Origin of the sequence: Flavobacterium sp. (assembly GCF_043780635.1) — a bacterium.
Taxonomy (GTDB): Bacteria; Bacteroidota; Bacteroidia; order Flavobacteriales; family Flavobacteriaceae; genus Flavobacterium.
On sequence record NZ_JAYWCK010000161.1, the window covers coordinates 1 to 41,400 of the forward strand.

At 32.0% G+C, this 41,400-nt stretch carries 41 protein-coding genes and 1 pseudogene; 9 read left to right on the forward strand and 33 right to left on the reverse strand.

The genetic code is table 11. The features are described from left to right. From ACH2BV_RS14450 to ACH2BV_RS14465, 4 genes are all read left to right on the forward strand, one after another. Positions 1–598 (forward strand): hypothetical protein (locus ACH2BV_RS14450; RefSeq protein ID WP_395051478.1); only part of this gene is annotated, 598 nt, incomplete at its 5' end. Between the two features lies 1 nt (position 599). Next, complete coding sequence (locus tag ACH2BV_RS14455) at positions 600–1,010, forward strand: DUF5675 family protein (protein WP_395051479.1); 411 nt, start codon at positions 600–602, stop codon at positions 1,008–1,010. After that, positions 1,007–1,240 (forward strand): hypothetical protein, encoded by a 234-nt coding sequence (locus ACH2BV_RS14460; RefSeq protein ID WP_395051480.1) that lies wholly within the window; start codon positions 1,007–1,009, stop codon positions 1,238–1,240. Before ACH2BV_RS14455 ends, ACH2BV_RS14460 begins: the two co-directional genes overlap by 4 nt. After that, positions 1,230–1,406, forward strand: coding sequence for a hypothetical protein (locus ACH2BV_RS14465; RefSeq protein WP_395051481.1), 177 nt, complete (start codon positions 1,230–1,232; stop codon positions 1,404–1,406). Before ACH2BV_RS14460 ends, ACH2BV_RS14465 begins: the two co-directional genes overlap by 11 nt. Before the next feature lie 125 nt (positions 1,407–1,531). Here ACH2BV_RS14465 and ACH2BV_RS14470 read toward each other — a convergent pair whose 3' ends face one another. The 20 genes from ACH2BV_RS14470 to ACH2BV_RS14565 form a co-directional block, all read right to left on the reverse strand. Next, the gene (locus tag ACH2BV_RS14470) at positions 1,532–2,557 is read right to left on the reverse strand and encodes a hypothetical protein (RefSeq protein WP_395051482.1); all 1,026 of its coding nucleotides are present in this window, start codon (positions 2,555–2,557) and stop codon (positions 1,532–1,534) included. 285 nt (positions 2,558–2,842) lie between these two features. Continuing rightward, positions 2,843–3,571: a reverse transcriptase family protein gene (locus ACH2BV_RS14475; RefSeq protein ID WP_395051483.1), complete on the reverse strand. Its 729-nt coding sequence runs from the start codon at positions 3,569–3,571 to the stop codon at positions 2,843–2,845. Between the two features lie 736 nt (positions 3,572–4,307). Then, positions 4,308–4,730, reverse strand: coding sequence for a DUF6943 family protein (locus ACH2BV_RS14480; protein WP_395051485.1), 423 nt, complete (start codon positions 4,728–4,730; stop codon positions 4,308–4,310). A 902-nt stretch (positions 4,731–5,632) separates the two neighbouring features. Next, positions 5,633–6,196, reverse strand: coding sequence for a hypothetical protein (locus ACH2BV_RS14485; RefSeq protein ID WP_395051486.1), 564 nt, complete (start codon positions 6,194–6,196; stop codon positions 5,633–5,635). A gap of 27 nt (positions 6,197–6,223) precedes the next feature. Continuing rightward, complete coding sequence (locus tag ACH2BV_RS14490; RefSeq protein WP_395051488.1) at positions 6,224–6,703, reverse strand: hypothetical protein; 480 nt, start codon at positions 6,701–6,703, stop codon at positions 6,224–6,226. A 21-nt stretch (positions 6,704–6,724) separates the two neighbouring features. Further along, positions 6,725–6,877 carry a hypothetical protein gene (locus ACH2BV_RS14495; protein ID WP_395051489.1) on the reverse strand — a complete coding sequence of 51 codons (153 nt, stop codon included), beginning with the start codon at positions 6,875–6,877 and terminating at the stop codon, positions 6,725–6,727. A 72-nt stretch (positions 6,878–6,949) separates the two neighbouring features. Continuing rightward, entirely contained in the window at positions 6,950–7,855 is a 906-nt protein-coding gene (locus ACH2BV_RS14500) for a helix-turn-helix transcriptional regulator (RefSeq protein WP_395051490.1), read from the reverse strand. Then, the gene (locus tag ACH2BV_RS14505; protein WP_395051491.1) at positions 7,856–8,569 is read right to left on the reverse strand and encodes a hypothetical protein; all 714 of its coding nucleotides are present in this window, start codon (positions 8,567–8,569) and stop codon (positions 7,856–7,858) included. A 2-nt stretch (positions 8,570–8,571) separates the two neighbouring features. After that, the gene (locus ACH2BV_RS14510; protein ID WP_395051492.1) at positions 8,572–8,832 is read right to left on the reverse strand and encodes a hypothetical protein; all 261 of its coding nucleotides are present in this window, start codon (positions 8,830–8,832) and stop codon (positions 8,572–8,574) included. A 69-nt stretch (positions 8,833–8,901) separates the two neighbouring features. Next, on the reverse strand, positions 8,902–9,333 hold the full coding sequence (locus ACH2BV_RS14515) for a hypothetical protein (RefSeq protein ID WP_395051493.1): 432 nt from the start codon (positions 9,331–9,333) through the stop codon (positions 8,902–8,904). Positions 9,334–9,419: 86 nt separating this feature from the next. Beyond that, the gene (locus ACH2BV_RS14520; protein WP_395051494.1) at positions 9,420–9,920 is read right to left on the reverse strand and encodes a YqiA/YcfP family alpha/beta fold hydrolase; all 501 of its coding nucleotides are present in this window, start codon (positions 9,918–9,920) and stop codon (positions 9,420–9,422) included. A gap of 225 nt (positions 9,921–10,145) precedes the next feature. Next, positions 10,146–10,337, reverse strand: a complete 192-nt coding sequence (locus ACH2BV_RS14525; protein ID WP_395051495.1) for a hypothetical protein — start codon at positions 10,335–10,337, stop codon at positions 10,146–10,148. A 65-nt stretch (positions 10,338–10,402) separates the two neighbouring features. After that, entirely contained in the window at positions 10,403–11,341 is a 939-nt protein-coding gene (locus ACH2BV_RS14530; protein WP_395051496.1) for a hypothetical protein, read from the reverse strand. A 29-nt stretch (positions 11,342–11,370) separates the two neighbouring features. Beyond that, entirely contained in the window at positions 11,371–11,769 is a 399-nt protein-coding gene (locus tag ACH2BV_RS14535; RefSeq protein WP_395051497.1) for a hypothetical protein, read from the reverse strand. A 9-nt stretch (positions 11,770–11,778) separates the two neighbouring features. Next, positions 11,779–11,988, reverse strand: a complete 210-nt coding sequence (locus ACH2BV_RS14540) for a hypothetical protein (RefSeq protein WP_395051498.1) — start codon at positions 11,986–11,988, stop codon at positions 11,779–11,781. A gap of 16 nt (positions 11,989–12,004) precedes the next feature. Continuing rightward, the gene (locus ACH2BV_RS14545) at positions 12,005–12,460 is read right to left on the reverse strand and encodes a cyclic-phosphate processing receiver domain-containing protein (RefSeq protein WP_395051499.1); all 456 of its coding nucleotides are present in this window, start codon (positions 12,458–12,460) and stop codon (positions 12,005–12,007) included. 10 nt (positions 12,461–12,470) lie between these two features. Beyond that, positions 12,471–12,992: a hypothetical protein gene (locus ACH2BV_RS14550; protein WP_395051500.1), complete on the reverse strand. Its 522-nt coding sequence runs from the start codon at positions 12,990–12,992 to the stop codon at positions 12,471–12,473. A gap of 37 nt (positions 12,993–13,029) precedes the next feature. Beyond that, positions 13,030–13,620: a hypothetical protein gene (locus ACH2BV_RS14555; RefSeq protein WP_395051501.1), complete on the reverse strand. Its 591-nt coding sequence runs from the start codon at positions 13,618–13,620 to the stop codon at positions 13,030–13,032. Positions 13,621–13,685: 65 nt separating this feature from the next. After that, positions 13,686–14,774: an AAA family ATPase gene (locus ACH2BV_RS14560; RefSeq protein ID WP_395051502.1), complete on the reverse strand. Its 1,089-nt coding sequence runs from the start codon at positions 14,772–14,774 to the stop codon at positions 13,686–13,688. A 145-nt stretch (positions 14,775–14,919) separates the two neighbouring features. Continuing rightward, a complete protein-coding gene (locus tag ACH2BV_RS14565) occupies positions 14,920–15,288 on the reverse strand; it encodes a PH domain-containing protein (protein ID WP_395051503.1) in 369 nt (122 codons plus the stop codon). Between the two features lie 196 nt (positions 15,289–15,484). Here ACH2BV_RS14565 and ACH2BV_RS14570 point away from each other — a divergent pair, with 196 nt between their 5' ends. From ACH2BV_RS14570 to ACH2BV_RS14590, 5 genes are all read left to right on the forward strand, one after another. Then, positions 15,485–16,423: a DnaB-like helicase C-terminal domain-containing protein gene (locus tag ACH2BV_RS14570; RefSeq protein WP_395051504.1), complete on the forward strand. Its 939-nt coding sequence runs from the start codon at positions 15,485–15,487 to the stop codon at positions 16,421–16,423. Between the two features lie 71 nt (positions 16,424–16,494). Next, complete coding sequence (locus tag ACH2BV_RS14575) at positions 16,495–17,394, forward strand: helix-turn-helix transcriptional regulator (protein ID WP_395051505.1); 900 nt, start codon at positions 16,495–16,497, stop codon at positions 17,392–17,394. Positions 17,395–17,560: 166 nt separating this feature from the next. Further along, entirely contained in the window at positions 17,561–18,637 is a 1,077-nt protein-coding gene (locus ACH2BV_RS14580) for a hypothetical protein (RefSeq protein ID WP_395051506.1), read from the forward strand. Positions 18,638–18,866: 229 nt separating this feature from the next. Next, a complete protein-coding gene (locus ACH2BV_RS14585) occupies positions 18,867–19,439 on the forward strand; it encodes a DnaA ATPase domain-containing protein (RefSeq protein WP_395051507.1) in 573 nt (190 codons plus the stop codon). Between the two features lie 133 nt (positions 19,440–19,572). Further along, the gene (locus ACH2BV_RS14590) at positions 19,573–19,803 is read left to right on the forward strand and encodes a hypothetical protein (protein WP_395051508.1); all 231 of its coding nucleotides are present in this window, start codon (positions 19,573–19,575) and stop codon (positions 19,801–19,803) included. 102 nt (positions 19,804–19,905) lie between these two features. On the opposite strand, the gene ACH2BV_RS14595 is transcribed toward ACH2BV_RS14590, so the two are convergent. The 13 genes and pseudogenes from ACH2BV_RS14595 to ACH2BV_RS14655 all read right to left on the reverse strand — a co-directional run. After that, positions 19,906–20,463 (reverse strand): hypothetical protein, encoded by a 558-nt coding sequence (locus ACH2BV_RS14595; RefSeq protein WP_395051509.1) that lies wholly within the window; start codon positions 20,461–20,463, stop codon positions 19,906–19,908. A 212-nt stretch (positions 20,464–20,675) separates the two neighbouring features. Next, the gene (locus ACH2BV_RS14600; RefSeq protein WP_395051510.1) at positions 20,676–20,813 is read right to left on the reverse strand and encodes a hypothetical protein; all 138 of its coding nucleotides are present in this window, start codon (positions 20,811–20,813) and stop codon (positions 20,676–20,678) included. A gap of 197 nt (positions 20,814–21,010) precedes the next feature. After that, the gene (locus tag ACH2BV_RS14605) at positions 21,011–22,831 is read right to left on the reverse strand and encodes an ATP-binding protein (protein WP_395051511.1); all 1,821 of its coding nucleotides are present in this window, start codon (positions 22,829–22,831) and stop codon (positions 21,011–21,013) included. A 399-nt stretch (positions 22,832–23,230) separates the two neighbouring features. After that, positions 23,231–25,696: a DUF262 domain-containing protein gene (locus ACH2BV_RS14610; protein ID WP_395051512.1), complete on the reverse strand. Its 2,466-nt coding sequence runs from the start codon at positions 25,694–25,696 to the stop codon at positions 23,231–23,233. 11 nt (positions 25,697–25,707) lie between these two features. Next, positions 25,708–27,627, reverse strand: coding sequence for a DUF262 domain-containing protein (locus tag ACH2BV_RS14615; protein WP_395051513.1), 1,920 nt, complete (start codon positions 27,625–27,627; stop codon positions 25,708–25,710). A 10-nt stretch (positions 27,628–27,637) separates the two neighbouring features. Then, the gene (locus ACH2BV_RS14620; protein WP_395051514.1) at positions 27,638–28,000 is read right to left on the reverse strand and encodes a hypothetical protein; all 363 of its coding nucleotides are present in this window, start codon (positions 27,998–28,000) and stop codon (positions 27,638–27,640) included. Between the two features lie 17 nt (positions 28,001–28,017). After that, positions 28,018–28,530, reverse strand: a complete 513-nt coding sequence (locus ACH2BV_RS14625) for a hypothetical protein (protein ID WP_395051515.1) — start codon at positions 28,528–28,530, stop codon at positions 28,018–28,020. Positions 28,531–28,686: 156 nt separating this feature from the next. Further along, complete coding sequence (locus tag ACH2BV_RS14630) at positions 28,687–29,049, reverse strand: hypothetical protein (RefSeq protein WP_395051516.1); 363 nt, start codon at positions 29,047–29,049, stop codon at positions 28,687–28,689. Positions 29,050–29,186: 137 nt separating this feature from the next. Further along, positions 29,187–33,890 carry a DUF4011 domain-containing protein gene (locus ACH2BV_RS14635; protein ID WP_395051517.1) on the reverse strand — a complete coding sequence of 1,568 codons (4,704 nt, stop codon included), beginning with the start codon at positions 33,888–33,890 and terminating at the stop codon, positions 29,187–29,189. Between the two features lie 119 nt (positions 33,891–34,009). Next, positions 34,010–35,371 carry a hypothetical protein gene (locus tag ACH2BV_RS14640; protein WP_395051518.1) on the reverse strand — a complete coding sequence of 454 codons (1,362 nt, stop codon included), beginning with the start codon at positions 35,369–35,371 and terminating at the stop codon, positions 34,010–34,012. A gap of 41 nt (positions 35,372–35,412) precedes the next feature. After that, positions 35,413–38,589, reverse strand: a complete 3,177-nt coding sequence (locus ACH2BV_RS14645) for an Eco57I restriction-modification methylase domain-containing protein (protein ID WP_395051519.1) — start codon at positions 38,587–38,589, stop codon at positions 35,413–35,415. A 735-nt stretch (positions 38,590–39,324) separates the two neighbouring features. Beyond that, entirely contained in the window at positions 39,325–40,647 is a 1,323-nt protein-coding gene (locus tag ACH2BV_RS14650) for an ATP-binding protein (protein WP_395051520.1), read from the reverse strand. Positions 40,648–41,174: 527 nt separating this feature from the next. Next, positions 41,175–41,400: pseudogene (locus ACH2BV_RS14655) on the reverse strand (ATPase); the annotation flags it as partial.

The window sequence follows — 41,400 nt, forward strand, 5'->3', positions numbered from 1 at the left end:
CGAGTTTGGTAGAGCAGGTAAGGCCGGGAAGATTTTGAGAACTTCCTTGAGAGCTTTGCTCATCAATACTGCCGATGGCAGAATGGTGAGTAGATTGACTCAAAAAATGGTTGAAGTTATCCAAGCGGATATGACCAGTTTGAGAGGATTACGAAACGTGATTGACGGCGAGGCAGAATTGCTTTCCGGCTTTGAATTCAACATCAGAGGAAAACTAGGCACTAGTTTATTTGCCCCATTTGTGGGAGCAATTGACCGTGTGACCGGAGAAATCACTGTTGATTTGGCGGAATTTATTCCTGCCAATATGATTGCAGCTCCATCAGGAACCACTCATTACAAAATCATTTCAGCTGGAGCCGAGATTGATTTTGAAGCAGAAACTTTCGTTGAAGCGCATTCTGAAACTGCAATCCTTCCTTGGGATGGTGTGGCTACGGTTGCCATCAGCCACGTGAATGCAGTAACTCCAAACAGTACAAAACCATTGTTTTTGGCTTTGGGAGTGGAATTCTACCAAGAAGTAAATGGACAAATGTATGCCTTGAAAAATGGGTCTTACAATCCATTGGCATTGGTTCAGGTGAGCGGATTGTAGGATGGTCCTGGTGTTGAAACGGACTTATTTTCCCGAGGGAACGCAAGGGGTTTTAGAATGGAACGGCACAATAGTTTGTTATACCATCGAATTGCCCTGGTTGGGAAACCAAATGCGTATTTCTTGTATTCCCGAGGGAGAATATATCCTACAGAAGCGGTTTAGCCCCAAATTCAAATGGCACTTGCATTTGATGAATGTTCCGGGACGAGATTTGATCTTAATCCATCCTGCCAATGACGCCAAGAAAGAGTTGTTGGGCTGCATTGCTCCTGTAACCAAACACACTGGAATTGGAAAGGGAAGTAATTCCCGAAAAGCGTTGGAAAAACTGAAAACGTTAGTTTTTACCGTTTTTGATCAAAATGAAGAAGTTAAAATAAATATTCAGTCTAAAAGTGAGAAATTATGAAAATAGTAGAGAGAATAAAAGCACCAACACCAAAGTTTTTCAAGATTTTGAGAAGTATTGGTTTGGCTATGTTGGCCATCAGTGGAACAATTGTAGCAGCACCCATTGTTTTGCCCGTAACGGTGGTAACTGTTGCCGGTTATATGGCGGTGGCAGGTGGGGTTATTTCGGCGGTGAGTCAAATGACTGTTGTTGAGGAGAACCCAAATAAACCGAGAGATGGAGACTAATATTTCCCTCCGAGCTGGAACCGTATCCGGAACATTTTTGAGCATTTTGCCCAATATTCTTTCGGAAGATATTGCAAAAACAATTATCTTAGCGGTCGTGGGAGCCACAGCCAGTTTTATGGTTTCGCTCCTTTTAAAATGGTTGACAAAGACCAAAAATAAATAGTCCGGTTATGATTGGTAACCTTTTCCAGACTAACTAAGAAAGCCAAGTCGTAAGACCTGGCTTTTTTGTTTTAGATTTTCCTCACTATTGCAAAGTGTGTATTATCACTTTTTTTGATTTTTAGCTTATTCTCTCATTTCAGCTTCTAATAATGGTTTATGCCATTCCCATAAATCTTCGAGAGTTTTAAAATCTTGTGGTATTGGGTTAGAGGATCTGAGTGCTTCACTTGGACTTAGAGGTTGGTAATGACTAAAATAACTTTCACTTGTTCGTCTTGGATTATATGCTAAAGATGAACCAAAGTAATTGTTTGTAATGTCATAATGATGAGAATGTATGAAACCATCCCATCGCTGTCTAAGTTCATTTTCGGGAGAAATGTCAATTATTTCAAACTGTTCCATTTCTCTTTCATCTGGAGTTCCCCAAGCAGTATTTAGTAACGATACTGCTTCAACGTCAGAAACCGGTGCTCCATAACCGAAAATTGTTGCTCTTACAGTTCCGCTTTCTTTATTTAAGCGTGTTTTTAAAACATCCCATCCACTACTTATATATTCATCGTTAGTGTAATTTTTCTGTTCAACTGGATATAAAAGTTTTGTAGGCTCAAAATATCCTCCATCTTTTCTCATATACATTCCAGCAGGACCACTTCTCTGGTCTTCTTTGCTATAACCAATAGCAACATTTCCGTGTAGAAAAATTATTAAAGGTAAATCTTTTGTGAATTTTGAATTTCTACTCCAAGCTTCATATAGAAATGGATCCCAATTAAAAGTTGCTATTAAATCTTTACTGCGTAGAGATAAAACTAAATAATCATATATAGTTGGTTCATCAGGTAATTTCATATCGGAAAAATATTGAGATATTCGATTCTCAATTTCCTTAATCAATTCAGAATTAGGATTGTCTTTATGAAGATTTCCATAAAGTTTTTCAAAATTTTTTGCTCGCAAATGCTGAGGAATTTTTTCTAAAATGTCTTCCAATCCTAAAACTTCTGAAAAATTATCCATCGATGGTAATATTTTACCATTAGCTTCTTCATTTCTTCGAGTTGAAGCAATACTGGCACCTGCACCTAAGATGACAACGTGTCCACCGCCACCAAAAACTTGATTTATTCCTTCTTCTACTGTCATACCAGCCATATTTTCGAGATGTTGGTTAAAATGAGTGATAACTTTTCGCGGCCAGACGTAGTCGCGGCTCAGCGACCGAGTTTTCTCCATTAGGAGAAAACGAAAATAGGAAAAAAAGCTGACAATAAACCGAATACCAGCGATTGCGTTTGACAGCTATTGTCAGCTGGCTTTCTTAATTTTTAATATTTGCCTTTTTAATTTTCAAGGCATAATTTTTTAGTCCTGCTATTTGCTCAGGAGTTTTGTTTTCCAAATCAGAAAGTTTCTTTTTAAATTTTTCTGTTAGGAATAAATAGTTATTGGTACAATAACTCCAGTGATTGTTGGACGATAAGTCTTATAAAATGTTTTTTGATGACTTATTATAAAATCATCATCAAGAATGGTTTGCATTATTTGTGGAATAATTTCTTTAAAGTCTTTTTTTGAGGAAAAAGTTAAATCATCTATAAACGAAGTGAAAGTTAAATTGTGTTCAACAGCGATTGCTTGTAGTTTTAATCCAGTTTTAACAAATACTAGATTTGAAATTGTCGGCGAACTTGGTGCACCTTGAGGTAATTTACCACTATAAGTTGTAAGTTGGGTTAGAATTCTTGCTACAGTTGGTGAGAAATCATTTAGAACGAACATATTATATACTTGACTATTTGTAATAGATGGAAAATAATTTGATAAGTCAGTAGTGAAATTATATTTTTTTCCTCTATGTTTCAAAGCGTTCTTTACATTATCTTTTCCTTTGATTGCTCCATAAGCATAATTAGGGATTTCAATCTTCGATATTATATTTTTTTGAATTCTTGATTGAATAATTTTTAGGTTTTTAGTACTTGGATTTAATGTTCTAAAAAGTTGTTTCCCGTTTTTGAATTTAGGATTATTATCCTTGTCTAACTTTGGTTCATTTACGGTATAGTAAAAATTGTCAACAGTATTAGCCAGTTGCAATAATTCTTCAGCTGATAGCTTAAGAATGTATGCAAGATGTTTTACTGTTTTAATACTCATAGATAAAGAGAAAATAATTTAGGATGTCGGTTAAAATAAATTTAAAGAGATAATAAGCTCAATGATTTTATGAATTAAATTATAAAACCTATAAAAAAATATTACTACTTCCAAAGGTTTCGACTTCAATCTTTCAACCAACTTAGCAAATAAACCGCTTAGGTTAAATCTTTCCGAGAACGAACTACGGTTCTCATTTTGAATTTGATGTTTCACTTTACGCAAAACACTGCTTTTCTTGTTTTTTTTCATTTCAATGTAATTTTAATAAAGGCACTATTGCCTGTTACATTTCAATGTACCCGTAATTAAAATTCTAGTCGTAGTTCGTTTTCATCCCAAATAAATTCCTGTTACATTAAAAAATATAACTGAATGCTACGTTACTATTACAATTACAACACATTTGATGTGGGTAGCTGAATAATCTCGGAACAGAACCTAGAAGGTTGTGTAACTTAATACACTTTAAAAAACAATTCTAACACGTTGGTCAAAAAAGCATATCTCAAAGAACATAATATGAAGCAAATGTATTATAAAAAGCTTTACAATTTTTAAGAGAATAGTAAAATTATAAACAAGTTTTTCTACTCACGCGAGCTAAGTATGCTGCCAACTTGTATATTGACCTGACAAAATTAGACCAATATACCTTTATTTGTGTTGCTTTGTCTGACATACGTCAGACTGTATTTCATTCAAGTATACATAATCATAGTACAATTTTTGCTTTTTATTTCCTGCAATATTGGTTTAAAATTACTTTTCGAATTTCATTAATTAAGTTGATGTTTTTATGCAATTGATCCTCTTTTTGTTCCAGTAACCTCAACGCCTGAACTTGTCTTTGATGCAGCTCGTGTTCCTGCATCATTTTATTCACTTTACAATCAAAAATTTTCTTGAAATCATTGATTCGCAAAAACGGAATTACGGATCCGATTAAAAATTGGTGCCAGAAGTTGGATTTCCAAAGGCTGTAAGCAAGCCAGTAGATAGTTTCGGAATCCTTTTCGTCTGGGCAATTAATCACAAAGCTGTTCGTGAAAGGTTCTTTTTGAGGTTTACCGGAGTTCATTCCTTTGTTGAGGATAAAGATTTGGTTTCCCTTGTAGGTAGTGTCTTTTTGGTGGGTCTTGATGATGAAATTCGGCATAGTGTTGTTGGTTTAAAAAATTCAACTTTATTTTTTTGAAAAGAAAAAAGAGAAAAAAAGAAAGCCACTATAAAAGCAGAAATGACGAACGGGAACGGAGGAAGGAACGACCGACTGAAAGTGAGGAATGGATGCTAAATTTGCTGGATTTTTTTCTCTTTCTTTTCGAAAAAATGCACAATAGTTGTCGTAGAAGATTTTTAAACACCCCCAAGCACCGCAGAAAAAAATGATTGTAGCGCTAGCGGAAATCATTATTTTTCGAGGAGCGAAGTCGGCGGTGTTGCGGCAATCGAACAGCCACGGCAGGACGGGAACGGAACGTAGTCCCGCCTTTTGCGGGACGAAGTGGAGAGAAGTACTGCGAGCGTGAAACGGCGGGGAAAAAATATAAGTCAGCCTTTGGCGTACCTTGATTTAGGGCAAAGTGACCGAATCAAAAGTGAAGAGAGAGCAGTTATGTATTATATTACTACAAGTGTTTAAAAAAAAATACTAATGAGGTAAGCGGAGCCAACCCCGATGGCTGTGCGAAAGAGCAACCGCTGAAAACACTGAGGGCGGCAGACAGAATACGGCTGGAATGCAGTGAAATGAATGAGAGAGCTTTTAGCGTAATGAAATGGAGCGTTAAGCGAACGAATGACTGTAACGAAATGAAGCGGTATTGTGGATGCATAAGCCCGACCGAACGCAGGAAGAGAACGTGTGAAGATGAGGAACGAACAGCGGAAAAAATAAGGTTGCCTATTTTTTGGCTGCCTTATTTTTTTGTGCTGTGAAGTGTCTGTGGAACGGAGGAAGGCACGACCGACTGGAACAGCCGAACGGAACAAAGGGAACGACCGTAGTGAGACCGCTTGTTTGCCCGTGATGTTAATAATTGAATGTTATATTGTTGTTTATAGTATTTCAAAACTATTTTGGTAAATCAGTAGTGTTTCTTTCCTTCTGAAAAGCAATTTTTTATTTTGATAAGTAGGTTGTTGCAATAATTGTTTGTCGTTGAATTGCACAAAATGGAATTTTAAATCATCAATAGTAAAGTGGTTCAGTTTTATTTCATAGCTGGCAATAAATCCAATCGCTTTTTGTTCAACATATATTCCGGAACTGTTGTCATCATTAATTTCAGTTTTGTGAACAGTGTATAAAGGGAAAAGCAATTGTTCCTGATTGAAATCTTTGATATGAAGTTTGATGATTTTCTTTCCATCCAATAAAATTTCAATTTGGTTTTTTGGAGTGTTTAATAAACCACTAATTTTTATTCCTGGTAAATGTTCAACCGATGGAATAGAAGGTCTTTTAAGATTATAATAGAAAAAAGGATCTAATAGGGCTTTTACCAACGGGAGTTTCATTTTGATTGCCACTTTCAAGCATTCTTTTAAATCATTATCACAACACTCGAACTTCTTTAGTGTCCAGCTTTCACCGTGAAGATTGATTTTGAGTGTTTGCATTGAAATTATGGGGTGAAATAAAGTTGTTTATAAAACCAAATACAAAAGGGATGCAATTTTAGTAATTGACAAACCACCATCAATTGTATAAAGCACTTTATTGGAGGAATAGGTTCCATCGCCTAGCCTTATTTTGCTGCCATCAATGTTATATAATATTTTGTTGGAGTAGTAGGTTCCGTTGCCTTGTCTTATTTTATTACCATCAATAGTATAAAGCACTTTGTTGGAGAAATAGGTGCCATCACCTTGTCTTATTTTGTTGCCATCAATAGTTAACAGTACCTTATTGGAATAATAGGTTCCGTCGCCCAATCTTACTTTATTTGCATCGAAGGTATAAAGTACTTTGTTGGAGGAATAAATCCCATCTCCCAATCTTACTTTATTACCGTCAATTGTATAAAGCACTTTATTTGAAGAATAAGTTCCATCGCCCAAACGAATTTTTGTTTGGGACTGAATTGCCATTAAGGGCAACAGAAACAATAAGAATAAGTGTTTCATACGTTTGATTTCTATTTTATTCTACTTTAGAAACATTTTTAAAATACTGGCTCCTATTTTTCTCTGCAACCCATTTTTAGTTGTTGGTATTCCTGTGGTTCTGGCAAACCTTTGTTTTGCCTGCGCTATTCCCAACAATCTACTTAACGAAAATGAAAATCCAAACTTGCTCATATTATTGTTTTTATTTGATTATATTTTCCACTTGATTTTAATCTATTATAATGAAGTTTAAAACGAATGTCATCACTTATATCGATTTAATGTTGCTTCCAGTTTTTTAATCATTTCGTTTTTCAGGCTTTCTGGTTCCAATACCTTCACTTCAGCTCCAATAGATAATAATTCCATCACAAAATCATAAGTTGGATGTAGCAATAATTCGATTCGATATTCCTTTTCATCGTTTGTTAATTCCTTTTGGGAATGGTGCAATGGTAATGATTTTATATACTTTCCTTGCTCAAAAGAAAAAGACAAAACTATTTTTTGAGGTTCTTTATTGTCTTCATTTATGATACCAAAACTATGACGAAAAGCTTCTTCTGGATTGTAGTTTTCAGGAAAAATGAACTTCAAATTTGTAATTTCCAAGTTGGTTATTCTGTCTAACCCATAGGTTTTTATTCGATTGTCTTTCAAATCTTTTGCCACTAAATACCAACGATACCTTGCTTCTTTCAATGCCAGAGGTTGCACTTTTCTTTGTGTATCAACTAATTCTTCTGTCCAATATTTTGAATAAAAAAAACGAATTTCCTTCCTATTTTTTATGGCGTGAATCAAATAGTTCATATTATTTGTTCCCAACGGTTTCCGTTTTTCCAGAATAAGATGATTCGACAAATTGCTTGAGATTTTGAGAGCATCAATAATTTCGAAACTTTCCATCAAACGCTCGTTTCTTTCCTCGTTTCCATCATTAATAATTTTATATACATTTTCTGAACGAAAATATTTTATTTCGATGTTATGAGTAGAAGCAATCTCTTTAATTTCTCGTTGAAACGTGCGAATAGAAATCTCGTAATTTTCCTCATCATTGATGGATTGTTCTACTAAATACTTTTGAATTTCTTCAAAAGAACTGGCATTTTTTCGCAGCTTGTTGATGATGAGGGAATAGCGTTTAAGAAATTGTTTTTTGGACATTTATTGGAGTTTTTCTAGGATTTTGGGAAAAGCTATTGGAAGATTTTTTTCTGAAATAATGGTGTTCAGATAGCTATTTGTTGAATATGAATTTTCGTAATTTGCTAATTCTGGAATTGCTTTTAGCCACATTTTTTTGCTTCTTGTAATAATAATAATTGCATTTCTAGCCATCGCATTTTTCACTAATTGGAAATTATATTTTTGGGATGGTAAATAATTATCAAAACCTTCTTCCATAAATAGATTTTTGTGAATGTTTCTATATTTTTCTGTGTGATATGGAAAAAATTGAATATTACATATGTTTTTTGCCACTTTCTCATTAGTAGAAATTAATGTAAGAGGTTTTAATTTAGTTACCCAATAAGGTGACGATTTACTGTATTCCTCCTCTAAAGCAAAAAAAGGAAAATTATATTTTGTTTGTATGTGTTGAACTTCGTTTTTCCACCAATCTTTATATTTGCTATAATAGCCAACTTTATCTTCTTCTTTTGTGTAACCAGGATTTAACATCAAAATTACAATTGGAGCCTTAATCACATCACCCATAAAGGGAGCCGGCATAATTTGAGTATGAATTTTGTATAAATCGTTATTTATTTTTTTATTAAATCTTTCAATAATAGCTTGTTCTTCTTTTAACACATAGTTTCCATTAAAACCTTCTTCATTGATTTCGTCAATTAATATTTTCCACGGATTTTTCATATTTATTTCATTTCGGTTTTAATTTCCAATAATTCTATAGTGTCATAACTTAAAAGAGGCATTTCGTCAAAATATATTATTCTAATTAAATCTTCAGCTAATTCTTTTAAACCTTGCTTGATGAAAAGGGGGTTTGAGTTTATTAAGTCTCTTTCGAGTCTTGGAAAGTGTTTTAAACATAAATAATGTTCCATTTTACTCATTCCCATTTCGGGTAACCAACTGTTGTCTATTTTATAATACTTTTCAAAAATGTCTTTCAAAAAACGGTGCAATCGTGAATGGGCATACAATGGGTTTTGATTTCTCTTTCTATCTCTTTCAATTAGTTTTTATTGAATGGAATTGTCCTCAAAATCAATTTTAAAGTGTTCAGATTGTTTTATATAATTATCTTCAGGTTGATTATCAAATTTAAAGTTAACATAACTGTTAATCAATTTTGTACAAGTAAACTCTTCAGATTGTTGCACTTTGTTTTTTAAATACTTTTCTAGATGAACTGTATCTATAATCTCTTTTCCGTTTGGATAAGAGTGGGAATCTGTTTCCACTAAAACACATTCTCTGTTAAATTTTATAAGATTATATATAAATTCACCTTTGCCACGATTACGTAAAATAAGTGCTTTTTCGTCTTCAACAAGAATTTGCAATTCACATTTTGGACATTCCCAAAACGGATAATTATTCTGTCTCATATCAACATCGTCGTTTAATAATTGGCATTGTGGACATTTTCCTGAAAATATGGTATTTGTCATAATTGGTTGGTTTTATTTTTGACAAAATTAAATGTCAATAACGCCAAAGAATGTCGTTTTAAAAAGAGATTTTAATATTTATTCTATCAATAACAAAGTCTTTCAAAAAAGGCTACTGTTTGCTCTTCGAATACCTCAACTGGAATTTGATGCGCCAAATCGTTTTTTATTACAATCGTATAATCTGTTTTAGGGTTGCAATTTTGTGCTAAAAAAGCCAAGTTATCGTTTGCCTTAATAATTTCGTCCTGACCTCCCAAGATGATTCGCATTAATGGAGATTCCTTTAACTGTAAATTGGTTGGAATTATTTGTTCAACAGAATTCCTATATGGCAGTGCTGGATTGTATAGCAAGGCGCAAACCCCCAAACTGTTAGCCAAATGAAAACCAACAAAACCACCCATACTGCTCCCGATGATAGCGTTTATATTTTGATTTTTAAATTCCTCGTACAGATTTTGAATCACATTTGGATTTGATTTATAATCTAGATCAGGAGCGATTAACTTACCGTAAGTTTCAAGAATTGCTCGTTTTGGGTCACTTAATTTGCTTTCGAGACCGTGGAGGAAAAGGATATTCATTGTTTTAATTTTTTATAATAAGAGTAAGTTCCGAAAATTTGTCTTTTGTAAATTGACAATCATTAATCAGATTGACGATGAATTGAAAAAATTTGGTTTAAGACAAAAATTAAAAGCACAAATGACTCTTAAATTTTTTCTTAAAACTTGATTTTATTACAAACTGCAGATTTTTTGAGTTTTGTATTCCTCAAAATTTTAAATAAACTTTAAGGACAATTTATCTTAAACTTTTTTAACCTCAAAGTTTCCAGGGCTTTTATAGCTTATAGCTTGAGAATTAAACCCTAATCTTTCAATTACTTTTTCAACTTCTTTAAAATTTGGTTCTGGAGTGCAACTTGAAGGCACTTGAAATTCATAACCTTTTGGCATATTACCATAATTCCCTTTAGCTTTTAGTTTATAAACTGGCATAATATAAAAATATTAATTTTTGCCTACTCTAAATACAGTTTTCAGCTTTCCTGTTTTATTCAAATTTAATAGTTTTGGTTCCCAAATTTTTTTAATTTTTCTCTAATTTCATCCATTTTAGGTCTCCTTTCCATCAAATTATTCGGTAACCAAAAACCATTGGTCAAACCGCTTGCTAGATGTGGAAGTCGAATATGAATAATTTTGTTTGAATTTAATTCATAACTCTTAAAATGAGGAAAATTTTTATATCTAGTATTTCTTCCAACTAAAAACTCTGTTGGTTTCATTTCTTCAATTTGTTTATTATCAATCAAAATTCTATCAATAAAATTTGCAACAGTATTTCCTTGTGATATTATATATTTCGGCATAATGAAATTAATGGTTTTCAAGATATATTTCTGAGCATTATCCTCTCTTATTTTCCCCCAATTTGCAATATTTGCTTTTTTTGCTAGTCCTTTAACTGCAAATTGAGACATATCAGTTATGTATATTCGTCTTAAAAATTCAGGATCTAAATTATTTTTATAATTGTCAATAGTATACAATTCATCATTATTATTAAATATACTATTTAAATTATTCCAAAGCATTCTATTGCCTAAATGCTCACTCAATTCGCTGTATTCAGACTCTCCAGTTTCTCTTAATCCATATGTTGTTTGAACTGTTCTGTCAATAATTTCTCCGTCTTTTTCATATTCATCACCAATATGAGGTTCCATACCTATAACCAAGATGTCTTTTACATTAGATTTTGCAAAATCTAAAGTTCCTATCCAACCCGGAAAATCAAAAGCCCAATCATACTTTTTGATCACGGTATGGTGTGATTCGCATACAAGTTTAAGAACCTGTTTTGTGTTTAGATTCAAATCACCCTCATATAATTTTTTTGTAGTTCCTTTATTTAAGGACAACGTTTTTTTGTCTAAAAGTGATTCTGAATTATGTACTCCAAAATTTTCATTTAAAAATTCTCTAAATTTTTCCTTCATAATCTAATTTACTGTTTGGATGTTATTTTCTAAAATTCTATTTCGTATCTATTATATAATATATCTAAAAGGAGTTGTTTTTTATAGGCTTCTTTGGATTCCATTTGGTCTGGCCAAAAGGTTTTGCCATAAAAATACAGTATTTCCATTACATCCTCGTGTATTGTTGCCAAAACATCTATATATTTTAGATTGCGTTCGTAACAAAAATAATCTTCGTCATAATCGTTGTCTGTTTCACCCAAGATTTGTTTTTGGAACGGATAACCATCCACTTCGTAGCCCTTATTCTCACAGTATTTTATAATTAAATCGCGCACAAAACTTTCCTCTAATTCAGCATCTTTGTCTCCAGCAATGCTATCCGAGGTGTTTTTCCATTGCGGATATATTTTTAGTATTTCAGTTTTAATTTGTTCTATTTCCATTGTTATTTGTTATTCCATTTTCCAATCGACTTCGCCTAAATCCAAGATGCCATTCATTTCTACTTCTAGCCAGGAGGAAATCCCCCCTTCAACACAATTTAGGTTCAACCCAAATCCTGAAAAAGTTTCATTTTCGAAATTGAGAGTTGTTCCTTTTTGCAAATGTTCCATCATTTTTGAATGTTGGTCATCAGAAATTTCTATAATTATCTTTTTCATTTTTTTGTGTTTATATTTAATAATAATTTGTAAACTGCTCCAAAATACTATTTATCTTATCTCTACCTACAGGATTCATTGAATGACAGTAGAACTTCGGACATTTTAAATTGTTGTCTAAACAGTAATCAATAAGCCATTTAGCACATTCATATCCAGTTTTTTCTGTATGTACTTGTGCGTCTTGCCATTCTTTTGACTTTACAGAATCAGTCCGCAAATGTGAAGACGTATAATGAGTATCACCCAAATCGTGGTCAAATGAAATAAGTTCAGGCAAACCATTTTTTGTAATCCATTTAATAAACTCATTATAATTTTTCACTACTTCCCATTTTTTCTGCAAAAACATAGTTTGTTGAGTATGCTCAAAAGCATCATAAGGATGGCGAATGTCGTCCAAAAAAAGAAATCTACCGCTAACAGCAAGGGTTTTGTCCAATGCCTTGTTTTTGTTTATTTCGTTTTTCATTTTGTACAGTTTACAATCCTAATATATTAAGCGAAGCATTGTAGTATAAATCAAAATCTTCGTGTATTCCCTCGTATTTAAGAGTTGGATAAAAACTCATATCACCATAATGTTCGTCCATAACAATTTTTTGCATTGATTCCCTAATAGGTGTCGCTACCTTTATAGCTTTTGACCAAGCGGAAATATTGGCTTGAGACATATTTCTGCGCTGAATTTTATATAAATTGTAATATTTTTTGAGAACAGCAATATGAGGAGGCATTTGTTTTACGATGCTTGCCGATTTGGTATATAACGAATTATATATTGCAACAAACTCTGGAATGTCCTGTGGATTATATTTTGAAAGTTTCATCGCTCCTGTTTTTATTTTTAACATATCTGATTCTAATTCCTTATCATAATATAGAGTTCCAAATTTTGCTAGATTGATTTTTGCAGGTTCTTCAGAAGTTACAGTTGTTGATTTTTCTTGTGAAAAACCACAAAAGCTAATTAAAAGTACGAGTAATGTGATTGTTTTTCTCATCTTGTTTCTGCTATATTTTGTTTAGTTATGTTTTTTGTTAAATCCAATTAAACCATTGATTTTGTCTTAGATAATCGACATTGTTTATTTCGCAAATTTCCATTGTATGACCTGTTCCACCCGTTTTTGGTTTTTGTTCATCATCATAGAAAAACGCAAAATCGATGGGAGGAATCCCTGATTTCGTTCCGGTAACTTTCACAGTGTCTCTAATAATGTAAGCGGCTTTTATTGAAAAACGATCTTTGGCGCCATCTATATATTTATCAATTAAAGACTTGGTTTTCTTGTTGTTTTTGGACTGATAAATCAATTCGGGTTCATTCAATAAATCAATTTGGTCCAGTGAAATGGTTTCATAAGCATTATTCAATTTTTGACGATGATTTTCATAGGGCGTAATTACTTGCAATCTGTTAGGAGCCACTTGCAATACCCCTTGAGAAAAGTAAAAATCAGCACCATCAGCATTGCCACTTCTAAAAGTAGCCAAAGGCAAGTGAATAGCTAAAAGCTTCCCAAACTGAATTAGTTTTTCTTTGTCGTATTCCAAAACATTTCGTTTTCCTTCTAATAGGATAATGGTATTTTCTTGGCCATATGTGATAGCAAATTCGGCGAGTGTCATAAAGTTGATTTTTTAATTATGCTCAAAAATACATTGCCAAAACGCCAAATAGTGACGTTTATAATTTAATTTCCAAAACCAACTGCTTTTCTCAGTTTGGGTTCATAATTGTTGCTGATTTCAAAGTTGAAAATATCTGCAGCAGATAGGGGATGAGCCACTTCTATTATATGCCCTAATTTGTTCAACAAAGCATTGGTTCTATCAAGGGCAAGCGGTTTGAATTCATAAATAATGGAAAGTCTTCCCTTGCGAAGCAGTGCTTTATCAATATTTTTAACATCAGTGTTAAACGTGGCTATAATTTGAATTCCAAGACTTTCTCCCAATAAACCATCTGTAAGATTGAGTAACATCGAGAGATTGGAATTTCGCGCTTCCTCACGAGAAGTAATCAGTTCTTCAGCATCTTCAATAACTAAAACCGAATTTCTGTTTTCCAATAAAAAAGGAGTCATACTGAGATTGTCCAGTTCTCCCGCCATTTTAGGAGAAATGAAGATTACTTTTTTCTTTAGTTGGTGAATTAAATATTTGATATAGGTACTTTTTCCAGTGCCTGGTTGCCCGTGAAAAAGATAAAGCCCATTTGTATCCTTTTTGTTGAGTTGTTTTACCATTGTTTTGTGAATCGGAAAAAAATCTTCATTATAATGGATATTGAAATCAATTTTGGGTTTTTTGATGTAAACTTCTTTGGTTTCTAAACTTCCATTTTGAGCAATTATTAAACTAATATCAGTTGTTTTTTTAGGGATTTTTATAAATTTTTTACATTCCTCAAAAAGTACATTTACAGTTGTTTCCTGTTCATTTGTATAAAGTATGTAAATACTATTGCGTTCTACATTCAGCATTACATCTTGTTTTAGAATATAAAAATGATCGATATATTTTAATTCTTTTTTTGGGGAATCAAATCGCTGTTTGTAATGTTGTTTGATAATTTGGTTCTCATACTTGTTTTCAAACCAATTTTTAAAGGAGTCAATATCTATGAAATTTATAGACTTAAAATTAGGTATCTTATTATAATATCCTAAATACATTCTAAAGCAATCTACGTATGTTGAAGTAGAGTCCAATATTCCGAAATTAGTGTTTTGAAGAAATAATTCTTGATTATTTTCAGAATCTTTATTTAATGTTTCCATATTATTAGTTTTAAAATTTATGTCAAAACTAATTGGGTACAACGCCAAAGAGTGGCGTTGTAAATAAATATTTCAACTATTTATTTAGATTTCTAAACAAAAATTATAAGAGTTAAAAAAAGCTCCGAAATGGAGCTTAGTTGATTTATGATAATTCTTGAAATTTCTTTCTAAATTCTATTGGATTTGAGATATTTGGAAATTCTTCCCTTGTTCCACCAGTTCCAATGATTCTAATGGTTCCATAACCCAGCATTCTTCCTAAAATACTCTGGTCCACATTGACGCTTTCAATTTTGCTTAGGTTCATTTCCAATGTTTTTCTGCTTATTAAACCTGTCTTAACAATGATGCGTTTGTTTGTTATGGCAAATTCATCGGAATAGCGGTCTAGCATAGGAGCAATGAATAAAGTAAAAATAGCTCTCAAATTGCAGAATATTATCCAATGGTATGTTGTTTCAAATTCAATTTGTTCGTCTTTAATCAGGTTATCTTGAATGTAATTTCCCATTTTGTTGTTGTTTTAATTGGTTCAAATGTACTTCTTTTTTGTGCAATAGTAGGAATGAGCTTAGACAAAATGTGACGGTCTAAAAATTATCTTCGTTATTTTTATGATTGGAAAAAATGGAATTTATTGTTACAAATTTATTTTTACTCCGCCACCTTTTGGCATATTACTATATTTTCTTTGTAAATAAAAAACTATGGATTTTATTGAATCTAAAACATTAAAGGAACTGGGAGAAGAGTTAAAAAAAAGGCTCGATAATATTGCGAAAATCAATACTGAACGTACTGGAATCTTATCTGGATTTTACAGTCTTGATGCTATAACTAAAGGTTTTCAACCTTCCAATTTAGTTATGATTGCTGGTGTAGAAGGTATCGGTAAAACTGCATTTGCAGTATCTCTGATCCGAAAAATGGCTATTGAAAATCATTGTCGAATTGCTTTTTTTTCTTTTGGAATGACTTCTCAACAATTGTTGTTGCTTCTTATTCGGCAACAAACAAATATAGCTTCAGAAAAGTTGCGTTTGGGTTTACTTAATGATGATGAAAGGGAACTTGTTGCCATAGCTACTGCAGCTACCGAAGAAGCTCCTTTGAATATTGTAGATTATCCTTTTCTTACTGTATCTGATATTGAAGATTTCTTTTTATGTTCACCACCAGATTTTGCAGAAATTATAATCATTGATTCATTACAATTTATTGCCAAAAGCAAAAAAGACCAAGTGGGTAAAATTTTAAATAAGCGAGAAATGACTCAAATAACTTTTCAATTAAAAAAATTAGCTGAAAAATTGAATATTACAATACTCGTTCTTGTTCGATATGATTTACCTATTAGGGGTTATAGAACACATTATATTCAACGACCCTATTTGTCAGATTTAAGAACATATGCTCCAATAGACACTTATGCTGATTTGGTATTACTTTTATACCGGCCTGAATATTATAAAATGGAAGAATGGGATGATGATGAAGGTTTGCCAGCAGCTGGTGAAGCCGAAATTATTGTTGTGAAAAACACCAATGGGATACTTGAAAATGCACGATTGCAATTTATAGGAAGTTTAGGTAAATTTGATAATTTATCTAGTAATAATGACCCGGATAATGATTTACCTTTTTAATTACAATTATATTACTCTGTCATAAAATGGCAGACAAAAGAATTATCTTTGAAAAATAAATCCAACTCAATATGTCAAAATTAATTTATTTTAAAAGGTATTTGTACGTTATAGACCGCTTGAGAAGTAGGCCTTGTAGTTTTAATGAATTGCAAGAACACGTTATGCGTAAATTGGAAAAGGACGATATCGACACCACTTTTGAATATGCTATTCGCACTTTTGAACGGGACAAGAAAGATATTGCAACCCTTTTTGGGATTGACATTCACTACGACCGGAAAGACAAAATTTACTCCATTGATGAAGATGAAATAGAAGACCAGTCCGTAACCCGGATGATAGATGCTTTTTCGATTCATCACGCGCTGCAAGAAGGAAATAAATTGTCGCCAAGTGTGTTTCTTGAAAAGAGAAAATCGTTGGGGACGGAGCACATTCACGGTGTTATTCACGCCATTCAAAACCTTTATCTTTTACAATTTACCTATCAAAAACATTGGGAAGATTTTAGTACTGAGCGAGAAGTATATCCCATTGCTATTAAAGAATCCCAGCAAAGATGGTATTTGGTGGCTTTGGATAAAAGTAACGGCGTTGTAAAAACTTTTGGATTGGATCGCATTACCGACCTGAAAATTACCGATACTAAATTTAAACCTTTTTCCTATAACGTGGAAAAAGAATTTAAACACGCTTTTGGGGTAGAAACTTATGCTCCTGCCGAAAAAGTGGTTTTGGAATTTTCTAAACAACAAGGTAATTATATCAAAACGTTTCCGTTGCACGAATCCCAACACATTGTAGAAGAAACCGAGGACACTGTTGTCCTAGAAATTTTCATTCACACCACCAATGATATCATAATGGAACTATTGAAATACGGAAGTGATGTTGAAGTTTTAGAGCCTGAAAGTTTGATTGTGACAATAAAAGGCAGCATTAAACAAATGGCAAATTTGTATCAATGAAAAACTTTACAGCAATAGATTTTGAAACAGCAAGCGGTTACAGAACCAGTATTTGCCAAGTTGGAGTGGTAGTAGGTAAAAAACGAAATTAATCCTATCAATCTTAATCTATTTTAGGTACCGAAAATAGGTATCTAAAAAAACTAAATATTATAAATATAAAAAAATGGACGAAGAATTTAAAGAAATGATTGAACTTAAAACATTGAAGTGGTTCCCTTTTATCGGGAATAAATATTTTGACGGAGACATCATAGATAATCGTATGCTTATAGTTGGTGAAAGCCATTATAATGATGGTACAGAAGAATCAATTTTAAAAGTTAATGATGAAGATTGGACAATAGATATGATTGAACAGGATGCAATGGGTTTTGACCCTTGGCCTACCAAAATAATGCCGAATTTTCATAAAGCAATGTTTAGGGAGGATGAGTTTTCTAAAGAAGATTTTTGGAATTTGGTTTCGTATTATAATTTTATCCAAAGACCAATGCATACAATTAAAGATAGACCTTCTGCAGAAGATTTTATTAAAGGTTGGAATTCTTTTTTTGATTTAATAAAAATTACGAAACCTAAAATATGCCTGTTTATTGGGGTCAGCGCATCTAATTATTTAATGTCTGCAATTCAAGGTTCTGGATTTGAATGTAAAGAAATTTTATATGGTGAAGAAATTAACAAAGCTACCGGTAGAAATGTTATTTTGAAGGATACAGAAAATAATAATGAAATCAAACTCATTTTTATTAGACATACAAGTATGTTTTTTTCTTGGACAAAATGGAATGGTTATTTGAAAAATGAAATGAAAAGTCAAATAGTTTGGTTTGAAAATAAACTTAAAATAGAAACGAAATCTGATGAATATTACAATCAATTCGATGATAAATTGAAACAAAAACTTTCTGATATTCATACATTGATAGATAAAGAAAAGATAAATAAAGAACTCGAATCTGTAAATGGTAAAGTTGAATTTAATGCTCCGTCAAAATCTGGAAAAGACTCTGATTCTTTCAAATACAAAATTTCGATAAACGATATTACTCTTTTTTATGAGGTTGTAATGGATAATTGCGACTTTGAATCTTACTACTACGGTGTAAAAAACAAGCAAATAGATAAGCTTGAAAAAATAAAAAGTTGGTATACTTATTATGATAATGGTATAGTAGAAAGTATTGCACAGAAAGTAACGAATGATATTATTGAAATTATTCACACACTTAAAGAATAATTAATCTTGAATTTTAACTTAAAACGGCACTCCTAAAACAGTGTCGTTTTTTTATACAAAAAAAATTCACTCCGTCACATTTTGTCGTACTTGCCTAATAAATTTGTGTTATGGAAATGCCGAAAAACCAATTAAAGTAGGCAAACTAAAAAACGACACTATGGCTTCTTCTCGTAAAAAATCAAACAAAACTCAAAAAAAAACCTTTGTATCTTTTAAACCCCGGAATTTGAAAATAAAATCACAATTGGATAAAAAGTATCGTTTTGATAATTTCATTAAAAGCGATTCCAATCAAGATGCACTTTCGGCGGGATTTTTTGTTTCGAGTAAACCAGGAGAAAAATTATTCAATCCTTTGCTTATTTATGATGGAAGTGGCTTAGGAAAAACTTATTTGGTAAATGCAATAGGCAATGAAATTAAAGAGCGATTTCCCAAGAAAAATGTCTTGTGCGTTACTAGTAATTTTTTTTCTATGCAATGTATCGAAGCAATTGAGAACAATAATCGAGATAGGTTTTTCAATTGGCTGCAATTGATCGATGTTTTTATACTTGAAGATATTCAATTTCTTTCTGGGCAAACAATAGCTCAAGAGTTAATTTTAGACGTTTTAGATACTTTTTTTCAAAAAGGGAAACAAATCATAATAACTTCTGATAGAATGCTAACGAATATGAAAGATATAAATCCGCAATTACTGTCTCGTTTTAAGACTGGAATAATGGTAGCCTTACATCAACCGGAATATCAAGCCAAAATTACTTTTCTTAAAAATAATATTATAACACACCAATAAAGCTCTTTAATTGAGTGTCGTTTTTTAATAAATAATTTCACTCTGCCGTGCTTTGTCCTAGCTGCCTTATAAATTTGTGTTCTGGGAAAGCCGAAAACCAACTAGAGTAGGTAAACTAAAAATAAACATTATTATGGCTCAAATGATTTTAAAAGGAAAAGAAATGATTCGAATTAATCCGATAACCAAAACTAAAATTGAATTTTCTACCAATGATGGAAGAAGTTGGATTCCTCGTTCTACTTCTGCATCTTACGGTAATTTTTCGGACTTGACTGACAACGGCAAAGAGATTCTAGGAATGACTTCAAAGGGATTGTATTTTTCCACAAATTCAGGTATAAGTTGGATTAAAAGAGGTTAAAATCCAATTGAGATAGTTATGCTATTGCAATAAAATCCGAACCGTCACAATATGGCATTGTGGCGGTTTATTTTTGTTTTATAATAATTAATTCAGGAGAACCTAAGTGCAAAAAACCCATTTCACAATTTTATCAATTCTTTCTTCTTCATCCGTTGGAAAATTGTTTCCTAAAAATAAAAGATACCATTCCCTTGGTTTTACAGCGAGGAATAATTCCATTTTTACCTTTTCGATTTGCAAATTTAGAAAATCGGTAAGTGGTGAAGCAAGTATTTTTATGAAAAGATTGTATTCAATATTGAAATCTTCTCCCACCATTAGCCTTACATTGTTATTGTTTTGGGATTCCAGGAATTTTATTTCTCCAAATAAAAATTCAAAAATGAATTTATATTCCTCATCTTCTCTGTTTTGAAGCAAATCTTGGATTGTTTCTACATCTACATCCGCAAACAAATGTTTATCTTCATAATACAATGCACAACTAATCGATCTGGCTGCCAATACCCTGAAATCTTTATAAATTAAAAGTGCTTTTCTTTTAGTTCTTAGTTTTTTGGTAATAAACTTAAATATTCTAGTATTTTCTAACACATCATCTGTTAAACTTTCAGGTTGAAAATTCAATTCACTTAAAATTTTAATTAATTTCTCCATATTTTAAAGCTATATACTCTTTGTTTAGGCATCTAAATTGCATAAATTCAAAATTAGGAAAGATAGATATTGCTTGTTAGGAAATGGTGGGAAATAGTTATTAACCCTTCGACTCCGCTCAGGACAGATTAGGCTGTGAGAAGACAACAAAGACTTGAGTTCAGAAATACTTGGACTAAATGAAAGTTTTGCGCAGCTGAATGAGGTAATAGCTATTTGGTATTTTCTTCTTCATTCTTATCTAAATACTCATCATCCCGCAAATCACGATAAATCATTACATATTCATAGGTTACCGTTGGATAGATTTTGTAGTAATATCGGCATAATCTTTTAAAAAGTAACAGCATTTTATCATCGTAGCAATATTCTAATAAAACATCAATTATGAGTTCAATTTCTTATTCGTCTTTTACTTTATTACGGTAAATTCTATCTACCAGTGGTTCGTATATAATGAAAGCTTCTTGAGTAATTTTATTATATTTTCTGCTAATTCTTTGAAACCATCAAGTTCTTCTTCTGTCATTGAAATAACTATTTGGATTTAAACCGATTTGTACGCTTGGTCTGGATGGTTTGGCATATCAATGATTGTGTGTTGCAGCTTGCCGTCTTCTTTCATTGGTATTATATAATTTCTATACACATAATTCTCATTCCTATTCAATATTAGAGCTATTTGTTTAACTGAATAACTTTTATGCTTGCAAAGTTCATATATAACATCTTTGATTTTATTAGGGTCATTTTCTCTGATACCTAATTTTTCTATTTGCTCTCTTATCACAGAAGGCAACTCCTGTGTTAGTGATTGAGGTTCTGTGTTAAGCTGGTCAGGTTCTGTGTTAAGGATATCGACTTCTGTGTTAAGGACATCAGGTTCTGTGTTAAGAATGCCTCTTGCAATGTAATAGGTAGATCTTCCTTTCCCTTTTTGCTCTATAAGTCCTTTGTCCCGTAGGCTTCTTAATTCATTACTTGCTCTTAAAACATCGCAAGCATTTAATTGTCTGTAAGTAGAATTGTCTATTGCTCCAGCTTCACGAATAAAGATTAATCCCTTTTTTTGTTCTGTATTCAAATCGAATTTACTGAAAGTATCCAACCATTGTAAATCACTTTCGTTAAGAAAATGATGCAGCAATAATCTTGTGGTAAATAGATTTGCCGTGTGGTCGCTTTCAAAAGTTGGTGGTGCCAATGAGGATTTCTCCATTAAGTTTCTCATCGTTCTAATTCCGCTTCCTTTTGTCTCCGCAAGGTTTGTTTCGTGAAATATTGATGCTATAAATGGATTTCTGTTTTTAGATCCTGGTTCTCCCAATTGCTCTTCCGGTTTTAAAGAAAATCCTGGATTTTTTATTTCTATCCTGTTTCCGTATCGGATTATTTGTATGGGTTGATTTTCTCTATATGTTCTGTGAATAAAAGCATTTACCAATGCTTCACGCAAAACTTTTGAAGGTAAACCAATTGCATCTGCTTGTAATTTATCATCTCCCAACAGAAATCCTTTTGGCAAATCGTCGGCTATGGCACTAAATGCTCTTTGAACCAACTCAATAAGCGGTCCACGCATATCTACTGTCGTAAATCTGTTTTCAGGATCTTCTACCCATTCGTTACCCGGAACTCGAATGTAATCTATGCGAACCATTGGCAACAATCTTCGCAATGCTTGACGTTTACCAAAAACTAATAATCCTGTATAGGTTAATTTCCACTCGTCTTTGTCTTTTTTGATACAACCTAAAGACCTTAATAAATCAAAATCGCTGTATCCTAATTCTTCTGCATATTCATTTACTTTGGCACGCAAGCTTTTGTATAACGAAATGGCTTCTTCGCTAATATCATCAATACTGGTGTCGTTTACAATGGTGCTGTCTAAACTGTCTTCTTTGTTATAGAAAACAAATAAATCATCTTCAGTACAACGTTGGTCGCTTGAACCAATTCTTCTGTATGCTCCTTGCGGCAATCCTTTGTTCTTGAAATACAATGGTTTTTGACCGTCAGGTAATTCTTTGACAAACATTTTCAAGACTAATTTTCCACTAGCCAGTTTTTCAATTTCTATATCCGGTCTAACTGGTTGATTGAATAATGTTGCCGTTTGCGAAGCAATATCCAATTGTAATTTATCAGGATTTGTAATCCCTTCTATATAATAATTTTGAAATAACGAGGTTTCATCTTTTGCTACACCAAGTACAATTAATCCTCCGCCTAAACCTGGTTCATTTGAAAATGCACAAATAGTTTCCATTATAGAAGTATCAATTGCCGACCCTTTTTTGGCTTCAATTGTTGTGCATTCGTCCGTGATGTTTAAATGCTCTAAAATGTCTTTGATGGATTCCATAGGATGCTTTTACTATATTGATTGTACAAAATTAAGCATAATCTTTATTTTTTTATTTTATTGTTTTACTGGAAGTGCTTTTTGCATTATTTTTTTAATCCAAACCCAGCATTTTTTGCGAAACCCTGTTGGCTTTATTTATTTTTGTAAACGCTTTGTTTTCAGTATGTGGACTTGTATTATTATTGATATTTTGTCGCAAAAAAAGGAGATATTTGCGACAAAATTATTGTTCTAAATTGTAACAAATAAAGTAAAAATTTGTTACGAAAAAAACTTAGTACAATGCCCTTTCAGAAACGTGTTTCTTTGGATTAAATAATTAATGGTCACTGATTATAAATCCGCACTACTGGGATATTGGACTAAATAAACTTGATTCATTATGAAATTAAACTTTTATTTTAAAATATTTATAATACTTCCAGCATTCTTTTCATCGAAAACATCGTTTTTTATTTGAATTAGCAGAGCATTAATTTCAGATATATTAGCTATATTTAAATAAGGATAATTCTTTCTAATTAGCCATCCATCTTCCACATCGATAGGTTGAATTATTATTGTAGTAGGCAAATTAGATTTGCCATTATCTTTCACTCCAATTCGTAAATCACCGAAATCATCAAACTCTGCAGTTATAAAAAAATCAGGGTTAGAAATATTTAATTCAATCTTTGCTCCCCAATAAAAATTTGCATTGTAACATTTTTGAGTTGTAGCAAAACCAAATTGCTTGATTAGTTCCGTAGCTATTTCATTTCGATAGGTTTCTAAAATCACCCAGTCATACCAGCTTCTTGGACGATGTATATAAATATGGTTGTTTGACCATTTTAGTTTGACTGCATCAGTGTCCTGCATCCACTCTTGAAAATCCACGTCTTGATACAATTGACTATGTATATGTTTCGCTTTATCAATATCTAATTGTCCTTGCGACCAGCTATTAATTCTAGAATCAGAAAGTATCAATTTTGATAATTCTGAGATTACAGTGGTTTCATCATTTAAGTCACAAATTTTGCAAATGAAATCTTGGACATTAGAATTTCTTCTAAGTAATAATTGCCAATTGTCAAACTTATCTCCAAAATTGAAAGCGTATAAAGCTTCCCAATCTGTAATATCGGAAATTACAGCTCGCATTAATAAATGTTCCTCTGAAAAAGAACTAGTTGTTCCTTTGACTGAAAATAGCTTTTCTGAAATACTTAAGCGGTGTTTATAAATTTTAATATCAGGCGTGTTTAAAAGTAAAAAACTAATATTTCCCTGAAACAATTGATGTTTTTCTGCTAATATAAGCTCATTCTCCCAAGCCAGATTTGAAATAATTAATTCTGCCTTTAATTTTTCCTCTTCAAGTTGTGCCTTAACGAACGATGTTTCATTCTGAATAATAGCTAACAAATCTGGTCCAGTTAAAAATTCATATATATCTCCTGAACCAACAGACAGTTTTTCAACAATCCTCATTATGTTAATCATCACTGAAATACTTCTGATGTCAGGGTCAATGATGATATTCCAGATAACTCTTATCCAATTTTTAAATTTATCAAAATTAAAATCATTCTTTTGTAAATAGATTGATATTGCAAAGAATAGAATTCTTTGCCTCTGAGTAATTTTTTCGTCAAATAAATTCCAATTGTCTTTTACAGGCCAAATTGGTTGAAGGCATTTTTTAATTTCAATGAAATTCTTAGACATACCATCAAGTGTAAGTTGAGCATTTAGAATTGTATACTGCTTTTCAAAAAGTTGTTGGTAAAAATCAAATCCCTCATATCTAAAGTTGTCCTCACTTTCTTCATTGCTGTATAGTTTTTTGAAAGTAATATCTTTTTCAATAATATCTGGTGATTCTTTACTTGAAATAATATAATTATTTAGTAAAAAGCGATTCCAAAAACGCAAGTAATAAATATCTATGTTTTTTGAATCTGTTTTGTTTTGCTTTATATATTCCCAAAATAAATGTGTCCAAGCATTATCCAGTTTTGTTGCAAATGAAAGATGGTATGGCATTTCCCTATCATTTAAAATAACCTTTTTTTGAAACTCAATGCTTTTTGGGTTTTCTTCATCTCTAATCCAATTAATTAAATCAGCTTTAAAGTTTTCAAAATCCGTAAGTTGTTTGCCTCTGGCATTCATCTTAATATACAACTCATCTGAAAGATTGAAGCCGCCTAATGGTAAAATATAAAAAGAAAGTTTTGAAATGGATGGAAACAACTCCAATTCAGTATTTTCTAACAATTCTTCTTCATAATGAAGATGAATTGCATCTAACATTATTAGCATTGCTTTTATAGTTGGATCTTTTTTAAAACGGTCATAAAACCAAGCAGCATTCGCTATTTCTATACTTGGAAATTTTTTAAAGCTAGGCGATATTTTCTTAAAATCTTCACCTCCGTCAATTTTCAAACCAACGGTTAATTTTTCACAGAAATCTCTCGCACTGCTTCTTGTTGCGTATGTAAAACCTTTGAGGATTGCAAGATGTAAATCAAGCTCATTCTCCTTCAATTCTCTATTACCTATATACCAATGTAGCAAGAACAAGGTAGTTAATCTTTGCTGCCCATCAAGGGGAATGAAATGTATTTTTTTGTCCAGTTCTTTGATAGAGCCATAAATAAAATCAAGCTCCAGATTTTCATCCTTTACCAATGCCTTGAATATTGATTTAAGAAAGCGATTACGAATTTCAACTTCATCAACTCTCCCTTGTGCATAATCTCGTTGGATCATTGGTATTTGTATTCCTTCAAACTTATATGGTTTTGAAGTGTCTTGTTCTTCAATAGTCAGCTCTTTTGATAAAATGTCAATAAGGTTATATTTATTCATTAGATGTGGTATTATGGTTTAGGGGGTAAAAAAGCTTCTAACTTATCAGCAATTATGTTTCTATATCTTTTTATATCTGATTCGTTCCATTTTGTTCGACTATTTCCTTTTAAATCAAAATATTTTAGGAATAAATTTTTTGTCCAAATAGGAATAAAAGTTCCTTCTGTATCTTTTTCTATAATAATTCTTCGTTTTGTAGGAAATAAAGCATTGCCATAAGAACGATTTGTTTTTTCATCGAGCAAGGTTAGATTGCCAATGTTATTTTTTAATGAATCATCATTTGTGTCTTCTCCAGCAATTTGGATGATAGCACCTTGAATTAATTCAAAACTTTCCTTTGATTTTTCATCTTCAATAAATGATGTAATCCGTTCATTAAGTATTAGATTATTTTCTAATTCTGGCAAATCAATTTTGGCCGTAGTTAACCATTCAATTTGTGTGGTTCTATCATTTAGCGGATTTTCCGTAAAAGAATCTATATGTTCTACGTCCCAATTTTCTTCTTTAAAAGTTTTGTAAGGGAATTTGAAGATGATGCTCTTGTTATTGCATTGCTCAATGATATATTGTATATTTAAAAGTAACAGGAGTTGTTTTATATAACCTTTTTGCTTTTCTTTTGCATAGCTTAAATCCAAATAATATAGTTTGTTTTCATCTAGGGTCCACTTTACGTTGTCAAATTTTGCTTTTACTCTTATTTTCAATATATTGGTAATGTCATCTTTGGTTGTATTGTTTGAATGAGTTAAATCAAACAGTGCTACAATATCGTCACCACAATAAATTAAAAATCCTATATAGTGATACCATATAGGGTTATTATACCATTCCAAAAATGTATTGAAATAATCTGTTACAGTTGCCCATTCTGTTTTAATAAAATCAAAATTATTTTTACCTTCAACTCTTTGATAAAAATATCTAAATGTGGCGTATTTGTCTGTCCCAATTATTTCTTCTAAGGTAGGGTTTGTTTTTTTTCTTTCATCAAGATTAATAACATTCAATCTTCTAAATGCTAATTCGGGATCATTTTTTATTGCAATGTTTTTTATAAGATCAAAAATAAATTCAATCCGAGAAGGCATACTATTTTCACCTTTATTCAAAAACCACCATAAATCTTCATCTTGGAAACTATTCTCTATTCTATCCCATTCATTTGCAATTTCTAATTGTCTAAGCTTGGCTAAATCATTTTTATCATCGCCAAAGTTCCCTTCTTGGAGGAACAATGCTTTTATAAGTTCAGAATTGGTAAGTGATATTTTTCCTAAATTAATTCGAATAAAAGTATCAATAGGATTTTTACCATCTTCTATTTGATACCAAATTACCTGCACAACACCTTTTATGGGGTTACTTAAATCACCGTGTTTATACACAAGTGTGTTTATTATTGCTTCTCTTACGCCTCGTTGACTATCTTTCTTATCAAACCATTCTCTAATATGTTTATACGCATTTGAAATATGGTAATAATCAATTGTTTCGGTATTGTCTTCTGTGATATTATTTAAAAAGTGTTCCGTATTTTCTCTTGTTTCATATTCAACTTTAAAAACATCTTTACCATATTCTTTCTTCAAAGAATCGCCTTTCAAATGTTCTTTTATAAGATATGTGAGCAAAACTCTTATTGTAGTAAGCCTTTGCTGTCCATCAACCAATTCCCAACCTTCAATATTTTCTGTTGTTCCATCTGGATTTGTTCTATACCATTTATGAGGTTTTACAACGACTGGTTGAAGGCAGTAAAATTCATTATCTGATTTCTTACGAATTGAAAAAGCATAAATATCATTTAATAAATCTTCTACTTGTTGCTTTGTCCATCTGTAGCCTCTTTGATAGGATGGGATATAAAAATTTCTCTCTAAAAGTTCGCTAATTGAATATAACGTGATTGTATTTTCCATACTTATGTTATCAATTTAATTTATTTATTAATTTGCAATCAATATTTAATGAGCTGCTTGATACCATTAGTATATCTCTGTTTAATTTGTGACGATAAAGTGAATAGCCTGTGAATTCTGAATAGAATGATATTTCAAAATTCTTATAAAATTCAACATTTTCTTGAATAATTTTTTTAGCTTCCAGAACTATTTCAGCAATATGCTTATTTGTATATTCTAAACAGTATTTTTCGTTCATTTCAATTTTTGGAACAAAAGAAATTTTAATAGGTTCTGTAAACTGCTCACTAACATAAACAGAAATGTCCTGTAAATTATCACAATAACCAATTATGAAATTTCCTTCTTCGAATTCAATTTTCTTTTGCATTTTTTGTTTTTATATAACTATTTGACATCTATTTTTTTTTGCACTAGTTCTTCAATTTCTTTGATTTTTACACCATAAACTTTTAATATATCCGAAGTATTTTTGATATTCACTTTCAAATTTCTCTTTGCAACATAAATTTGATGTACCAATTTGTTAAACCCTATTTCTTCTGGCGTGAACCCTTTATTTTCTAATTGCAATAAATGTAAATCAGAATAATTTATAGGTAAATTGATACTTCTCAAAATACTGTCATTCTCAAAAAAAGTAGTTTGTGCCCTTACTGAAGTTACTCCCAATTTAATTGCCTCATCGAGGATAATACATTCTACTTCTAAATTATTCCAAGTGTTTATTATATCCCTAAAATAAAATAAGCCTAACGTAGCTTTTGCCGTGCTTTTTGTTTCGCATTTTACTTCTAATCTTACTCCCGGAATGACTAATGTTAATAAACCATCTGTAATTGTTAATTCCAATTCAGTATATCTATTCCATTTTGAAATAGGACCCAGTGCTTTAGTCATTTTTTTGATTTCAAGTAAAAGCTTTGATTTTTTTATTTTGAAGCTGGCTTGGTTCATACTATTGATTATTTATGTTAATATTGTATGTATGCATAAATCAAAATCATTGGCGCTAGTGGGAATGTACAAGCGAGACGCTTGCGCCAGCGAGTGGTACTAAAACCAATTGAATTCTTTAAAAATGAAAATATATAAAGCAATTAGTATGATTGATTTCAGTTCAATTCCTAAAATCATTTCGTTCATTTCAGGGTCAACTTTGTTAACACCGAGACCTTTAAATAACTTAACGGCTTCAATTAAAAAAAATGCTAACAATGGCAAATTATAACCTGTAAAATGGAGCCAAACGAGATTAATTCCAAACCAAACAAGTAGACCGCCAATTAATAAAGATGTTGATATACCAATTTTAATCCTTCCTAATATTACTCCTATTAGGCTTATAGGTATAAATGTAAGAGCAAAAACCTGTACTAATATCAAAATAATATATGACCATATTATTGTAAAATTCATATTGTTATGTTTTTATGTGGTTAATCATTCCGTTACTTTAAAGGAATGAAAGTAAATTAGTTCATTTCTACCATTTGTCATTTATCCAAAAAATATCTATATAGGTTTTATACCTGTTAATGATTTCATCATAATTATCAATTTATTACTATTCGATTATCTTCTAGTTTTATTTTTTTCTCTTTGAATAATTTGGTTATCTCAGCACCAACAATCGTACTTGCCTTTTCGGTGGCACGATTAAATCCCATTGAAGATAATGCTTCGGAAATTGCTTCTTCTTTGGGTAAAGAAAAGGCCATTGAAATAGTATCGATTAATGCTTTTTGAATTTCTTCAGGTGTAATGTTTTCTATTTTTTTGAATGATGGTTCTAATTCACTTCTATCTCTAACCTCAACCATTTTATTTGCATCGTGGTATAAGAATTCATTACTGTAATAAAATAAATTATTTTGATGACCATATTTAGCACCTTGAACTATCTTTTCATAAATTCTATTACCAATACGACCAATACCATAAGAATCAGTTATTCTTTTTGCAGCATCAGTAATATGAATAACACCTTCTTCCTTTAAAATTGAAAATAAATAATCTGAAATTTTACTAATTGGAACTTCTAATAATTCAACATAAAAGCTTAAATTTGGTATTGTCTTTATAATTTTATATTTATTTACTGTTGGAACATTGTGTACCGCTTTATTTCTCTGTATTGTTGCTATCTTTTGGACAGGTGTATCTTTGTTTGTATTCTTAACTACTTTAACGAAGTCGGAAGTATGATTTGATTGATTGATTTCAATTTCTATGGCTTTTTTTAACAACTCAATTTGTCTCCCTTGAGTTCTGAACCAATCTGTACTCCATATTCTATGAAATTTCCAACCCATTCCTTCAAGAACATTTTGTCTTAGCCTGTCTCTATCTCTCGCACTGACAGAACTATGGTAAGTTGCTCCATCACATTCAATGGCTAATACGTATTTACCAGGTTTACTTGGATCTTTGACTGCAATGTCAATAAAGAAACCTGCGGAACCTACTTGGGGTTCTACTTCATATCCCATCTTTTTAATGGCACTTATGACTTCATCTTCAAATGGCGAATCAGTTTCCTTTCCTGTTTCAAAACGGTTTTCCAAAACACCACTTTCTGCATATTTTAGGAAACTCTTTAAAGCTTTCACGCCAAAAGGTGTAGTACTCTGAGTCGCTAAATCATCAGCTGTAAAATTGCAAAAAACCTCCATCGCTAATCGAGCTCTCGTAATTAATACATTAAGGCGACGTTCACCACCTTCACGATTTACAGGGCCAAAACTACTCGTTACTCTTTTGTCTACAGTTCTGCCGTAACCTATACTTATATAAATAACATCGCGTTCATCTCCTTGTACGTTTTCTAAGTTTTTTATAAAGAATTCTTCTAAATTTATTTTAGAAAAAAATTTTTCACTGCTGGAATCCTGCCGTCTTAATCTTTCTAATTCCAGAATTATACAATCACGTTGAGCTGTTGAAAATGCAACAACTCCTAATGTTAATTCAGGATTGGTTTTTGCGTGTATCATTACTTTTTCAGCCACTTTACGAGCCTCAAGGGGATTGGTTCTGGAAGTGCCTCTTTCATAAATCGATTCAGGAAAATGATTAAATTTTAAACCTGTAGCTTTTTCATTAGCTCCAGAACTTGGAAATACCATTAGGCGTCCATCATAAAATTCCTGATTTGAAACATTAATTAAAGAATCGTGTTTGCTTCTGTAATGCCATTTCAACATATTTTCATTTACTCCCTGAGCAAGAAACATTCCCAATATACTTTCGATATCACCCGTTTTGTTTTCTTCTTCATCTTCTTCATTTTCATAGGTTCTGCTAAAAAAATCTGTCGGAGGCATTTGTTTTGAATCGCCAACTACAACTATTTGTTTCCCTCTTAATATAGGTATTAATGCATCTACGACTTTTACTTGACTAGCTTCGTCAAAAATTACTAAATCAAATTCCATTGCACCTTGAACTAAAAAAGTTGCTACCGACATTGGACTCATCATAAAAACAGGTTTGATTTGCTGTACAGCATTTCCAGCCTTTAGTAATAATTGTCTAATTGGGATATGTCTTTTTTTCTTATTTATTTCTCGACGAATTAACGCCATTTCTCCAGGAGCATAAACATTTGGAAGGCTATTAAAGTGTTTTAAAACAAGTTGTTCTTGGGCAAAAAAAGCTAATTCATTGTCCAAAATTTTAAACTCCTGAATATCGTTTAAATGCCCAATACCATCAAAATATTTTATGGAATCTCTGGAATTATAGGCGCTATTTACTAATGTTAGATGCCAATTGTACTCATAGAGGGATAATAAAATTTTTGGTGGAAAGCTCCAGTCAAATCCTAGAGCAGCAATTTCAGATAATTTAAGAAGATTTAATTTATTGCATAATAAGTTATATCTAGCTATTGTAAAAAGATCTTCCAGATTCTCTTTCATATTATCGACTTGATTTAAAAATGAATCAATATCCATTTCTAGATAAGCCTCTTCAACTTTAATTTTCAGTTTTTTCTGTAATGCCTCAACTACCAATTTTAGGTTTTCATTTAAACTTTTAACTATTTCCTCTTGCTTAAATAAAGTATTAGGGTCCAGTTTGGTATTTATTAAGGATGGAAAATCGGAAGGTATTTTGTTATTCTCAATTTGTTCATACAGTTGATTTAACCAACTGTATGTTTCTTTTAATTCAGACCAATTTGAATCAAGACCTTTCCATCTGTCGCCGTAAAGAAGTTCTAAATTCTTCTCTGACTTGAAAACAATTTTTTTTGAATCTTGATAATTTAAAATTTCATTGATTAAATTGATAGATTCCGGTACAGAAGGTTGCTTAACTTTTAATAAGTTCTTGAATGTATTTCTTGATTCTCTATAATCTTTATATAAAAATCGATACCATTTTAAACCCTGAATGGAATATGTTTTTTTTATGAATGTAAAATCATAATCAAAGGCTTTATCTATTAAAATAGCGCTATTCTTATTATATATTTCTTTAGTGTTCTGACCATTTGAAATAACATCAGAAATGTTTGGACCTTTTTTAAACCAATCTGGTGTTAGACAATTTATATCAGTTAAGTCAGGCTTAGTTTTTAATAGGGCAACAGCATTTTTTATCTTGTTAACTTCGTTTATAGAAATCATACTTTCAAAAGGAATGCTTTCTTTTAATTTTAAAGCTTCTGTTTTGAGTTTTTTAATAAGATCAGAAATTTCAATTAATTTGCCTTCTATGAATTTTTCATCTGATGGTGAGATATTATCAATTGATGCAACATTAAATAAATTTCTGGATGGAGATTTATGTTCATTTAAATACGCTATAAGTTCCTTGATGATAGCTGCCCCTTCGATAAATTCCTCTTTAGACCAATATTCAAAAGATTCAATATTTAGGTCATTTAAATTATATTTTTCAATCTGTTCTTTGTATCGTAATAAATTACCAACGGCATCTACAAAGTTTATTTTTGAATTAAGAATTGGTTGTTTAGTGGCTGCACAATAATTGTCTAGTCTTTTTTGAATTTCTTTGTATCTTGACTTTTTTACTGTGCGATCATCAATTTTTGGCTTACCTAAATCAATGGTTCTTCCTAATTCATCAAGAACTGCTCGTTTGTTGCTTTTATGACTATGGAGCTCTAAAACACAATCCCCTAGTTGGCAATTATCCAAACGTCTTTTAACTACTTCTAAAGCCACCATTTTTTCGGATACAAATAATATTTTCTTATTGTCGGCTAATGATTCTGAAATTATATTTGTAATTGTTTGCGATTTACCTGTTCCCGGAGGTCCTTGAATTACCAAGTTTTTCCCCTTTTTAATTTGTAAAATTGCTTCTGTTTGACTAGAATCTGCATCAGATATAAAATGAAAGTTGTCTAAGGTTTTTAATTCCCCTGAAACAGATTCATCCAAATCATCAACAGTCTCACTATTTTCGTTATCCTCCAAAGAATGGAAGCCTTCCCCGAAAAGCGATTGTATAATTGGGTGTTCTGAAGGCGCTTTTCCTTCTGGCCAGTTTTTAGAATCTAAATCCTGATACATTTGGAATTTACCGAATTTAAAAAATCCTAGATGAATCTCATTTTCCACTATTTTCCAACGCGCTTTTTTCTTAATAGCTAGATTTACTTTACTGAAATAGTCTGCTATATCTGTTTCTTCTTCAAAATCGGGGAGTTCTATTGAAAAATCGGTTTTCAGTTTAGCTTTTAACGTTAAATTGGTGCCTAAATCAACCTGAGTGTATTTTAATTTAAAGCGTTCAATTGCTGTTGTTCTATTTAAAGAAACAGGGATCAGTACCAATGGTGCCAGTCGTTCTAATTCAGAATTATCATCCTCGTACCAAGATAGAAAACCTAATGCCAAGTATAAAATATCTATTCCTTGTTCTTGAAAATAGGTCTCAGCTTCGGTATTAATTTTAATTAATTTTTTATCTAATTGATCTTGATTTAGTTTTGTTTGCAAACGAGTATCTGTGTGTCTTTTAGGATCTAAATCTTCACTAAACAGGTCGGGAAGTTGATCAAAAATTTCAATGTTATTGTTTTCTTTGCCTTTTGGGATTGGCAAAAAAGACATTAATTTTTGTTCCGTAATCAGAATGTTGAATATTTCTTTAGAAATTTCATCAGCGATAGTCAAGCTTTCGGAACGAGGTTTAAAATGCAATAAAGTATTCCCTCTCAATCCTATATCTAATAGTTCCTGACGACTTAATTCAAGCGCTTTTGCAATTATTGATGGCATTATTTATTGGTTTTAATAAATTAATAACTCAGTTTTTTAAATTTAGAAATTATATGAATCGTGAATTTTTCCTTACTTAAACTATCATATACTACTTTATAAAACTTAATCTAATAACATTAACTATTCTTAATGTTTTTCAAAGCATCGGTCAATGTGCCTACAGTTTCTTTTAGATCTTTGGTATTAAAACTAAATAATGTTTCACTTTTAACAGGATGAATTTGTGGTTGATTGTAAACCATTTCTATAGATTTCAAAAGCATTTGTTGGCGAGAATTATTATCTTCTTTGTCAGAATTTGAAAGCATTTCAGAATAAGCAGTTAGTGTCATTGCAACTGCTGACTTGAAAGCATACTCTTCTTGTAGATTTCGTTCTTTTTTGTATTGTGAAAACACAAAGCCTAATAAAATAAATCCAGGAGAAGTTTTTAAAATACTTACCAAAATATTTACCCATTCATCATTAAATTCTGGTACTAAATATTTGAAAACAATAACAACCCAAGCGCCTGCGAGTATAGACATTATAGGAATTGCCCATTTCCAAACAATCAATCCTTTGTCTAATTTATCTTGTCTTTGGTCAAATTTTGAACCTAATGCACCATCGGCAGCCATCCCTGTTAAACGAACGATTTCTTCTTTGTTACTTTCAATAAATTCAATACCTTCTTTTGATTTTTTTAAATCTTCTAATGCTTTTGCAATTGCTGTTTCTAATTGAAGCTTTAATGTTGAATTGTCTCTTTTAATTGCTGTGAAATCAGTTTCATATTCTGTTATACTTTCGGAAACCGTTGAAACCTTATCCTTGATATTTTTTAATATTCCGTCAATTTCAGTGTCCTTATTTGTGGCATTAGAAACGATGGTATTTATTTCTGTTAATTGTGTATTTGCAGTTGAAAGTAAGTTTGTAATTTGAGTTAATTCTAATTTCTTTTCATCAATGTAAGTATTAAAATCTAAAATTGTTTTTTCTAAATTTGCTTTTAAGCCATTATATGCAATCAGATTTTTGTCTAATGCCTTTTGATTTAAATCAATTAACGCTTTTTGTTTCTTTAGTTCCTCTAATTCTACTGGATGGGACTTTACTTCTGACTTGCTCCAAAAACCATTTTTTATTTGGTAGTGAATTAGTCTGTCTAAAACAGGTTCAACAGCTGCAAATTGATTGGAATTTAAATAACTATGTATATGTGACAAATCAGTTTGAAGGTTTACTGCACCAAAATCATTAGCATAATTTTCAGTAAATGGCAATAAAAATCCTAATCCATTTTCTAATTCCTCTTCTAATTGAGTAATCATTTTATTGAAAAGAAACAGAAATTCTGCAGCACTATATTTACTGATATTTATTTTGCTAAAATCAGTTTCAGTAGGATAGGCAGCTATTAAATGTTGCTCAATATCGGTGCTTTTTATTGCTTCTAAACTATCCTGTACGATTTGTTTTTGATTAATGTTCATATCCTTCCAAGTATTTTTTTCGTTTACTATCTCTTACTTTTTTAATTATTTTCAACAATATTAATCTCTTCCTCACTCAAACCATACAAGTCATACACCATTTTATCAATTGCTTTTTCGGTGGTTTCTATTTGTGATTTCAGGGTTTGGGCTTTGGTTTTGTTTTCTTCAAATAGGTCTAACCATTCGAATTCGTCTTTTTTGGTGAGTGGCGTTTGTCCAGCTATTTTAATGGCTTTGTTGAGTTCTGTAATGAATGCTGCAAAATTTAATTCGCTCCAGTTCTCAAGCTTTTTAGGTAGTTTATCTAGTTTATATTGACCCGAAAAGTACTTAATGAATTTACTCGTTGACTTCATCAATTCATTGTAAAGAATCATTATTTGAGAAGTTATTTCAATAAACGGTTGTTGCATCTCATTATTCACAACTTTAATTGGAAGTTTAAACAATTGTATCGGTTTAACTTCTGGAAAAATTCTTTTACCTTCATTTACTAAATCTTGATATAAAAAATTCATAAGTAAAGAATTTAGAATAGAAAGAATGTAGTTATAGTGGATTTTTGAATCGTCTTTTAATTGAATAATAATACCACTTTTCAAGCAATACCAGTTTTCAGAATCGTATGAAGCAATAATTCTATCAGCTGTTTGTCTTATTAATATTTTAGGTGTTTCAAACAACTTTTGACGTCGAGGTCTCAACATCACATACCAAGGAATAGTTCCGCTTTTAGTCTCAACTCGATTTTCTAATTTTTCTTTATAATTTGATAAATGTGATAAGCTATTTGGAAAATCCTTAATATCTAATTTAGAAGAAAAGTAAATTATTCTTTTATCAGAAATTGGATTTAAATAATACCGATTTATTTCGCCGCCAATTACAAGTTTTTTTAAAATATGATTTTCTAAATTTAGAGTTGCAGCTGTTTTTGAATCCAAAACAAAAGCTTCACCAAGACCAGGACTAATTCCTGTAGCGACATCTTCGGCAACCTCTTTCAAGGTCATACTTTGAGAATAACATTTGGTCACAAGCTTTTTGTTAGGTTTGTGATTAAAGCTGAAAGATTGATTACTTTCTAAATCTTCATTTTTGATTTTATAATAAACTTTGTCAATTTCTAATGGTAATAATTTTCTATCAATAGACGTAAAATCAGAAAAAGAAATCTCCTTTTTATATTTTCCTCTAAAAAAACTAATTATACAAGTTGGCGTCGCTACATCAGAAAAAATATTATCACCTAAATCTAAAACACCATTTAAAGTTTCATTTGTTAAAATTAATTTTCTAGTTTTTTCGAATTCAATTTGATTAAGAAAACTTGAAGGTATTATAAATGAACAAACACCGTTTCTATTTGATATGTTAATTATTTGTCCAATAAAATAATTAAATGATTCGGGTGTTCTTATATGGATATTTGAAAATTTAGTTTTTAAATACTCTTTTTCTTTTATATTAAAATCAGCTCCATAAGGCGGATTTCCAATAATCACATCGAAACCTCCTTTGGCAAATACTTCCGGAAATTGTTCCTTCCAATTGAAGGCTTTGTCGCCGGCAATGGCTTTACTATCGATAAGCGAGTTCCCGCATTTGATGTTGTTGTTCAGGCTGGTGAGTTTCCGTTTGGGTTGGGCGGTGCGCAGCCACAAAGAGAGTTTTGCAATCTCGATACTTTCTTCGTTTAGGTCAACCCCATAAATATTGTGTTCCAGGATTTGGTTTTCGATATCGGGAAAGACAAAGAAACCTCCAAAGAGTTGTTTGTTGAGTTCGTCCAAGTAGGCGTGTTCCCGAATCAGGAAATCCAAGGCTTGGTTCAGGAAAGCACCCGAGCCACAAGCTGGGTCACAAATGGTGAGTTCCAAGAGCCATTCGCGGTAGTCCTTGAGTTGCTGGTCCAGCTTTATGATGGTGGTGGTTTGGCGGTTCTTGCGGCCTTTGGCATATTCTTCGTCGAGGATGCCCAATTCCTGTTTTTTCTCAGTACAGAGTTTACCAATGGTATTGTCGACAATGTACTTGGTAATGTATTTTGGGGTGTAGAAAACGCCGTCTTTCTTGCGTTTGGTTTTTTGTTTGTCAAAATCTGTTCCTTCAATTTCGGCATTGACACTTTCGATTTCGTTCAAGGAATGTTCGAAGATGTGTCCCAGGATATTGACATCTACCTGACTTTCGAAGTCGTAGGTTGAAAGCTTTAAGGTATGGCGGTACAACATTTCGTTGTCAATGATAACCGCATCGAGAATAGCATCGGGTTGAAAAAGTCCACCGTTGTAGGCAAAGATTTCTTCTTTCTTGTCGGTTCCTTTGCGACCTGTATCAAGATAACCAAAATATTGTTTGTAGCGATCGTATAGCGGCACCTCGACATCCAAGTCTGCCAAGTCTTTCCATTCTTTGAGAACGGTATTTATGGAGTTTGGCGCCAATAGTCCGCGGTCTTCGGCAAAGAGAATGAATAGAAAACGGTCTATAAGTTTTTGTGACTTTTTGAAAAGAATCAGTTTTGAAGTCTTTTCGGGTAAGTCGGTCAATATGATATTATTTCTGTTCTGTTTGACCAAATCCCTGTACAATTCGCGTTTGAATACCGAATAATCCCCATAGAATTTTTTGGTTATGTTTTCTTCTTCCACCACCGAAGCTTCTTTTATGCTGAGTGGTTTGTTGGCTAAGATGTTTTCTTTGGCCAGACATAAGTAGAAGATTTCGAATTCAGCGTGGGTAAGGGTAAAGAGATTGAATTCTTCAAAATCCACGGCATTGTTGATGTAGAACCTCAATTTTTCGAAGTTAGAAGTAATGACATAGGTACAATCATTATGATTTGCTTTGTAATCAAATGCTTGCTGGCGGATGCTTTCGAGGTCTTTGGTGTTGGTTCCCTTTAGTTCAATCACACCAAGTGCGTTTCCGTCTTTGAGGATGGCGCCATCTACTTTTTTTGCTCCTTTTATGTTTTTGAGTTCCGTGGTCAGGTTAAAGTTAGCTGCCGGATTCAGTGTATAGCCCAAAATATCCACAAATAATTCACGCAAGAATCCTTCCTGAAATTGTTCTTCCTTGCTGTTGCGGATGTTTTCCTGAATGGCCGCATTGTGAAAATACTTGGTATATTTTTTATAGGCTTTTTGGACTACGAGAGTATCTTGTTGGCTCAAGTATTTCTTGAGAACTGAGGGCTGGAATAAGGACATTGGCAACGCTTTTGTTTGAGAATCTAAAAATACACAATTTGAAAGTAGTGTAAGAATTTTGTTATTAACAAATTAGGTTGATAAACACACACTCCACTTAGCTCAAATTTGCTTGATTTTTTCAAAGTTAAGGGGACTAAATCTAATTAGTTTACGGTTTTCCACATTTTGGATAAATATTTAAAATTATGTGATTTCAAATTAACGTTTGTCGTTTGAGTTGCATTGAAGTTTGTAACGCAACAATGATGTAATAGACACAACTATTTAATTTGCGTGTGGCGATTGTGAGGCAATTGTAAGGTGATTGAGGCGATTAATTTTAATCCGTCATAATGGGATTTTATCCGCCACTTATCCGCCAAAACGAGTGTGAAAACTAATGTTTAGTTTATAAAAGAGTCTGATTATTTACAATGATATGACGCAATAGGCGCAATTATGACGCAATCAATCAAATTCATAAAAAGCACCAAATCTTGTTCTTAAATCTCGTTAGCCGTTGCATCGGATGCTTCGCTTAATAATCTAGCCCAATTGTGCAATTTGTGCAATTATTGTGCAATTAAAAAAGTTCGTAAAAGGAACCAGCGCCTTTGATGTCACTTGATTTAAAGATGTTTTTGTCAACTAAAATACTTAGATTATTGAGATGATTGTAAGCCGATAGATTTATATCCGCCACTTATCCGCCATAATGGGGTTTTATCCGCCACTTATCCGCCAAAATGAGAATTAAAAACTATTGTTTAGTTCGTAAAACGTCCCTTTCTTTTCTCCTTTTCTAACAAGAATATTGTTATTGACTAAATCATCCAACTCTCTTAAAATGGTCCTTTCGGATAAATTCAATAACAGTTGCAATTCATTATTAGTAATTTTACCATTTACTTTCACGAATTCTACAGCTGCAATTTGTCTTTCGCTTAAGCCTAAAGATTTGAGTTGTTCTGTGCTGTATTTGTCTTTGAATAAAGTTACTAATATGCCACCATCTAATGCTGTAATTGTTGGTTCGGGTAAACCTGCTTCTTTACAACTGTTGATGATTTTTAGTGTGCCACGACCCCACGAATCAATGTAGCCTGCTTTGAAACAGATGTCTGCAATTATCGGATTTCTAGGGCGTGAAATATGGTGGCGTTTTAAACTTTCTAATTCCATTCCTTCGGGCAAATTTCCTTCGTTCCAAAGCGTTAGCTTATTGTCATAAACACGCAACTGAATCATTGACCCCATATACGTTCGATGTACTAATGCGTTTAACAACATTTCTCGGAGTGCCGCAACAGGATATTCTCCCTTTTCTACTCGCAACATTCCTTCAAAATCTATTGGTTTGGTGAAAAACTTATAGTTTAATTGATTGGGAACATTTTTTAGCAATTGGATTAAATTTCCTTCTTCTGTTTCCTGGAATTTTAAATCGGCATCATCGTTGCCAAAACGACCTATTTTCACCATTACATTCGGATAAAAACGATTTGGGTCTTTACCAAAAAGAATGATTGCTGCCCGTTTGATTTCTCCATTGTCCGATAGTCTTAATTTTTCAAACAATTCTTCGATGGATAAATCTGAAACATCGGGCATTCTGCCACTTTTTTGAGTATCTTTTATAAAAGCCTTTACACTTTCGGAATCAATATCGTTAAAAGTTGCCACAGCTTCAGGGACATTATCCCAAGTTTTGCCTGATTTTTTCAATAAAAATTCATTCAAGGTATTTCCTGTCAATTCCAGTTTGGTACTACCAGTTCTGTAATAGTAGCGACCGCGAAGTGAAACCGGAACCGTATATGGTGGTACTACAATTTCTAAATAATGTGCTCCATTTTCCTGATGCAAATTGACTTCGGCAATAATACCCAAATGTTCCCTGATTTTATTTGGTATTGCTTCTAACAGATTTCTGTAATCTGCCAAATTAATAACTACACCATCATCATCTTTGCCAATAAAAATAACACCGCCAATAGCATTGGCAAAACCACAAACCCATTTCAGGTACTCATCGCGCCAAGATTCTTTCCATTCTATGTTTTGAGATTCGCTCATTGATTATTGTTTTAAAAATTAGACAAATTGATACTGCAAATTAAAGAATTCCATTTCAAATTATCGTTTGTCATTTGAATTTATATTGAAACTGATGCACCTATTTCGCATTTTGCAACGCAGTCGACTGCCTTAAAGCATTTCGATTTTGGAACCGTAAATGTTAGAGGTGTCGACTATTTCTCATAGTAAAAAGCAATTTTTTGTGATTGCTACCGTTTTTTGGTGCTTATCGTAAAGATTCACTTCAATTATTCTATTTTTTCTTTTTTTGGCAGCAAGCAATGTATTTTGTTGGGTGTTTAGTTGTTTCCATTTTTGTAACAACTGAATTTTTAATTAATTCACCTGTTACAAAAATATTTTCTCGAAATTGCATTTGAATTTATGTTTCAATTGTCGTGACACTGTCACGACAATTTGTTATGGTGTGTTTTCTGATTTAATTTGTATTATGAAACCTAATCAATACTCTACAATAATACGAAAAAGCAATGTAATGTAAAAGTGCGAAAGCAACCCTATAATTACCTTTTATCCTTTGCCTCTTTATCAAACGCTATTAAATTAAACATTGCCCTCATCCTGGAACGAACCCGGTTTCCGTAATAAGTTTCTATTTCGCTTGCGGCTAAATTAGTGGTCAAGTGGGTGACGGTTTTGTTCTCGGTAAAATGATCGTAACGACTCAAAAGGATTTCAGCCATTACATTGCAATCGTTTCCAAAATATCGGATGTTATGCTCGGTGCCT

What these genes read in the sequence shown, in the direction of transcription:
- ACH2BV_RS14455 (WP_395051479.1), top strand. Translation starts at nt 600, where the DNA reads ATGGTCCTGGTGTTGAAACGGACTTATTTTCCCGAGGGAACGCAAGGG.
- ACH2BV_RS14460 (WP_395051480.1), top strand. Translation starts at nt 1,007, where the DNA reads ATGAAAATAGTAGAGAGAATAAAAGCACCAACACCAAAGTTTTTCAAG.
- ACH2BV_RS14465 (WP_395051481.1), top strand. Translation starts at nt 1,230, where the DNA reads ATGGAGACTAATATTTCCCTCCGAGCTGGAACCGTATCCGGAACATTT.
- ACH2BV_RS14470 (WP_395051482.1), bottom strand. Translation starts at nt 2,557, where the DNA reads ATGACAGTAGAAGAAGGAATAAATCAAGTTTTTGGTGGCGGTGGACAC.
- ACH2BV_RS14475 (WP_395051483.1), bottom strand. Translation starts at nt 3,571, where the DNA reads ATGAGTATTAAAACAGTAAAACATCTTGCATACATTCTTAAGCTATCA.
- ACH2BV_RS14480 (WP_395051485.1), bottom strand. Translation starts at nt 4,730, where the DNA reads ATGCCGAATTTCATCATCAAGACCCACCAAAAAGACACTACCTACAAG.
- ACH2BV_RS14485 (WP_395051486.1), bottom strand. Translation starts at nt 6,196, where the DNA reads ATGCAAACACTCAAAATCAATCTTCACGGTGAAAGCTGGACACTAAAG.
- ACH2BV_RS14490 (WP_395051488.1), bottom strand. Translation starts at nt 6,703, where the DNA reads ATGAAACACTTATTCTTATTGTTTCTGTTGCCCTTAATGGCAATTCAG.
- ACH2BV_RS14495 (WP_395051489.1), bottom strand. Translation starts at nt 6,877, where the DNA reads ATGAGCAAGTTTGGATTTTCATTTTCGTTAAGTAGATTGTTGGGAATA.
- ACH2BV_RS14500 (WP_395051490.1), bottom strand. Translation starts at nt 7,855, where the DNA reads ATGTCCAAAAAACAATTTCTTAAACGCTATTCCCTCATCATCAACAAG.
- ACH2BV_RS14505 (WP_395051491.1), bottom strand. Translation starts at nt 8,569, where the DNA reads ATGAAAAATCCGTGGAAAATATTAATTGACGAAATCAATGAAGAAGGT.
- ACH2BV_RS14515 (WP_395051493.1), bottom strand. Translation starts at nt 9,333, where the DNA reads ATGACAAATACCATATTTTCAGGAAAATGTCCACAATGCCAATTATTA.
- ACH2BV_RS14520 (WP_395051494.1), bottom strand. Translation starts at nt 9,920, where the DNA reads ATGAATATCCTTTTCCTCCACGGTCTCGAAAGCAAATTAAGTGACCCA.
- ACH2BV_RS14525 (WP_395051495.1), bottom strand. Translation starts at nt 10,337, where the DNA reads ATGCCAGTTTATAAACTAAAAGCTAAAGGGAATTATGGTAATATGCCA.
- ACH2BV_RS14530 (WP_395051496.1), bottom strand. Translation starts at nt 11,341, where the DNA reads ATGAAGGAAAAATTTAGAGAATTTTTAAATGAAAATTTTGGAGTACAT.
- ACH2BV_RS14535 (WP_395051497.1), bottom strand. Translation starts at nt 11,769, where the DNA reads ATGGAAATAGAACAAATTAAAACTGAAATACTAAAAATATATCCGCAA.
- ACH2BV_RS14540 (WP_395051498.1), bottom strand. Translation starts at nt 11,988, where the DNA reads ATGAAAAAGATAATTATAGAAATTTCTGATGACCAACATTCAAAAATG.
- ACH2BV_RS14545 (WP_395051499.1), bottom strand. Translation starts at nt 12,460, where the DNA reads ATGAAAAACGAAATAAACAAAAACAAGGCATTGGACAAAACCCTTGCT.
- ACH2BV_RS14550 (WP_395051500.1), bottom strand. Translation starts at nt 12,992, where the DNA reads ATGAGAAAAACAATCACATTACTCGTACTTTTAATTAGCTTTTGTGGT.
- ACH2BV_RS14555 (WP_395051501.1), bottom strand. Translation starts at nt 13,620, where the DNA reads ATGACACTCGCCGAATTTGCTATCACATATGGCCAAGAAAATACCATT.
- ACH2BV_RS14560 (WP_395051502.1), bottom strand. Translation starts at nt 14,774, where the DNA reads ATGGAAACATTAAATAAAGATTCTGAAAATAATCAAGAATTATTTCTT.
- ACH2BV_RS14565 (WP_395051503.1), bottom strand. Translation starts at nt 15,288, where the DNA reads ATGGGAAATTACATTCAAGATAACCTGATTAAAGACGAACAAATTGAA.
- ACH2BV_RS14570 (WP_395051504.1), top strand. Translation starts at nt 15,485, where the DNA reads ATGGATTTTATTGAATCTAAAACATTAAAGGAACTGGGAGAAGAGTTA.
- ACH2BV_RS14575 (WP_395051505.1), top strand. Translation starts at nt 16,495, where the DNA reads ATGTCAAAATTAATTTATTTTAAAAGGTATTTGTACGTTATAGACCGC.
- ACH2BV_RS14580 (WP_395051506.1), top strand. Translation starts at nt 17,561, where the DNA reads ATGGACGAAGAATTTAAAGAAATGATTGAACTTAAAACATTGAAGTGG.
- ACH2BV_RS14590 (WP_395051508.1), top strand. Translation starts at nt 19,573, where the DNA reads ATGGCTCAAATGATTTTAAAAGGAAAAGAAATGATTCGAATTAATCCG.
- ACH2BV_RS14595 (WP_395051509.1), bottom strand. Translation starts at nt 20,463, where the DNA reads ATGGAGAAATTAATTAAAATTTTAAGTGAATTGAATTTTCAACCTGAA.
- ACH2BV_RS14600 (WP_395051510.1), bottom strand. Translation starts at nt 20,813, where the DNA reads ATGCTGTTACTTTTTAAAAGATTATGCCGATATTACTACAAAATCTAT.
- ACH2BV_RS14605 (WP_395051511.1), bottom strand. Translation starts at nt 22,831, where the DNA reads ATGGAATCCATCAAAGACATTTTAGAGCATTTAAACATCACGGACGAA.
- ACH2BV_RS14610 (WP_395051512.1), bottom strand. Translation starts at nt 25,696, where the DNA reads ATGAATAAATATAACCTTATTGACATTTTATCAAAAGAGCTGACTATT.
- ACH2BV_RS14615 (WP_395051513.1), bottom strand. Translation starts at nt 27,627, where the DNA reads ATGGAAAATACAATCACGTTATATTCAATTAGCGAACTTTTAGAGAGA.
- ACH2BV_RS14620 (WP_395051514.1), bottom strand. Translation starts at nt 28,000, where the DNA reads ATGCAAAAGAAAATTGAATTCGAAGAAGGAAATTTCATAATTGGTTAT.
- ACH2BV_RS14625 (WP_395051515.1), bottom strand. Translation starts at nt 28,530, where the DNA reads ATGACTAAAGCACTGGGTCCTATTTCAAAATGGAATAGATATACTGAA.
- ACH2BV_RS14630 (WP_395051516.1), bottom strand. Translation starts at nt 29,049, where the DNA reads ATGAATTTTACAATAATATGGTCATATATTATTTTGATATTAGTACAG.
- ACH2BV_RS14635 (WP_395051517.1), bottom strand. Translation starts at nt 33,890, where the DNA reads ATGCCATCAATAATTGCAAAAGCGCTTGAATTAAGTCGTCAGGAACTA.
- ACH2BV_RS14640 (WP_395051518.1), bottom strand. Translation starts at nt 35,371, where the DNA reads ATGAACATTAATCAAAAACAAATCGTACAGGATAGTTTAGAAGCAATA.
- ACH2BV_RS14645 (WP_395051519.1), bottom strand. Translation starts at nt 38,589, where the DNA reads ATGTCCTTATTCCAGCCCTCAGTTCTCAAGAAATACTTGAGCCAACAA.
- ACH2BV_RS14650 (WP_395051520.1), bottom strand. Translation starts at nt 40,647, where the DNA reads ATGAGCGAATCTCAAAACATAGAATGGAAAGAATCTTGGCGCGATGAG.